The 57,671-nt window shown below is 71.1% G+C and carries 45 protein-coding genes and 2 pseudogenes (1 of these 47 running past the window's edge); 25 read left to right on the forward strand and 22 right to left on the reverse strand.

Annotation, left to right across the window (positions count from 1 at the left end):
• The coding region (locus tag ACWDAG_RS32850) for a type I polyketide synthase (RefSeq protein ID WP_450699188.1) at nucleotides 1–3,242 on the reverse strand (3,242 nt) is incomplete at its 3' end.
• 284 nt (nucleotides 3,243–3,526) lie between these two features.
• Here ACWDAG_RS32850 and ACWDAG_RS32855 point away from each other — a divergent pair.
• The 3 genes from ACWDAG_RS32855 (at nucleotide 3,527) to ACWDAG_RS32865 (ending at nucleotide 8,470) form a co-directional block, all read left to right on the forward strand.
• Entirely contained in the window at nucleotides 3,527–4,492 is a 966-nt protein-coding gene (locus tag ACWDAG_RS32855; protein ID WP_450699189.1) for an ACP S-malonyltransferase, read from the forward strand.
• A complete protein-coding gene (locus ACWDAG_RS32860; protein ID WP_450699190.1) occupies nucleotides 4,489–5,592 on the forward strand; it encodes an arylcarboxylate reductase in 1,104 nt (367 codons plus the stop codon). Before ACWDAG_RS32855 ends, ACWDAG_RS32860 begins: the two co-directional genes overlap by 4 nt.
• Nucleotides 5,593–5,662: 70 nt before the next feature.
• Nucleotides 5,663–8,470 (forward strand): AAA family ATPase, encoded by a 2,808-nt coding sequence (locus ACWDAG_RS32865; RefSeq protein WP_450699191.1) that lies wholly within the window; start codon nucleotides 5,663–5,665, stop codon nucleotides 8,468–8,470.
• A gap of 415 nt (nucleotides 8,471–8,885) precedes the next feature.
• On the opposite strand, the gene ACWDAG_RS32870 is transcribed toward ACWDAG_RS32865, so the two are convergent.
• The 3 genes from ACWDAG_RS32870 to ACWDAG_RS32880 all read right to left on the reverse strand — a co-directional run bounded on the left by ACWDAG_RS32870 (nucleotide 8,886) and on the right by ACWDAG_RS32880 (nucleotide 10,780).
• Nucleotides 8,886–9,182 (reverse strand): hypothetical protein, encoded by a 297-nt coding sequence (locus ACWDAG_RS32870; RefSeq protein ID WP_450699192.1) that lies wholly within the window; start codon nucleotides 9,180–9,182, stop codon nucleotides 8,886–8,888.
• 162 nt (nucleotides 9,183–9,344) lie between these two features.
• Nucleotides 9,345–9,845, reverse strand: a complete 501-nt coding sequence (locus ACWDAG_RS32875) for a cysteine dioxygenase (protein ID WP_450699193.1) — start codon at nucleotides 9,843–9,845, stop codon at nucleotides 9,345–9,347.
• A 44-nt stretch (nucleotides 9,846–9,889) separates the two neighbouring features.
• Nucleotides 9,890–10,780 carry an amidohydrolase gene (locus tag ACWDAG_RS32880; protein ID WP_450699194.1) on the reverse strand — a complete coding sequence of 297 codons (891 nt, stop codon included), beginning with the start codon at nucleotides 10,778–10,780 and terminating at the stop codon, nucleotides 9,890–9,892.
• 150 nt (nucleotides 10,781–10,930) lie between these two features.
• On the opposite strand from ACWDAG_RS32880, the gene ACWDAG_RS32885 reads away from it, so the two are divergent.
• From ACWDAG_RS32885 to ACWDAG_RS32895, 3 genes are all read left to right on the forward strand, one after another.
• A complete protein-coding gene (locus ACWDAG_RS32885) occupies nucleotides 10,931–11,935 on the forward strand; it encodes a LacI family DNA-binding transcriptional regulator (RefSeq protein WP_450699195.1) in 1,005 nt (334 codons plus the stop codon).
• 33 nt (nucleotides 11,936–11,968) lie between these two features.
• Nucleotides 11,969–12,757 carry an SGNH/GDSL hydrolase family protein gene (locus tag ACWDAG_RS32890; protein ID WP_450699196.1) on the forward strand — a complete coding sequence of 263 codons (789 nt, stop codon included), beginning with the start codon at nucleotides 11,969–11,971 and terminating at the stop codon, nucleotides 12,755–12,757.
• Between the two features lie 117 nt (nucleotides 12,758–12,874).
• A complete protein-coding gene (locus tag ACWDAG_RS32895; RefSeq protein ID WP_450699197.1) occupies nucleotides 12,875–13,234 on the forward strand; it encodes a PaaX family transcriptional regulator C-terminal domain-containing protein in 360 nt (119 codons plus the stop codon).
• 41 nt (nucleotides 13,235–13,275) lie between these two features.
• Here the strand turns inward: ACWDAG_RS32895 and ACWDAG_RS32900 are convergent, their stop codons facing one another.
• Nucleotides 13,276–14,934: a tetratricopeptide repeat protein gene (locus ACWDAG_RS32900; protein WP_450699198.1), complete on the reverse strand. Its 1,659-nt coding sequence runs from the start codon at nucleotides 14,932–14,934 to the stop codon at nucleotides 13,276–13,278.
• Between the two features lie 187 nt (nucleotides 14,935–15,121).
• On the opposite strand from ACWDAG_RS32900, the gene ACWDAG_RS32905 reads away from it, so the two are divergent.
• Nucleotides 15,122–16,330, forward strand: a complete 1,209-nt coding sequence (locus ACWDAG_RS32905; RefSeq protein ID WP_450699199.1) for a carbohydrate-binding protein — start codon at nucleotides 15,122–15,124, stop codon at nucleotides 16,328–16,330.
• Between the two features lie 48 nt (nucleotides 16,331–16,378).
• Here the strand turns inward: ACWDAG_RS32905 and ACWDAG_RS32910 are convergent, their stop codons facing one another.
• Entirely contained in the window at nucleotides 16,379–17,059 is a 681-nt protein-coding gene (locus ACWDAG_RS32910) for a dienelactone hydrolase family protein (protein ID WP_450699200.1), read from the reverse strand.
• A gap of 218 nt (nucleotides 17,060–17,277) precedes the next feature.
• On the opposite strand from ACWDAG_RS32910, the gene ACWDAG_RS32915 reads away from it, so the two are divergent.
• Nucleotides 17,278–18,000, forward strand: coding sequence for an FAD binding domain-containing protein (locus ACWDAG_RS32915; protein WP_450699201.1), 723 nt, complete (start codon nucleotides 17,278–17,280; stop codon nucleotides 17,998–18,000).
• Here ACWDAG_RS32915 and ACWDAG_RS32920 read toward each other — a convergent pair.
• Together ACWDAG_RS32920 and ACWDAG_RS32925 are read right to left on the reverse strand one after the other, a co-directional pair.
• Nucleotides 17,990–18,682 (reverse strand): hypothetical protein, encoded by a 693-nt coding sequence (locus tag ACWDAG_RS32920; RefSeq protein WP_450699202.1) that lies wholly within the window; start codon nucleotides 18,680–18,682, stop codon nucleotides 17,990–17,992. The genes ACWDAG_RS32915 and ACWDAG_RS32920 overlap by 11 nt on opposite strands.
• 473 nt (nucleotides 18,683–19,155) lie before the next feature.
• The gene (locus ACWDAG_RS32925) at nucleotides 19,156–19,896 is read right to left on the reverse strand and encodes a GntR family transcriptional regulator (RefSeq protein ID WP_450699203.1); all 741 of its coding nucleotides are present in this window, start codon (nucleotides 19,894–19,896) and stop codon (nucleotides 19,156–19,158) included.
• Between the two features lie 214 nt (nucleotides 19,897–20,110).
• Here ACWDAG_RS32925 and ACWDAG_RS32930 point away from each other — a divergent pair, with 214 nt between their 5' ends.
• From ACWDAG_RS32930 to ACWDAG_RS32955, 6 genes are all read left to right on the forward strand, one after another.
• The gene (locus ACWDAG_RS32930; RefSeq protein ID WP_450699204.1) at nucleotides 20,111–21,262 is read left to right on the forward strand and encodes an ABC transporter substrate-binding protein; all 1,152 of its coding nucleotides are present in this window, start codon (nucleotides 20,111–20,113) and stop codon (nucleotides 21,260–21,262) included.
• Complete coding sequence (locus tag ACWDAG_RS32935) at nucleotides 21,259–22,158, forward strand: ABC transporter permease (protein WP_450699205.1); 900 nt, start codon at nucleotides 21,259–21,261, stop codon at nucleotides 22,156–22,158. Before ACWDAG_RS32930 ends, ACWDAG_RS32935 begins: the two co-directional genes overlap by 4 nt.
• Nucleotides 22,146–22,958 (forward strand): ABC transporter permease, encoded by an 813-nt coding sequence (locus ACWDAG_RS32940; RefSeq protein ID WP_450699206.1) that lies wholly within the window; start codon nucleotides 22,146–22,148, stop codon nucleotides 22,956–22,958. Before ACWDAG_RS32935 ends, ACWDAG_RS32940 begins: the two co-directional genes overlap by 13 nt.
• Before the next feature lie 2 nt (nucleotides 22,959–22,960).
• Nucleotides 22,961–24,037, forward strand: a complete 1,077-nt coding sequence (locus ACWDAG_RS32945; protein ID WP_450699207.1) for an ABC transporter ATP-binding protein — start codon at nucleotides 22,961–22,963, stop codon at nucleotides 24,035–24,037.
• A gap of 59 nt (nucleotides 24,038–24,096) precedes the next feature.
• Nucleotides 24,097–25,563: an HAD-IA family hydrolase gene (locus tag ACWDAG_RS32950; RefSeq protein WP_450699208.1), complete on the forward strand. Its 1,467-nt coding sequence runs from the start codon at nucleotides 24,097–24,099 to the stop codon at nucleotides 25,561–25,563.
• 133 nt (nucleotides 25,564–25,696) lie between these two features.
• On the forward strand, nucleotides 25,697–26,164 hold the full coding sequence (locus ACWDAG_RS32955) for a hypothetical protein (protein WP_450699209.1): 468 nt from the start codon (nucleotides 25,697–25,699) through the stop codon (nucleotides 26,162–26,164).
• A gap of 2 nt (nucleotides 26,165–26,166) precedes the next feature.
• Here ACWDAG_RS32955 and ACWDAG_RS32960 read toward each other — a convergent pair whose 3' ends face one another.
• The 10 genes from ACWDAG_RS32960 to ACWDAG_RS33005 all read right to left on the reverse strand — a co-directional run bounded on the left by ACWDAG_RS32960 (nucleotide 26,167) and on the right by ACWDAG_RS33005 (nucleotide 37,274).
• A complete protein-coding gene (locus tag ACWDAG_RS32960) occupies nucleotides 26,167–27,162 on the reverse strand; it encodes an MASE1 domain-containing protein (RefSeq protein WP_450699210.1) in 996 nt (331 codons plus the stop codon).
• A gap of 50 nt (nucleotides 27,163–27,212) precedes the next feature.
• Entirely contained in the window at nucleotides 27,213–28,043 is an 831-nt protein-coding gene (locus ACWDAG_RS32965; protein WP_450699211.1) for a PP2C family protein-serine/threonine phosphatase, read from the reverse strand.
• Between the two features lie 160 nt (nucleotides 28,044–28,203).
• Nucleotides 28,204–29,844 (reverse strand): phosphoglucomutase (alpha-D-glucose-1,6-bisphosphate-dependent), encoded by a 1,641-nt coding sequence (gene pgm, locus ACWDAG_RS32970; protein WP_450699212.1) that lies wholly within the window; start codon nucleotides 29,842–29,844, stop codon nucleotides 28,204–28,206.
• An 80-nt stretch (nucleotides 29,845–29,924) separates the two neighbouring features.
• Complete coding sequence (locus tag ACWDAG_RS32975; RefSeq protein ID WP_450699213.1) at nucleotides 29,925–31,118, reverse strand: serine hydrolase domain-containing protein; 1,194 nt, start codon at nucleotides 31,116–31,118, stop codon at nucleotides 29,925–29,927.
• A 227-nt stretch (nucleotides 31,119–31,345) separates the two neighbouring features.
• The gene (locus ACWDAG_RS32980; RefSeq protein WP_450699214.1) at nucleotides 31,346–32,941 is read right to left on the reverse strand and encodes a solute symporter family protein; all 1,596 of its coding nucleotides are present in this window, start codon (nucleotides 32,939–32,941) and stop codon (nucleotides 31,346–31,348) included.
• A complete protein-coding gene (locus ACWDAG_RS32985; protein WP_450699215.1) occupies nucleotides 32,935–33,318 on the reverse strand; it encodes a DUF485 domain-containing protein in 384 nt (127 codons plus the stop codon). Before ACWDAG_RS32985 ends, ACWDAG_RS32980 begins: the two co-directional genes overlap by 7 nt.
• Nucleotides 33,319–33,683: 365 nt before the next feature.
• Nucleotides 33,684–34,157, reverse strand: coding sequence for a carboxymuconolactone decarboxylase family protein (locus ACWDAG_RS32990; RefSeq protein WP_450699216.1), 474 nt, complete (start codon nucleotides 34,155–34,157; stop codon nucleotides 33,684–33,686).
• A 110-nt stretch (nucleotides 34,158–34,267) separates the two neighbouring features.
• Nucleotides 34,268–34,720: a flavodoxin family protein gene (locus ACWDAG_RS32995; RefSeq protein WP_450699217.1), complete on the reverse strand. Its 453-nt coding sequence runs from the start codon at nucleotides 34,718–34,720 to the stop codon at nucleotides 34,268–34,270.
• 21 nt (nucleotides 34,721–34,741) lie between these two features.
• Nucleotides 34,742–35,623, reverse strand: a complete 882-nt coding sequence (locus tag ACWDAG_RS33000) for a YegS/Rv2252/BmrU family lipid kinase (protein ID WP_450699218.1) — start codon at nucleotides 35,621–35,623, stop codon at nucleotides 34,742–34,744.
• Nucleotides 35,624–35,675: 52 nt separating this feature from the next.
• Nucleotides 35,676–37,274, reverse strand: a complete 1,599-nt coding sequence (locus tag ACWDAG_RS33005) for an FAD-binding oxidoreductase (protein ID WP_450699305.1) — start codon at nucleotides 37,272–37,274, stop codon at nucleotides 35,676–35,678.
• Between the two features lie 95 nt (nucleotides 37,275–37,369).
• Here ACWDAG_RS33005 and ACWDAG_RS33010 point away from each other — a divergent pair, with 95 nt between their 5' ends.
• The 4 genes from ACWDAG_RS33010 to ACWDAG_RS33025 all read left to right on the forward strand — a co-directional run bounded on the left by ACWDAG_RS33010 (nucleotide 37,370) and on the right by ACWDAG_RS33025 (nucleotide 41,514).
• Nucleotides 37,370–37,969 carry a TetR/AcrR family transcriptional regulator gene (locus tag ACWDAG_RS33010; RefSeq protein ID WP_450699219.1) on the forward strand — a complete coding sequence of 200 codons (600 nt, stop codon included), beginning with the start codon at nucleotides 37,370–37,372 and terminating at the stop codon, nucleotides 37,967–37,969.
• Entirely contained in the window at nucleotides 37,966–39,546 is a 1,581-nt protein-coding gene (locus tag ACWDAG_RS33015; protein ID WP_450699220.1) for a glycerol-3-phosphate dehydrogenase/oxidase, read from the forward strand. The genes ACWDAG_RS33010 and ACWDAG_RS33015 overlap by 4 nt, the downstream gene beginning before the upstream one ends.
• Nucleotides 39,547–39,647: 101 nt before the next feature.
• Nucleotides 39,648–39,929 (forward strand): hypothetical protein, encoded by a 282-nt coding sequence (locus tag ACWDAG_RS33020; protein WP_450699221.1) that lies wholly within the window; start codon nucleotides 39,648–39,650, stop codon nucleotides 39,927–39,929.
• A 307-nt stretch (nucleotides 39,930–40,236) separates the two neighbouring features.
• Nucleotides 40,237–41,514: an MFS transporter gene (locus ACWDAG_RS33025; RefSeq protein ID WP_450699222.1), complete on the forward strand. Its 1,278-nt coding sequence runs from the start codon at nucleotides 40,237–40,239 to the stop codon at nucleotides 41,512–41,514.
• 121 nt (nucleotides 41,515–41,635) lie between these two features.
• Here ACWDAG_RS33025 and ACWDAG_RS33030 read toward each other — a convergent pair whose 3' ends face one another.
• Nucleotides 41,636–43,711, reverse strand: coding sequence for a DUF1996 domain-containing protein (locus ACWDAG_RS33030; protein ID WP_450699223.1), 2,076 nt, complete (start codon nucleotides 43,709–43,711; stop codon nucleotides 41,636–41,638).
• 371 nt (nucleotides 43,712–44,082) lie between these two features.
• Here ACWDAG_RS33030 and ACWDAG_RS33035 point away from each other — a divergent pair, with 371 nt between their 5' ends.
• Together ACWDAG_RS33035 and ACWDAG_RS33040 are read left to right on the forward strand one after the other, a co-directional pair.
• Complete coding sequence (locus ACWDAG_RS33035) at nucleotides 44,083–44,349, forward strand: class I SAM-dependent methyltransferase (RefSeq protein ID WP_450699224.1); 267 nt, start codon at nucleotides 44,083–44,085, stop codon at nucleotides 44,347–44,349.
• Between the two features lie 115 nt (nucleotides 44,350–44,464).
• Complete coding sequence (locus ACWDAG_RS33040) at nucleotides 44,465–44,695, forward strand: hypothetical protein (protein ID WP_450699225.1); 231 nt, start codon at nucleotides 44,465–44,467, stop codon at nucleotides 44,693–44,695.
• A 104-nt stretch (nucleotides 44,696–44,799) separates the two neighbouring features.
• On the opposite strand, the gene ACWDAG_RS33045 is transcribed toward ACWDAG_RS33040, so the two are convergent.
• The gene (locus tag ACWDAG_RS33045; protein ID WP_450699226.1) at nucleotides 44,800–45,579 is read right to left on the reverse strand and encodes a maleylpyruvate isomerase family mycothiol-dependent enzyme; all 780 of its coding nucleotides are present in this window, start codon (nucleotides 45,577–45,579) and stop codon (nucleotides 44,800–44,802) included.
• 353 nt (nucleotides 45,580–45,932) lie between these two features.
• Here ACWDAG_RS33045 and ACWDAG_RS33050 point away from each other — a divergent pair.
• The 3 genes and pseudogenes from ACWDAG_RS33050 to ACWDAG_RS33060 form a co-directional block, all read left to right on the forward strand.
• Nucleotides 45,933–46,808, forward strand: a pseudogene (locus tag ACWDAG_RS33050) (chitinase); the annotation flags it as partial.
• A 76-nt stretch (nucleotides 46,809–46,884) separates the two neighbouring features.
• A pseudogene (locus ACWDAG_RS33055) lies at nucleotides 46,885–47,694 on the forward strand (ThuA domain-containing protein); the annotation flags it as partial.
• Between the two features lie 144 nt (nucleotides 47,695–47,838).
• Nucleotides 47,839–49,569, forward strand: a complete 1,731-nt coding sequence (locus ACWDAG_RS33060; RefSeq protein WP_450699227.1) for a dolichyl-phosphate-mannose--protein mannosyltransferase — start codon at nucleotides 47,839–47,841, stop codon at nucleotides 49,567–49,569.
• A gap of 18 nt (nucleotides 49,570–49,587) precedes the next feature.
• On the opposite strand, the gene ACWDAG_RS33065 is transcribed toward ACWDAG_RS33060, so the two are convergent.
• Both ACWDAG_RS33065 and ACWDAG_RS33070 read right to left on the reverse strand, forming a co-directional pair.
• Nucleotides 49,588–50,220, reverse strand: a complete 633-nt coding sequence (locus ACWDAG_RS33065) for a GNAT family N-acetyltransferase (protein ID WP_450699228.1) — start codon at nucleotides 50,218–50,220, stop codon at nucleotides 49,588–49,590.
• A gap of 491 nt (nucleotides 50,221–50,711) precedes the next feature.
• A complete protein-coding gene (locus ACWDAG_RS33070) occupies nucleotides 50,712–52,124 on the reverse strand; it encodes a cytochrome P450 (RefSeq protein ID WP_450699229.1) in 1,413 nt (470 codons plus the stop codon).
• A 200-nt stretch (nucleotides 52,125–52,324) separates the two neighbouring features.
• Here ACWDAG_RS33070 and ACWDAG_RS33075 point away from each other — a divergent pair, with 200 nt between their 5' ends.
• Together ACWDAG_RS33075 and ACWDAG_RS33080 are read left to right on the forward strand one after the other, a co-directional pair.
• The gene (locus ACWDAG_RS33075; RefSeq protein ID WP_450699230.1) at nucleotides 52,325–54,859 is read left to right on the forward strand and encodes a SpoIIE family protein phosphatase; all 2,535 of its coding nucleotides are present in this window, start codon (nucleotides 52,325–52,327) and stop codon (nucleotides 54,857–54,859) included.
• A gap of 104 nt (nucleotides 54,860–54,963) precedes the next feature.
• A protein-coding gene (locus tag ACWDAG_RS33080; protein ID WP_450699231.1) for a SpoIIE family protein phosphatase crosses the window boundary here: on the forward strand, nucleotides 54,964–57,671 show its 5' portion. 97 nt of this gene lie beyond the right edge of the window; 2,708 of the gene's 2,805 nt are visible here — the first part of the coding sequence; it begins with the start codon at nucleotides 54,964–54,966; its stop codon lies beyond the right edge, outside the window.

Here is a 57,671-nt window from a genome sequence, read left to right on the forward strand (position 1 = left end):
GTGGACGACGTCCCCGGCCGATCAGGATCCGCATCGAACAACGCCTCCAGATCCCACCCCCGATCCACCGGAAACCCCGACACCCCCTCCCCACCAGAGACCACCAGCTCCCACAACCCCTCCGGCGACACCACCCCACCCGGCAACCGACACGCCATCCCCACCACCGCAACCCCCTCACCGGCATCGCCGAGTGCCGTGGGCCCGGCTTCGGCAGGGGCGGGAGCGGTGGTGTCGCTCAGGTGGCGGATCAGGGCGTCGGGGGTCGGGTGGTCGTAGACGAGGGTGCTCGGGAGCCGCTCTCCCAGGGCGCCGCCGAGGAGTTCGCAGAGTTCGACCCCCATGAGTGAGCTGAATCCGAGTTCCTGGAAGGTGCTTTCGGTCGGGACGTCGTCGGCGGAGTCATGTCCGAGGACGGCCGCGACGCTGCTGCGGACAAGTGCGGCCGGGTCGAGGCCGTGCTCGGCGGGAGGGGCCGCGGCGGCGACGGTGGCTTCGGGAACCGGCAGCGGCGCTGCATTGCCCTCCAGCCAGTACCGCTTGCGCTGGAACGGGTAGGTGGGCAGGTCGAGGTGCGGGGCAGGGCGCCCGTCCGTCAGTGGCCGCCAGTCGACGGGGACGCCGTGGACATGGAGTTCTGCGAGTGCCGTGGCGAAGGTCTCCGGCTCGTCGCGGTCGGCCCGGATCGCGGCCACGTGAGCGGTGGCGGTGCCATCGGCTGCGCAGTCGCGTGCCATCGGCGTGAGTACCGCGTCGGGGCCGATCTCCAGGTGGACGGTGACGCCGTGGGCGGGCAGGGCCCGTACTCCGTCGAGGAACCGGACGGCGTCGCGGGCGTGCCGTACCCAGTGGGCCGGTGTGCGCAGTTCGTCGGCGGTGGCGGTGGCGCCGGTCAGGTTGGAGACGATCGGGATCCGGGGCGTGTGGTAGGTGAGGCTCTCGGCGACCTGGCGGAAGTCGTCGAGCATGGCGTCCATGTGCGGCGAGTGGAAGGCGTGGCTCACCTTGAGCCGCCGCGTCCTGCGCCCGCGTTCACGCCAGCGTCCGGCGACCGCGAGGACGGCCCCCTCGTCGCCGGACAGCACCGTGGAGGCGGGGCCGTTGACCGCGGCGATCGACACCTGGGAGGCCAAATCGGCCAGGTCGGGCAGCAGTTCGACCTCCGACGCCGCCACGGCGACCATGGCTCCGCCTTCGGGCAGGGCCTGCATGAGCCGTCCCCTGGCCGCCACGAGCGCACAGGCGTCGGGCAGGTTCAGCACTCCGGCCGCGTGCGCCGCCGCGAGTTCGCCGACGGAGTGGCCCGTCACGACGTCCGGGTGCACTCCCCAGTGCCTGAACAGCCGTTGGAGAGCGGTCTCGAAGGCGAAGAGCGCGGGTTGGGTGTACCGCGTGCGGTGCAGCTCCGCGGTGTCGCCGAGGACCATGTCCCGAAGGGGACGGTCGAGAAGCGGGTCGAGGTGGGCGCACACCTCGTCGAAGGCCTCGGCGAAGGCCGGGTGAGCGGCGTACAGCGCGGCGCCCATGCCGGGCCGTTGGCTGCCCTGTCCGGTGAACAGGAAGGCCAGTCGGCCGCCTTGGGCCGTGCCTCGCACGAGGCGCGGTGCGGGCCTGCCCTGGGCGAGAGCGGCGAGCGCGGCAAGGAGGTCCGCACGGCCGGTGGCGACGACCGCGGCCCGCGTGCCGAAGTGGGTACGGGTCGTGGCGCAGGCGGGCGCGAGCTCGGTCGGCCCGACCCCGGGGTGCTCGGTGAGGAACCGGCCCAGCTGCTCGGCCTGTTGGCGCAGTGCCGCTTCGTCACGTCCGGACAGCACCACGGGCACGGGCAGGTCGACGCCGACCGGCTCGGTGTGGACGACGGGAGCGGGAGACTCCCCTTGCCGGGACGACGCGGGCGTCTCGGACGGACCCGTCGGGGTGCCGGGTTCGTGCCAGTCCGCCACCACCAGATGGCAGTTCGTGCCCCCCATGCCGAACGAGCTCACCCCGGCGACGCGAGGTGTGTCGCCGGCCGGCCAGGCGGTGAGGTTGCGCTGGACCGCGAGGCCCAAGTCGTCCAGCGGAGTCGAGGGGGTGGTGTGGTTCAGGCTCGGTGGGAGGGCCTGGTGCGTGAGGGAGAGGATCACCTTGAGCAGGCCGACGACGCCCGCGGCGGCCTCCAGGTGACCGACGTTGGTCTTGGCGGAGCCCACGCTGAGCGGCTGCCCGCAGGTGCGCCGGGTGCCGAGGGCCGCGCCGAGTGCCGCGGCCTCCACGGGGTCGCCCACCTTGGTGCCGGTGCCGTGCAGTTCGACGTAATGCACCTCGTCGGGCGGGGTGCCCGCGCGTCGGTGGGCGAGGCGGATCACCTCGCGCTGGGCGCCCTCGTCGGGCACGGTGAGCCCGGCGCCCGCGCCGCCCGCGTTGTTGACCGCGCCGCCGAGGATCAGGCAGCGCACCGGGTCGCCGTCGGCGAGCGCCCGGTCGAGGGTCTTGAGCAGGACCAGGGCCCCGCCCTCGCCCCGTACGTACCCGTTGGCGCCGGCGTCGAAGGTGTGCGACCGCCCGTCCGGGGAGAGAGCCCCGCTGCCCGCGACGACGAGTGCGCTGTCCGGGGCGAGGTTGAGGTGCACGCCGCCGGCCAGCGCCGTGGTGCACTCCCCGAAGCGCAGGCTCTGGCAGGCGAGATGGACGGCGACCAGCGAGGAGGACTGCCCGGAGTCGACGGTCTGGCTGGGTCCGCGCAGACCCAGGACGTACGACAGCCGGTTGGCGATCATGCTGCGCTGGGCGCCGGTCGACGAGTGCCGGGTGATGCCGTCGGCCCCGAGCCGGGCGCGCAGGAGGGTGTAGTCGTCGGCGTCCGCGCCGACGAACACGCCGGTGTGGCTGCCCGCAAGGTCGCCGGGGACGGTGCCGGCGTGTTCCAGGGCCTCCCAGCCGAGTTCGAGGACGAGCCGCTGTTGCGGGTCCATGGCTGTCGCCTCGCGCGGGGAGATCCCGAAGAACCCGGCGTCGAAGAGGTCGACCCGGTCCAGGAAGGCGCCCCAGCGAGCCCGTTCCGCGTCGGGCACCGTCGACGTACGGACGGCCTCGGTGTCCCAGCGGTCGGCCGGCGTCTCGGTCACGGCATGCCGACCCGCGGCGAGCAGTTCCCAGAAGGCCTCGGGGCTGCCGGCACCGGGGAGACGACATGAGTAGCCGGTGACCGCGATCGCGGTGCGCGGATCGATCCCGTTCCTGAAACCGTCTTCGACGGGCATTACTTCTGCGTCCGGCTTTCGCGGACACCGGACGCAGCTTCCCGGGCGGGCCGGGCAAGGGAATTACGAGAGGCCATGAGAGGACTGTGACACTCGCGGATATCGTCTCCATAGCGCCTACCGCGACAGCTGAGCGACTGCCGCACCCCCTGCAGAAGCCCCCTTTTGAGAATGCCAGGACATGGGTAACGTGACCCGGCAAGACCACGTGTCGGCCGCCGCTCGAAGGCAGTCCGACCGAGTCCACCACGACCTTTTCAGCCATTCTCGACTTGGAGATAACGGTGTCTTTGGGTTTTCTTTTCGGCGGTGGCGTCGGTACCGAAGTACGTGGCACGGAGATGTACCGCTCCTATCCCGTGATGCGCGATCTGTACGAGCAGGTTTCCGACTGGACCGGTCTGACGGTGGGCCAGATCCTGGAGGAGGAACTACCGACCGCACAGGAGGAGCGGCAGAGCGCGGGGACGATCCGGGAGACCGCCCTGGCGCTGGGCATCCACGACGTGCTCGTGGAGCAGGGGCTGCGTCCGGCAGCGCTCGGTGGGCTCAGTCTGGGCGCGATGACCGCGAGCTGTCTGGCCGGTGCGATCGGACGCAGGGAACTGTTCGAGATGCTGGCGCACACCCGCCACACGCCCGAGCTGCCGCCTCAGACGCCGGAGCAGGGGCTCGCCCTCGCCTTCTCCCCCGTCGAGGGCGACCTGGTCGCCGCCTACCGGGGCGAGGGCCGACCAGGGATTCATCTGTCCGGGAACTTCGGCGTCACGGCGGACGGCGCCATGCAGATCCTGATGCTCTCGGGTGAGCGCTCCGCGTTGGAGGAACTCGCGGCCGACCTGCCGCCGGGCACGATGGTCCCGCTGCCGGACCGGCCGATCGCGGTGCACTCGCCACTGCGTGGCCACCACCGCGAGTTCATGGCTCCCTACGTCAAGGCGATGCCCTTCACCACGCCCGAACTGCCGCTGTTCTCCTGTCTGGAGCAGAAGAAGCTGACGACCGCGGAAGATGTGCGGGACCTGTTCGACCGCAACTCCACGGACCCCATCAGCCTGGTGGACGTGTGCACCGGCATGAAGGAAGAGGGTGTCCGGCTCGCGCTGATCATGGGCGGCTCGATCCCCGACGGAATCCTCCGCTTTCCGTTCCCGGTGGTGCACGTCGACCAGCCGGAGCACATCCAGCAGGTACTGACCAGCGCGTTCGACCTGGGCATCGACCTGGCCCCTACACAGACCGGGCGATGACGTTGACGGCCCGCACACCGGTCGAGTCCCGGGCCACGGAGTGCGACGCGCTCGTCCGGGGCTGGCTCGACACCGATCTGGACGCCTGGACACGCCGGACGGTCGCCCGGCATTTCGATCCGCTGACCGGCAGCCCCTACTGGCTGCGCCGAGCGGCCGAGCTGGACTTCGACCCGCGTGACCTCACCCGGTACGACCAGCTCACGGCCTTCGGCCCGTTCCCCGTGGACGTCCTGCGCAGCATGGACCCCACCGACCTGGTGCCGCTTTCCGTGCCCCGGCCGCTGACCGGGCGGATCTGGGACACCGGGGGCACCACGGGCACGCCGTGCCGGCTCTTCTACACCCCCGACATGCTGCTGCACCGCGGCGCGTGGCGCCGCTGGTCGTTCGTCACGGAGGGCTTTCTGCCGCACCGCACGTGGCTGCAGGCGACACCCACCGGGCCGCATCTGATCGGCAACGGCGTGTGGGAGACGACCGAGTTGTACGACGGCCGGACGTACGCGATCGACATGGATCCGCGGTGGGTGAAGCGGCTGATCCGGGCCGGGCGGCCGGCGGACGCCCAGGAGTACACCACGCACCTCCTGGAGCAGATCGCGGACGTACTCGCCCCGGGCCGGGTCGATTACGTGAACACCACCCCGGCCGTGTTCCAGGCACTGATACGCCGCTTCCCCGAACTGGTCGCCCCGCTGAAGGGCGTACGGCTGAGCGGCACCCAGCTCAGCGCGGACATGTACCGCGGCTTCACCGCAGCCATGGACGACGGCATCTGCGGACGCAGTTACGGCAACACGTTCGGAAACGCGGCGGGTCTACCAGTTGAACAAAAGGCAGAGTTGATGCCGTATGTCCCCAATTTTCCCCAGGTGACGATGGCAGTCGTCGACAAGCGAGACTGGTCAAAAGTCATTGAATACGGAATGACCGGCCAGGTTCGCTTGACCGTACTCCACGATGACCTGTTCCTGCCGAACATCCTCGAACGCGACCAGGCTCTGCGCTACGATCCAAAAGGAAAGTGGCCGTCCGACGGAGTAGCCAACGTCACCCCCCTACAAACAACTTCATCCGCCCCCGAGGGGCTTTATTGACGGCTTATTGAAGCCGCTACGAAGATTACTGAACAGAAACTTACCGGCGAGTTCCAAGGCAAGGTCGGTTGTGTTGCAGCAAGGCGTCAGCACCCGGTTGGTCGAGCGAGAGGCCCCCCTTTCGGAACTGGACATCTCGCTCACCGCCTCACGCGGTCGCCCCGGCCGAATCGTGCTCCTGAGTGGCGCGGTGGGCATGGGCAAGTCGGAACTCCTGTATACCTTCGCCGAGAGGGCCTCGGCTTCTTGTCTCTATCTCGGCGCTGTGGGCCACAAGCACGAGCGCGACGTCCCCCTGGGCGTGGTCCGTCAACTCGTGCGCGATCTACAGCTCCCCTCGTCCCTGCATTCCCAGATGGCCGTGTTGGAGAGTCTGTCGACAGCAGGGCCGACCACCTCCCGCGACGCCGTCCTGCTCCAGGCCCGTGTGGCACACGGGCTGTGCAGCACCCTGCTACGTCTCGCGGGCACCAACCCGCTGCTGATCGGCGTGGACGACATCCAGCATGCCGATGAGGTGTCGCTGGCCTGCCTGCTTCATCTGCTGCCGCACGTCCGGACCGCCCCCGTGATGCTGGTGATCGTCCAGCCCGAGGGGGGCAGCCGACACCCTCTGCTGGACGAGGAATTACGCCGTCATCCGCACTGCCGACGCGTGCGCATGACCGGGTTGTCCCCCGAAGGCACCTTGGCCCTCACCGAGCAGCGGCTGGGTGCGGAGGAGGCTCGCCGGCTGGGCCCCGTGTACCACTCGCTCAGCGGAGGCAGCCCATTGCTGCTGCGGGCCCTGCTGGAGGACCGGCACTGCCGCTTGACCCGACCCTTGGGCGCCCCGGACGGGCCGTACGCGGACGAGGAGTTCCGGCATGCCGCCCTCGCCTGTCTGCGCCGCCACGAGACCCTGGTGCCGGACGTCGCCCGTCTGCTCGCGGCCCTGGAGGACACCGCGACACCGGAGCGCCTCAGCCGTCTGCTCGGGACGAGCGCGACGACGATCCAGCGCACCCTGACGCAGCTGGAGGCTTCGGGGCTCACAGTGGGTACTCGTTTCCGCCATCCGGCGACGCGGGAGGCGATCCTGGAGGACGCCTCCCCGGACGTCATCTCCGCAGCCCACACCCGCGCGGCACATCTGCTGCACCAGGAGGGAGCCACTTCCCTCCTGGTGGCCCGGCATCTCATCGCCGCGGGACACGCCCATGACGGCTGGGCCCGCTCGACGTTGCTGGACGCGGCCGAGGCGGCGCGTCTGCGCGAGGACCTGCCGTTCGCCGTCACCTGTCTGGAGCTCGCCCTCGACAGCACGGACGACCCCGACGTCCGCGCCGTCACCGCGGCGCAGCTGATCCAGCTGGAATGGCGCATCAACCCCGCGGGCGCAGAACGCCGCTTCGACTCGCTGGTCGAGGCGGCGCTGGGAGGCCGGCTGCCGCAGCATTCCGCGGCGTTACTCGTCAAGTCGCTGCTCTGGTTCGGCCGTTACAGGCAGGCCGGTTCCCTGCTCGATCTGCTCAGCGCGTCCGATGACACGTGCCCACTCCTCCTGGGGCAGCTGCACGCCTGGCTACGCGTACGACACCCGTCCATACTTCCGCGCGTTCCCTCCGCCCCCGAAGCCGAGCCCTCCTCTCCCGTCCAGGAGACAGCACCGGAGGCCACCGCCGGCTCCGCCGACGGCCTGCTGTCGCTCACCTTGCAGGGCATGGTGGGGGAATCCACCGCCCGCAGTGCGGAACAGATCCTGAGTTCGTGCCGATTTGAGACCACGGGCGACGTCGACAGCGTGGAGTCGGCGATCCTCACTCTGCTCTGCACCGGTCGTCAGGACCGCGCCGCCCACTGGTCCACGAGGCACGCGGCAACCGTGGCCGACCGCGCTGCGCCGACGTGGCAGGCCAGGCTCACCGCCTTACAGGCGGAGGTCGCCCTGCGTCAGGGCGACCTGCCTACGGCGCTGCATCACGCGCGGTCCGCCATGTCCCTTGTCCCGCCCCGCAGTTGGGGACTCGCCGTGGGCCTGCCGCTGAGCGTACTCGTCCTGGCCTCGACCGCGACGGGCGCTCACGAGGTCGCCGAGGAGCAGCTCCGGTTGCCCGTACCCGAGGAGATATACGGATCCTGGTACGGGATTCATTACCTGTACGCCCGCGGCCATCATCATCTTGCGGCCAAACGGCCGGACGCCGCGCTGAGGGATTTCCTGGCCTGCGGGGAGAAGGCGAGCTCCTGGAACATGGATCTGCCCACGTTCGTGGCGTGGCGCAACGGCGCCGCCACCGCCCATTTGAGACTGGGGCAACGACAGGAGGCGCGCAGACTCATCGAGGAGGAGCTGGCCCGACCGGGCCCGGCGAAGTCCAGCCCTCGGGGGGTGGCGCTGCGCCTGCTCGCCGAACTCACCGATCCGCGGCGCAAGGTGGCGATTCTCAACAACGCCGTGACACTGCAGAGGCTGACCGGAGACCGGCTCGAACTCGCCCGGTCACTGGCGGCCCTCGGCTCTGCCCAGCGTGCCGTCGGCGAGGCCGGACCCGCCAGGCAGGCGCTGTACCAGGCGCTGCGGCTGGCCGAGCAGTGCGGCGCCGCGCCCCTGCACCGCTCCCTGTTGACCAACGACACGGACGCCGCCCCGATGCCACCTGCCGAGGACGCGGAGGATCCGCTGACCACGGCGGAACGCAGAGTCGCGTCCTTGGCTTCCTGGGGGCACTCCAACCGGGAGATCGCCGACCAGCTGTGTGTCACCGTGAGCACGGTCGAGCAGCACCTGACCCGCATCTACCGCAAGCTCAACGTGACGGGACGTGCCGAACTGCCCGCCATCTACCAGGACTTCACCGAGGACGGCGCGGGACCGCAGCTGCCCCGGTCCAGCTGACGAGCCTACGGTCGCGCTCCCACGCAAGAGCCCGGCCGACGGGGCGGCACTCCCGGTCGGGCGGCCTCGTCGGCCGCACCCGGCGGAACTGGAAGGCACGTCGCTCGGAATTCTCCGGGCGGGCGGGGGCCCTCCGCCGGCCCGCTGGTCGGGGCTCCTGTGGTGGCACCATCGGCACCGCCGCCGGCGCGCACGTGGGGTGCCGCGGATGCCCGGGGGCATTCTGGGTGTCGCCGCTCACGCCGAGCGTGCCGCTGGGGGCTCCGGTGGGCAGCCAAGTGATGTAAGGCGCCCTGCCGGGGATGGTGCCATCACGACGATCCGCTCGACGAGAACATCGGCAGGACGGTCGGGAGGAAGGAGTCGTCCCTCCTCCCGACCGCCCTGTGGGTGGTGGCGGCCGTGCCGCCGGTGGTCAGACGCAGAGAAGGACGATCAGGCCATTGCACTCGTTGTCGCCCTCGTCACCACCACCATGGCCACGGTGACCTCTTCCTTCACCGTGGCCTTGTGCCGAGGTCCGCTCGGCGGCGGTCGTCTTTGCGGTGAGCTGCGCGGTGGGCGTCGCGGCAGCGGCGGAAGCGGCGGTCGCCGCTCCGGCCACGCACGCAATGCCCAGCACGGCACTCACCGCGAATATTCGCGGAAGTCGAAAAGCGATCTTGTTGGCGCGGCCGAGGCGAGTGGGGCTGTTCCCCTGTGGTGTGTTCATGCAGCCACCTTGCACACCCCTGCGTCCAATTTCGCTCCGAGCGCGGCCAATTGGGTGAGCCATGCGGAATCGGACACTTCGCGGTTCCCGCTGCGCTTCCCGGGCGCTCCTCCGGAAGCACGAACTCGCCGTCCAGAGGCGGGACTTGGGCGACCACCCCTCTCAGGCGACCGGAGCGTCCAGGGGCCGCAGCTCGTCCGCGTACGAGACGGAGATGCGGCGCATCAGACCGTCCGCGGAGATGTCGTACTGGCCCAGGCGCCACAGCGGCGGGGAGTAGGCGTGGATCGAGACGGCGTCGTCGGTGGCGCCGGTGAGCCGGTGGATGTGCTCGGGGCCGAAGCAGAACGATGTGCCGGCGTCGACGGTGACGCGCAGATGGCTGCCGCCGATGCGCGGGGTGGACTCGTCGAGTGCGCCCTGTACGACGCTGACGGCGCCGGCGGAGAGGTCGTGGTCGTGCCAGCCGGTGTCGTTCTGCCGGGTCCAGCACAGCAGCCAGACGTCGACGTATGCGTCGCGGTACAGCGATGCGTAATGCCGCTCGTGGTCGGAAAAGGCCACGTGGGCGCGCCAGAGGTCCGGGCGGGCGGCGAGGTCCGTCACGAGTGCCTGGAGTTCGTGCTTGTCGAGGGTCCGCTCCGGCAGGGACTCGTACACCATGGGTGGCTCCTTTCGGGTTTCGGGGCTGTGTCGGGCACGGTGGTTCAGGTGCGGCCGTACAGGAGGCGGGCGGGGTTGACGGTGCGCAGGGCGTGGACGGCGGCCTCCGCGCCGAGGTCGGGGACGACGGGCGGGGCGTAGGGGCGGTCGCTGCCGATGACGACGACGTCGATGCCGACGGCCCGGACGAGTGCGTCGACGGCCCGGGTGCCGTAGGAGGAGGTCTCGTGGAACACGTCGAAGTCGATCTCGCCGCGTCCGCCGCCGCGTGCGGCGAGTCGTTCCCCGTGCAGGGGCGCGAGTCCCGCGAGGGCGGCGAAGCAGACACGTAGGGCCGGGTGGCGGGCGCGGCCGAAGGCGCGGAAGGCGAACCAGGAGGCGTGCAGCTGCTGCACGTACGGGACCAGGGCCGGCCACCAGGGCGGGGTGCCGTCGGCGGGCGGGGCCGCGCCGGGGTGGACGAACAGGGGCTTGTCGTGGCGGGTGAGGACATCCAGGAGCGGTGCGCAGTGCGCCCAGCCCGCCGCGTCGAGCAGGGCGGTGGCGGGGAGTTGGAGGCCTACGCAGCCGCGGCGCAGTTCGCGTTCCACCGCCTCGGGGTCCGGTGCCGACAGGCACGGGGAGGCCCAGACGGCGAAGGGGGTCGGGAGCGCGAGGGCGCCGTCGTGGAACGCGTTCAGCAGCGGCTCGGCCTCGGCGGGCGGCAGGTACTCGATGCCGAGGGGGCTGGAGAGGGAGACCAGGGCCAGGTCGAGGCCGTCGGCGGCGGCGAGCCGGGTGCGGGCCGCGGGGTCGTGGTCGACCGGGTCGACTGCGTAGGGCGGTTCGCCGGCCAGGTGCAGGGTCCAGCCGTCGAGGTACGGAGGTGTCGTGCGGGAGCGCAGCAGCTCGATGAGGGCGGGCGGCCAGATGTGCTGGTGGACGTCGGTGGGCACGCGGCGGTCCTCGCTGAGCTCAGTGCGGTGTTAAGCGTTTCAGTGATGCGGTTAACTTAACCGCTTAACAAGGAGTCGTGTCAACGGTGTCGCGGCTGCGGGCGGGGCGATGCGACCCCAATGCGCAGGAGCCCCGGTAGGCTTCCCGGCATGGCCAGGCCCAACAAGCGCACCACCCTCCGGGAGGTGGCCGAGGCCACGGGCCTCTCCACCGCAGCCGTCTCCTATGCCCTGCGCGGCAAACACGTCTCCAAGGAGACCGAGGAACGCGTACGCAAAGCCGCGGCCGAGCTCGGCTACGAGGCCGATCCGATCGCGCGGGCCCTGGCCAGCGGCCGTACCAGCATGGTCGGCGTCCTCGCGGGCGACCTCCAGGACCTGTGGCAGCAGCAGCTGATGGCGGCCATCGGCCGGGAACTCCTGGCCGGCGACCGCTATGCGCTGATCCTGGACGCGGGCGGCGACCCCGCCCGCGAGCTGGTCCTCGCCAAGCAACTGCGCGATCAGCGGGTCGACGCGCTGCTGGTGTCTCCCGTGGACCCCTCGGCGCAGGGCTGGGCCGCCATCGCGGACGCGCTGCCGGTGGTGGCCGTCGGCGACTCGCTGACGCGGGCCCGCACGGCCGGGCAGGTCATCTTCGACAACCGGGCCGGCATCGACGCCGTACTGGAGTATCTGCACGGCCTGGGCCACCGCCGGGTGACCGTCCTGACCCCGACCCGGCCCAGCACTCCGGACCGGCCGGCCGATGTGTACGTGGGCGAGGCGGCCGACCGCCTCGGACTGCGGGCCGAACTGGTGCCCTGTCCACAGGAGTTGGGCGAGGCGACGGCGGTGGCGAGGCGCGTGCTGCAGAGTGCGCACTCGCCGACGGCGGTGTTCTGCTTCTCGGACTCGCTGGCGTACGGGGTGTACGCGGCCGCGGCGGAGGACTCCCTGGAGGTGGGCCGGGACGTCTCCGTGGTCGGCTTCGACGACCATCCGGTGTCGCGGGTGCTCACGCCGCCGTTGACCACGGTGGACTGGGGGCTGAGCGAGATCGCGGCTCAGGCCGCACGGCTGACGGTTGCGGCGATCGAGGGCAGCCGGGTGCGGAAGAAGCGGGTGCTGTGCGCGCCGCGGATGCGGGAGCGCGGGTCGACCGTGCGGGCCTGAACTCCGGGTGAACCGAAGATAGACTCACGCGGCATGACCGTGTCACACCCCTGTCTGCGCTATGTCGCGATCGGCGACAGTCTGACGGAGGGCATCGGCGATCCGGGTCCTGCGGGCGGGCACCGCGGCTGGGCCGACCGGTTCGCCGAGATCCTCGCGCGGGAGCAGCCAGGTCTCACCTACGCCAACCTCGCCGTCCGCGGCAAGACCAGCACGCAGATCAGGGCCGATCAACTCGGTCCGGCTCTCGCACTGCGACCGGACCTGGTGACGGTGACGGCGGGCATGAACGATGTCGTCAGACCGCGCTACGACCCCGAGGCGGTCGCCGCGAACATCGAGGAGACCTTCGCCCGGCTGACCGCGTCGGGCGCGCGCGTCGCCACCATGACCTTCCCGGACCTGGGCAAGGTGTCACCGGTGGCGCGCCGGGTAAGGCCCCGGATCCTCGACCTCAACGCGCGGCTGCGGGTCCTCGCGGCCCGGCACGGGGTCGCCGTCCTGGACCTCTTCCCGCATCCGTTCACTGCCGACCCGCGGCTGTGGAGCGACGACCGATTGCACGCGAGTCCGGTCGGGCACGCCCGGATCGCCGCCGGCATGGCCCACACCTTCGGGGTGCCGGGGCACGACGACTGGGCCGAGCCCCTGCCCCCGCGGTCCCCGGTCCCGGTGCTGCGCGCCGTGGGGGCCGATGTGCGCTGGGCCGTGGACCATGTCGGTCCCTGGCTGTGGCGGCGGCTGCGCGGCCATGTACCGGGAGACGGATTCACGGCGAAGAGACCCGAGCCGACTCCGGTGACGCCGCAGCAGGTTGCCTGAACCGTTTTTCCGCCAGCGGGCGGTCGGACGCCCCTGCGGGCTGCTGTGGCCGTGTTGTGCGGCGCAGGCCCGGATGAACGCGTCGGCGAGTTCGGCGAGACGGGTGAAACACCCTTCGTGGCTGCCCGGCGCCTCTACGACCAGCGGGTTCTTGAGCCACTGCGGGAAGCGGCCGGCCCATGCCCACTCGCCGGGGAGGGAGAGGTCCTCGATGGAGAGGATGTAGGCGGCGGGGATGTCGAGCGCGGTGAACGCCGTCGTGTCCGGCTGCTGCGCACGTACGGCGTGCGGATGCCGTCCTACCGGGCCGGGGCACTGGTGGGGCGCATGCGGCTGACCTACGACTACCGCGAGTTCCAATTCCGCGACCCGGCCCCACCGACCGAGCTCCTCCCGGCGGCTGGGTGGGCCACGAGGCGCACGAGATGTTCCTCGACGCCCAACGAGATCCTCGACCCGGCGGCCGAGTCGTACTAGGACGGTGGCCGACTCGCGGCGGGGTGCACGGCCGTAGGGCGCTAACCCGAGCGGGTCCCCAGTCGGCAGCAGCAGGACGCCTCGATCGGTACGTCCGCCGTCGCCGTGGCGATCTTCAGTTGCTGGGCCACGATCTGTGCCTCGCCGTCCTTGCCGAGCCGCACGAGGCACTCGTGGAAGCCGTGCAGCGCCCAGACGTTGGCGGGGTGCTGCTGTGCGCGCGGCAAGGTGTCGTCGAGACCCAGGTCGGCCCGGTAGACGGCCTCGGCTTCCGCGACCAGGCCCTGTTCGAGGAGCAGGGCCCCGTAGGCGTGCCGGGTGGGCTGCATCCAGCCCCAGGGTTCGTCGTAGGGAAGGCCGTCGTCCAGCTCGATCGACCGGCGCAGGGCCGCGAACGCGGCGTCGTGGTGGCCCTTGCGGTAGTCCAGCTCTCCGTCCAGCATCGCCGCGGCGATCGCGAGGATGTCCGCGCAGGTGTTGTTGAACAGCATGCGGGTCTCCGGGACCCGGGCGACAGCGTCATGGAAGAGCCTGCGCTCGGCCTCCGCCTCCTCGATCCGGCCGGTGGCGGAGTACGCGACACCGCGCGCGTAGTGCAGCATCGCCGTGCTCACGCAGTACAGGCGCGTGTCGGCGGGGATCGGCAGGGCGAGGATGTCGCCCCAGCGGCCGAAGCGGATGAGTACGTGCACCCGCATCGCGAGGAAGCTCTCCACCCAGTCCGCCATGGGCGGGCTCTGCACCCGCAGCAGTTCCTCGGGCACGGCCGCCTCGAGCCGGTGCACCGTGTCCATCGCGTCCCGGTAGCGGCCGAGGAACATCGCTCCGTAGATCTTGAAGTGGAGGTTGTGGCACCGGTACAGGGTGTAGAAGTTCATCGCCCCGGCCCGGGCGTGGAACTTCTCGTCGGCTTCGATCGCCGTGGTGTTGTCGGAGACGACCCGACGGTAGTCGCCGCAGAGCACTTCCAGATGGGACGGCATGTGCTGCAGATGTCCGGCGTCCGGCATCAGACCGCGCAGCCGGTCCCCGGCCGGCAGGGCCGCCTCGGGGGTCGGGGACATCTCCATCAGGTGGATGTACATGTGCAGCAGGCCCGGGTGGTGCTCGCCCGCCTCGGTGGCGAGCGCCCGCTCCAGCACCGCCCTGGCCTCGGTGGTGCGCGAGCCCAGGGCCGGTGTGCCGGTGCGGATGTCCCACAACTGCCAGGGCGTGAGGTTCATCAGGGCGTCGGCGTACAGGGTGGCCACGTCCAGGTCGTCGGGGGCCAGTCGGTGGACGGTCCGCATGCTGTCGGCGTAGGCGGTGTTCCACACGGAGCACTCCTCGACAGCAGGGGCCCGCTCCTGCGGATAGCGGGACCGCAGGGCATCGATGAGCGCCTGCTCGACGGGGGTGGAACCGGCGGCCTTGGCATGTGCGCGCTGGACCGCGGTGTGGGTCCGCTCGACCGTGCGGGCCAGGTCCTGTTCGTCGAAGAACTCCCAGGGCTTGTTGTAGTTGGGGCCCAGCGCATAGGCCACGCCCCAGTCGGCCATGGCGCAGTCGGGATCCGCCGCGGCGGCGGCCTCGAAACAGCGCACGGCCTCTTCGTGGTTGAAGGCGAAGGTCCAGTTCAGTCCGCGGTCGAACCACACCTGCGCCTCGGACGACGAAGTCGTGACGCGTCGGCTGTGACTGCCGAGGTCGTAATAGCTCACAGATCACGAATTACCGCACACCGGCCATAACGCACAAGACCCGCCCCCCCCACTCCATGCTTGACAGGTTCAAGCAAAGGAATCGCATGGTCTAGACCAAGAAGCCGTTTGGTCTAGTCCAAAGCATGGACGCGGTCACGGTCCGGCAGGAAGCTGGGGCACTCCCCCACCCCATCGGAGGCACACCGTGAGACGTCTTCGCGCATGTCTGGGCGCAGCCGCCGCCGTCGGACTCGCCGCCGCAGGAACCACAGCCCTGGTAGCGGGCAACGCCTCGGGCGCGACCGCCGCACTCGGCAACCGCTGGTACGCGGCGGCCCCGTACCTGATGCCACTGGACAACGACCCTCCGGACCCGGCCGCCATCATGGACGCCACCGGCCTCAAGGCCTTCCAGCTCGCCTTCGTCCTCGCCCCGGGCGGCGGCGGCTGCTCCCCCACTTGGGGCGGCACCGCCCCCGTCTCCTCGGACACGGCCGTCCAGTCCGTCATCAACACGATCCGCGGCAAGGGCGGTGACGTGTCCGTCTCCATCGGCGGATACGGCGGCACGAAGCTCGGCCAGGTGTGCTCGGACGCGGCAGCGACGGCGGCCGCGTACCAGCAGGTCATCACCAAGTACGGCCTCCACGCCATCGACTTCGACCTGGAGGAGCCGGAGTACGAGAACACCGCGGCGATCAGGAACGAGATCGGCGCCGCGAAAATACTCCAGCAGAACAACCCGGGCCTGTACGTCTCCGTCACCACGGCCGGTACGGCCGACGGCACCGGCTGGTTCGGCAAGCAGATGCTGCTGGAGGCGAAGTCGCAGGGCTTCACGCCGAACAACTTCTCCATCATGCCCTTCGACGGCGGCTTCAACGGCGCGGCCTCGCAGACGAGCGCGCTCACCAACTTCAACTCCATCCTCCAGTCGACGTTCGGCTGGGACCAGGCGACGGCCTACACCCACGAGGGCTTCTCCGGGATGAACGGGCGCAGCGACACCGGCGAGATCTTCACCCAGGCCGACTTCCAGACCGTGCTGGACTACGCCACGAGCCACAACATGGACCGCTTCACCTTCTGGTCCCTCAACCGCGACCGGCAGTGCACTCCGCCCGACAACGGCGGGCGCACGTCCGGCACTTGCTCCAGCGTGGCCCAGAACTCCTGGGACTTCGCGAAGTACTCGGTGAAGTTCGCCGGCGCCACCCCGCCGGACTCGACTCCCACTCCGACGCCCACGCCGACACCCACCGCGTGCAGGACCGCCTGGAGTTCGAGCGCCGTCTACACCGCCGGCGACGAGGTCTCGTACAACAAGCACAACTGGAAGGCCAAGTGGTGGACCCAGAACGAGACGCCGACCGCCACCGACTGGGGGCCCTGGCAGGACGAGGGGGTCTGCTGACCGTCGCTCCTGGCTGAACGCCCTGCCCCGGTCTGCGGCGCCGTCCCCCTACAGGTCGACGGCGCCGTCCGCCGCGCAAGCCCTCGCGGCCAGACCCTCGGGGTCCGGATCCGGCCGCAGCATCCGGGCCACGATCTCGGCCGTGGCCCGGTGCCAGTCGCCGCTGCGCCGGAGCATCGCGTGGTCGCCGCCGCGGACCAGCACCAGGCCGGCCCGGGCCCCGGCTTCCCGGGCCCGGCGCACGTAGTCCGCCGACTCGGCGGGCGACGTCACACGGTCGCGGTCACCGTGCAGGACCAGCAGGCGCACCCCACCGAGGTGGCGGGCGGAGTCCACGGGCGGACACCACGGTGCCAGCGCCAGCACGCCGCACACCAGCGGGTGCGACGCGGCCCGAAGGGCCGCCCTGGCTCCCATCGAGTGCCCTACGAGGACGGTGGGCACGGTTCCCGCGAGCCGCTGGAGTTCGTCGAGGGCCCGCAGTGCGTCGTGGGCGGGATCGGCGTCGTTCCAGCCCTGGTGCCGGTAGCGGACCTGCCCGAGCAGGACGTCCGGGGGCGAGGCGGCTCCGGCCGCCCGCAGGACCGGGAGCATACGAAGCGCGGCCGGCTGCCAGGGGTGCGCCGTCCGGTGGCTCAGCTCATGGCCGCCGTGCAGCGTCACGATCGCCGCGGCCACGGCTTCGGGCGGCGCGTGCCGCACGATCAGCGCGGACTCGTCGCGCTGCACTGCCCCACGGTTCCTCACCAGCACGGCACCCCTCCACTACGGACTCCTCATCCTCTCCCGAAGCTCTTGGGCGCCGCCGCTCAGGGGGCGCACGCAGTAGATCAGTGAGCCCTGTACGCGCCTCCACGCAGGTGGGGAAAATGCGCCAGGCCGGCGCTCTCGCGGCCGAGACACCGTGCACCTCAGCTCCAAGTCGTCGAGAAAGCAGGTCGGCTCCCGTGCTGCTACATCTGCCCGAGTCCGTGTCCGAAGCGCAGAAGTGCCTCGCCGAGGGAGCCGTACCCGTCGGCGGGGCGACGCTGATCTGGGCCGGCTGGCAACGCGACGGCTTTCCCGAGCAGGCCATGTCGCTGCGCAGCCTGCCGGAGGCCAATGTGATCGGGCGCGGGGCGCTGGGCGGCGCCGTCGTGCTGAACACCGTCGACGAGCGCGTACCGGAGGTGCTGCGCCGTGCGGCCGCCACGGTGGGGACGGGAGCCGTGCGGCGGACGGCCACCGTCGGGGGCAACCTGGTCGGGAGCACGCTGCGCTGCCTGCTGCCGGCCGCGCTGGTGCTGAAGGCCTGGGCGACGGTGCTCGACCAGGACCGGATCTACGAGACCGACCTCTCCGAAGTCCTCGCCAAGCACCACCTCCTGCTCAGCCTGCACTGGCGTGAGCCGCTGGCCAGCAGCTACCGCAAACTGCCCGGCGAGGCGGGCGGGCAGCCACCGTTCGTGGTCGCCGCCGCGGTGCACGCCGGTGACGGCGGACTCGACCGCCTGCGCGTCGCCGTCCGCGACGGCTATGACGTGCTCACGGCCGATGTCTCCTGTGCCGCCGGGAGCGAGGCGGCGGTCGTCGCGCTGAGCGACACCGCGCTCGGCTCCCTCCCCTCTGTCGCCCGGGAGGTGGTACGGGAACACGTCACCCGTCTGCTGGCTCGCCCGGTCAGTGGATGAGGCCCTTCGTGTCCAGCACCTCGGCCGCCTTCGGGGCCCGGATGTCCAGGGGTTCGTCGAAGCCGCGGAACGATGTGGTGGTGTGGTACTCGGTGCCCTTGTAGACGGTTCTGAGCAGGTACGGCTTGCCTTCCGCGGCCACGTAGAAGGTGTACGTGCCGCCCTTGTCCGCCTTGTCGGTCACGGTCACCGTAAGAGCGTCCCGGCCGTCGATGCGGGTGGTGTCGCCCTTCGTCGCCTTGCCGAAGGAGTCGAAGGGCTGTTCACAGGAGGCGAGCCCCTCCTCGCGGTCTTTCGACTTGTCGACAGGCGCCTTCACCCACAGTCCCTGGCCGCTTCGGACGCTCCTGTCGCCCTTCCATTTCTGGAGGTACTTTCGGTCCGGGCGCACGTAGTCCGTGGTGCCGATCCGGATCTGTTCCAGGGTGCCGCCCTCGGTCCAGGTGGTCTTCGCTGTGCACCGGCCGTGGAGATCGGTCGCGAAGCGGGTGGTGACCGTGCCGCCCTTGGTCGCCTCGCTGGTCGTGTCGATCCTGACGGATCTCAGCCCGCGCATCGTGTCGTTGGCGTCGTCGAGTATCGCGTCGGCCGACCGCTCACCGGAGGCACCGCATCCCGATACGGCCGTCCCCGTCACCAGGCACGTCATCGCGACCGTCACCGCAGTGACCACGTTCCGCATGGATCCCCCCTGTCCAGTCCATGATCAGCCCGGAGAGCCTACCAACCGCTTTGCGACGTCCCAGAGTTCTCGTTCGCGCCGGGGGTCGTACGACTCCTCCGACGACCGGGCGACCCGCGCGTGGTCGACGCAGGAACCGGTCGGTGCGGAGATCGTGCCGAGGGTGAGGTCGGCGAGGTGACGGTCGTGGGGGTGGCGGCGAGCGGCGTGAGACTGAGCGCCGGCAGGATGCGGCGCATGGCTCAGCGCGAGGCGGGGCCGGCGTTGCGGGCGAGGCCGGTGCCGGGACGAAGCCGGGGTTGTGGGCGATGACGTCCGGACCAGCCGGCGACATCGTCCTCGACTGAGATGTGCTCGTCGTCCCGGGCGCGGATCTGCGCATGGTCACCTGCACCGCGGCAGCGGCGACGCGGGAAAACTGGATCTGCTGCGCGTCACGGGCGGGCAGGCCGCCGCGCCGCTGCCCTGAAGTGTCACTCCGCCGTCTTGCGGGCCAGCGCGTTGTTGTCTATCGAGTTGTGCACGCTGAAGCTCACGGCGTCCGAGCGGTAGCGGTCGTCCGACCACTCCACCGGGCGTCCCTCGCGGGTGGTCGTGACGCGGCGGACGCGCAGCAGGGGGCTGGTGCGGCGGATGCCGAGGAGTTCGGCGTCCTGCGCGCTCGCCGCGACCGCGTCGATGACATGCTCGCCGTAGGCGAAGACCAGACCCGTGCTGTCGTACAGCAGTTGGGTGACGGACGGGGCGTACGGGTCGATCGCCTCGACGGCGGGTGAGATCCAGTCGGCGTACACGGTGCGCTCGACGAGGACCGGTTCGCCGTCCAGGCCGCGGACCCGCAGGACGTGCAACACCCGTGCGCCCTCCCGGAGTTGGAGACGGGCGGCGTCCTGCGTGGTGGCGGGCAGGTACTCCTGGGCCACGACCCGGCCGGTGGCCTCACGGCCCATGGCGCGGGCCCACTGGGCGAAGCTGCGCAGTTCGGCGAAGCTCTGGCTGCGACGGCTGGCCAGGACGACCCGTCGGGCGCCCTGGCGGGAGCCGATCAGGCCCTCGGCGGTCAGCGCGGCGACGGCCTGACGAACGGTGCCGCGCGAGACGCCGTAGTGGGCGGCGAGTTCCGTCTCGGCGGGCAGTCTGCTGCCGACCGTGTACTCCTCACGGTCGATCGCCCGCCGCAGCTCGTCGGCGATCTCCTCGTGTCGTGTCGCCACCGTTTCCCTCCGAGTCAGCTGCTGTGCACAGCGTGACCAGCCTAATCGAGACCGGCAGATGATCGCGCTTGCCCCGAACTGTGCAGGGAATGGGAGGTCACAATTTCGCCACTGTTTACGAACTGGTCACCACAGGCGGCCTTACTGAGGCCAACTTGTTCAGACAAGTTCTCAGCCTTGTGCGTCCTCCCCTGCGCCCCTTTCTGGAGTCACCGTGTCCCAGCCGAGAACAGCCGCCCTGGCCGGCTCCCTCGCCGTCGTAGCCGCACTCGCCCTGAGCGCCTGCGGCGCCGCTCCCGACAACGCGTCGACGACCGCCGACGGCAAGAACGCCGCCACGGCCACCTCCGCCGCCGACTTCGGCGGCCTCGACGCCCTGGTGAAGGCCGCCAAGAAGGAGGGCACGCTGCACGCGATCGCGCTGCCCCGCGACTGGGCCAACTACGGCGCCCTGATCGACGGCTTCCAGAAGAAGTACGGCATCAAGATCCAGGTGGAGAACCCGGACGGCACCAGCCAGGACGAGATCAACGCCGTGACCTCCCGCAAGGGCCAGGACCGCGCCCCGGACGTCCTCGACCTCGGCTCCTCCTTCGCCCTCAGCGCCGCCCAGCAGGGCCTGCTCGCGCCGTACAAGGTGGCCTCGTACGGCGACCTTCCCGCCGGGCAGAAGGACCCGCAGGCCCGCTGGTTCAACGACTACGGCGGCTACATCTCCATCGGCTGCGACGCCAAGCGAGTGAAGGCCTGTCCGACCACCTTCAAGGACCTCCTCAAGCCGCAGTACAAGGGCCAGGTCGCGCTCAACGGCAACCCCACCAAGTCGGGTTCCGCCTTCGGCGGTGTGTACGCGGCCTCGCTGGCCAACGGCGGCTCGTTCGACAACATCCAGCCCGGACTGGACTTCTTCGCGAAGCTGAAGAAGAACGGCAACTACACGCCCGTCGAGTCGACTCCGGCGACCGTCGAGAAGGGCGAGACGCCGATCAGCATCGACTGGGACTACCTCAACGCCGGTTACGCCGACGAGTTCAAGTCCAAGGGCGTCGACTGGAAGGTGTCGGTGCCGAGCGACGGCCAGTTCTCCCAGTACTACTCCCAGGCCATCAACAAGGACGCCCCGCACCCGGCGGCCGCCCGCCTGTGGCAGGAGTACCTGTACAGCACCGAGGGCCAGAACCTGTGGCTCAAGGGCTACGCCCGTCCGGCGCTGATGACGGCCATGGAGAAGGCCGGCACGCTCGACAAGACCGCGGCGGCCAAGCTCCCCAAGGTGTCCGGTACGCCCTCCTTCCCGACCGAGGCCCAGCAGAGCAAGGCCAAGACGGTCATCGCGCAGGGCTGGGCGAAGGCCGTCTCCGGATGACGGCCACCCTCACGGGCGTGGACGTGGCGCCGCCGGTCACTTCGGTGACGCGGCGGCGCCGGGTCCCCGGCTGGCTCGCCGTCGTCCCGCTGCTCGTGTTCGTCGCGATCGCCTTCGGGGTACCCGCGGTGGCCATGCTGAACGGTGCCTTCACCGTCAAGGACCAGGCCACCGGCGCGACCTCCTACACGACGGCCAACCTGACGACGTCTCTGCACGGTGCGTACCTGACCGCGCTGCTCGGCAGCGTCAAGCTGTCCGCCGTGTCCGCCGTCCTCGGCGCCGCGCTCGGGCTGCCGCTCGCGCAGGCCGTCGTGACCTCGCGCTTCCGCGCGCTGCGCGAGGCCGTGCTGACCGCCTCCGGCGTCCTCGCCAACTTCGGCGGCGTCCCGCTGGCCTTCGCCTTCGTCGCCACGCTCGGCAACTCCGGCGTGCTGACCACGCACCTGGGCCTGACGGACAAGGGCTGGGACCTCTACAGCTTCTGGGGACTGGTCATCGTCTACCTGTACTTCCTCATCCCGCTGATGGTCCTCACCATCACGCCCGCGCTGGAGGGCCTGCGCGTCCAGTGGCGCGAGGCCGCGCAGAACAACGGCGCCACGGGCCTGCAGTACTGGCTGCACGTCGCCCTGCCGGTGCTCGCGCCGTCCCTGCTCGGCGGTCTGGTGCTGCTCTTCGGCAGCGCGTTCGCCGCGTACGCCACCGCCGCGGCCATGGTGGGCAGCGCGGTTCCGCTCGTCACCCTGCAGATCGCCGATGCCCTCGGCGGCAATGTGCTGGTCGGCCAGGAGAACGTGGCGCTCGCCCTCAGCCTCGACATGGTCCTGATCGCGGGCCTGGTCATGGCCGTGTACCTGCCCCTGCAACGACGGAGCGCCCGATGGCTCGCCTGAACCTGTGGCGGTGGGCCGTGTTCGGCCTGGCCGCGCTGTACTTCCTGGTGCCGCTGGCCGCGTCCGTGGTCTTCACCGTCGATGTGCCGGGGGGCGTCTCCTTCGACGCCTACACGAAGATCTTCTCCGCCGACGGCTTCGTCTCCAGTCTGCTGCTCTCGCTGGAGCTGGCCGCCGCCACCATCGCCGTCGTCCTGCTGCTGATGGTGCCCGCCATGGTCGCGCTGCGCCTGGGCGCGTCCCGACTCAGGCCGGTGGTGGAGGTGGTGTGCTCGCTGCCGCTGGTCGTGCCGCCGATCGCGTTCGTCGCCGGCATGTCCACGGTCCTCAAGTGGGGCCCCGACTACCTCTCCCGCACACCGCTGTTCCAGACGTTCGTGGCGATCCAGAATCCGAGCTTCCCGTTCGTGCTCGTCCTCGCGTATGTCGTGATGGCGCTGCCGTTCGTGTACCGGGCGCTGGACTCCGGGCTGCGCGCGATCGACGTGCCCACCCTCGTCGAGGCCGCCCGCAGCTGTGGTGCGAACTGGCTGCAGGCGTTGGTGCGGGCCGTGCTGCCCAATCTGCGCGGGGCACTGCTGAACGCCGCGTTCCTCACGCTGGCGCTGGTGCTCGGCGAGTTCACCGTCTCCCACCTGCTGGGCTACACGCCGTTCGCGGTGTGGATCGTCAACGTCGGCGGCGAGCAGGCCCAGCTGTCCGTCGCCGTCTCCGTGCTCAGCCTGCTCGTCACATGGGCCCTGCTCCTCGCGCTCGCCGGTGTCGGCGGACGCTCCCGAACGACCTCCTCCCGGGGATGAACATGACCGCCACCACGCTTCAGAAGGCCGCTCCGGCGACCGCCGCGACCGTTGAATTCCGCGGCCTGCGCCGCGAGTTCGGGGCGACCGTCGCCCTCGACGGGCTCGACCTGACCGTGCAGCCGGGAGAGTTCCTGGCGCTGCTGGGCCCCTCCGGCTGCGGCAAGACCACCGCGCTGCGCATGCTCGCGGGGTTCGAACACCCCGACTCCGGTGAGGTGTTGGTCGACGGCGAGGACGTCACCCGGGTGCCGGCCCATCGCCGGGACGCAGGGATGGTCTTCCAGTCGTACAGCCTCTTCCCGCATCTGAGCGCCCTCGACAACGTCGCCTTCGGGCTGCGGATGCGCAAGGTGGGTAGGGCCGAACGCCGTTCCCGCGCAGCCGAGTTGCTGGAACTGGTCGGGCTCGCCGACAAGGGCGACCGGTTTCCGCACCAGCTCTCCGGCGGCCAGCAGCAGCGCATCGCGCTCGCCCGCGCCCTCGCGCTGCGTCCGCGTGTCCTGCTGCTGGACGAGCCGCTGTCCGCGCTCGACGCCAAGGTGCGGCTCACGCTGCGCGAGGAGATCCGGCGGCTGCAGCAGGAACTCGGCATCACCACCCTGTTCGTGACACACGATCAGGAGGAGGCCCTGTCCGTCGCCGACCGGGTGGCCGTGATGCGGGCCGGCCGGCTCGAACAGTGCGCCGAACCCGCCGAGTTGTACGGGCGTCCGGCCACCGCCTTCGTCGCCGAGTTCGTCGGCACGATGAGCCGGATCCCCGGGCGGCTGTCCGGGTCGACGGTGGACGTCCTCGGCCTGCGGCTGCCCGCGGAGGGAACCCTCCCCGCGGCGACGGAGGTGGACGTGCTGGTGCGGCCCGAGGCCGTGCACGTCACCGCGGACGCGACCGGTGACGCCCGGGTGATCGCCACCGCGTTCCTCGGCGCGGCCACCCGCATCACCGTGCGCCTGGCCGACGGCACCGAGGTCAAGGCGGATCTGCCCACCCACGAGGCCGCCGCGCTGGGAGCCGGAGCGACCGTACGGGTGTCGCTGCCCGAGCGTCCGGTGCTGGTCGCCGAGCGGGCGGCGTGAGACGCCGGACACTCGCCCGCAGGACATCCGGAAAATCCCCCCACACGAAAGAAGAGACCGTGACCCAACCCCCGCTCCAGGCCGTCCTGTTCGACATGGACGGCACGCTCGTCGACACCGAGCGGCTGTGGTGGGAGGCGGTGCAGTACGTGGCCACGGGCCTCGGCCGGCCGCTGACCGACGCCGACCAGCCGGAGGTGCTCGGCAGGCCGGTCGAGCACACCGCCGCCTGGCTGGGCGGGCTGACCGGGACACCGGATCTCGCCCGCCGGCTGCACTCCGAGTTCAGCGACCGCGTGCGCACCGGCATCGTGCCGCGTCCCGGCGCGCTCGGCCTCCTCGACGCCCTGGCCCGCGAGGATGTCCCGACCGCCCTGGTCACGGCCTCGCCCCGCACGGTGACCGACAGCGTCCTGGCCGTGCTCGGCGCCGACCGCTTCCAGGTCTCCGTGACCGCGGACGACACCGAGCACACCAAGCCCGCCCCCGACCCCTACCTGGCGGCCTGCCGCGCCCTGGGCGTCGACCCGGCCCGCTGTGTGGCCGTCGAGGACACCCCCACGGGGGTCAGCTCCGCGGAGGCCGCCGGGTGCACGGTGCTGGCGGTCCCCTCGCTGGCGCCGATCGAGGCCGCCCCCGGGCGGACGGTCGTGGCCAGCCTGGAAGAGGTGACCCCGGACCGACTGCGTGCGCTGGTGAGCCCCCAGCTGCGAGTACTCAGCTGGAACCTCTGGTTCGGCGGTGCGAAGGTCGACGACCACCGCGCCAAACAGCTCAAGGTCATCCTGGACACGGAGGCCGACGTCGTGGGCCTCCAGGAGACGGCCGGCACGGCCGCCCGGGAACTCGCCGACGCGCTGGGCTGGCACCACCACCAGGCCGGCGAGAACCTCGGCATCATCAGCCGCCACCCCATCACGGCCCGCCTCGGCGACCCCGACGTGGGCTTCTACGGAGCGGCCGGCGCCCGCATCCGCATCGGCCGCGCACACGAGGTGGACGTGTGGACGGCCCACCTGCACTACACGCCGTACGGCCCGTACGAAGCGGCCTTCGACGGGCTGGGTCCGGCCGAGCTGATCGCCCACGAAGACCTCCGGCTGGCCCAGATGCGGGAGACCCTGCGCCGGATCGCGGAGTCGGCGGACGAGACGACCCCCGTGATCCTGACCGGTGACTTCAACAGCCCCTCCCATCTGGACTGGCCCGACGTGGCCTGGCCCGTGACGGGGGCGGCCGAGGAGGCCGGGCTGCGCGACTCCTACCGCGAGGCCCATCCCGATCCGGTCCGCGCACCGGGCCACACCTGGTCGCCGGTCCACACCCACCACGAGGACGACATCACCCGCCCGGAACCGCAGGACCGTATCGACTACGTCCTCCACAACGGCCGCGGCCTCGCAGTCGTCGACTCCCGCACCGTCGTCACGGGCGTCCCGCGCGCCTGGCCGGACGTCGCGGGCAACGACTGGCCGTCGGACCACGCGGCGGTCCTCACCACGTTCGCCCTCGACTCCCGGGAGTGACGCACCGGCGAAGGCTCGGGGCGAGGCGTTGCTCCATCCGAGTGGTGTATCCCTGCCCGCGGTCGTAGCGTCGGAACGAGTCCTGGCGTCAGAACGTCATAGCGTCGGTAGGAGACGGCAGCGGGGAGCGGACATGCGCAGGCACACACTGAGTACGGCGGTCACGCTCTGTTTCGCGGCCTCGCTCGCGGCAGCCGCAAGCGCACCCTCCGAAGCCAGGCCTGCGTCCCCGCCGGCCGCGCAGACCGCACGGCAGCAGGCCAGGGTCCCTGTGCTCGTCGACTGCTTCTTCCACCCGGAAGTGCGCCCCACCGACTTCATCCTCGCCTGCGGTGACGGCAACAGCCGCCTGGCCTCGCTGCATTGGTCCAAGTGGGGGCCGGGCTCGGCAAGGGCCGAGGGCGTCAACATCGTCAACGACTGCAAGCCGTACTGCGCGGCGGGCAGGTTCCACTCGTACCCGGTCGTCGTCCGGCTCGACCGGGCGCAGCCCTGGAAGAAGCATCCGCACCTGCGGCACTACGGCCGGATGACCCTCGAATACCCCGCCGGCAGGCCGGACACGTTCGCGCCGACGGTGACGTATCCCCTGTGGAACTGAGGTCAGTGCCGGTCGTCCGCCTCCACGGGCGGCCGGCTCTGCGGGTTCTCCCCCGCGGTGAGGTGTTCCAGGACCTCGACCAGTTCCTGGCAGGCCTGTTCCACCGACCGCCTGGTGTTCAGCTGCTCGGTGATCACGGCTGACAGGAGCAGGGCGGTCAGCGCCATCGCGCCGTTGAAGGCCTGGAGCTTGATCATCACCTGGACACCGGTCAGCCGGGCGAACGGCCCGACCTGGTCCGTCGCCGCGACGGTGGCCATCACGGAGGCGAAGAGAGCGCACAGCATGCTGCCCGCGAGCTGGAAGCGCAGGGCCGCCCAGATCAGGAGCGGGTAGACCAGGAACAGCACGCTCACGGAGCTGTGGGTGGCGAAGGGGACGAGGGCGCAGGCGATCAGGGCCAGGGCCACGGCCTCCTTCCAGCGCCGCGCGCAGCGGTGCCGGCGCGCGCCGTACAGCACCAGCAGGACCGGAGTGACGATCAGGACACCCATCGCGTCGCCGGCCCACCACGCCGACCAGACCAGCCAGAAGCCGTCCGTGGCGAGTTTGCCGGTCAGGACCAGCAGGCCGGCGCCGGCGGTCGCGCTGATCAGCGTGGCGGTGAGCGCGGCCAGGAACACCAGCGCGAAGCCGTCCCGCAACCGGGCCAGGTCGGTGCGGAAGCCGACCCTGCGCAGCAGGTAGTACGCGCAGACGGGAGCGGCGGTGTTGCCCACGAGAGTGCCGGCCACGGCGGGCTGGACCGAGCTGATGGACATGACGACGAGGAGCGCGCCGAGTGCGATGCCGGGCCAGATGCGCAGGCCGAAGAGCAGCAGACAGGCCACGGCGACGCCCGTGGGCGGCCAGATGGGTGTGACGACGGCGCCCTCCACGACGAGCTGCCGCAGAAGTCCCAGCCGCCCGGCGGCGAAGTAGCAGGCAGCGACGGCCAGCGTCTGGAGGGCGCGGACGGCCGGTCGGCGCAGATCCTCGATACCCACCACGGCTGCCATCAGACACCGGGGCCGCCCGCTCGGCGAGGCGAAAGGCGCTGGGTCCGGCCCTATGGCTGAATGCCGGGACCGTCGTGGGTGACGACCAGCACGGCGGCGTCGTCCTCGTGGCCGACCCGTTCGGCGATCTTCATCACGCCGGCGGCGAGGACGTCGGCCTCCATGCCGGCGACTGCGGCGCTGCCCGCGAGCTGCACCACCCGGGCGAGGCCCTCGTCGACGCTCAGCGAGGGTCCTTCCACCACACCGTCCGTGAGCAGGACGAACACACCGCCGGTGGTGAGCTGGTAGCGGGTCACCGGGTACTGCATGCCTGCCGCGATGCCGAGAGGTGGTCCGCCCTCGTCCTCGGCGATGCCGCAGTTTCCGTCCGCCGTGGCCCAGATGTGCGGGATGTGTCCGGCCCGTGCGCTCTCCAGGACGCCGGTGGCCGGGTCGAGCCGTAGGAAGGTGCAGGTGGCGAAGAGGTCGGTGCCCAGGGACAGGAGCAGTTCGTTGGTGCGGGTGAGGAGTTCTCCGGGCTCGCTGGTGACGGAGGCGAGTGCGCGCAGGCCGACCCGGACCTGGCCCATGAAGGCGGCCGCCTCGATGTTGTGGCCCTGGACGTCGCCGATGGACAGTCCGATGCGGCCGTCGGGCATCGCGAAGGCGTCGTACCAGTCGCCGCCCACGTTGAGGCCGTGACAGGCAGGTGCGTAGCGGACGGCCAGGTGGTACCGGCAGGCGGCGGGCAGGTCCCGGGGCAGCATGCCGCGCTGCAGGGCGAGGGCCAGCTCCACCCGGGAGCGCTGCAGCTCCGCGAGTTCGCGTGCCTGGGCGGTCAGCGACCCGAGTCGGGCAAGCAGTTCGTCGCCGTCCTCTGTCGGACGCTCGAGGGACATTGATCACTCCGGCGGGACCGTGGGCCATGGCCCCTTCGGGGCAAATCCCCAGATTATGCGTTTAACGGGATGTTCGCGACACGGCGGTCGGCGAAGTCCGCCGTGCGGCTTCGCCGGCCCGCCCTGCCACGGTCCGGCACCCGTCGCCGTGGTGTCCGGATCAGCCGCCGAGGGCCGCCATGACCACGTCCTTGGCCTCCTCCTGCACCTGGCGCAGATGGTCGGGGCCGCGGAACGACTCGGCGTAGATCTTGTACACGTCCTCGGTGCCCGAGGGGCGTGCCGCGAACCAGGCGTTCTCGGTGGACACCTTGATGCCGCCGATGGCGGCGCCGTTGCCCGGGGCCTCGGTGAGCACCCCGGTGACCGCTTCCCCGGCCAGGGTGTCCGCGGTGACCTGCGCGGGTGAGAGCTTGGCGAGCAGTGCCTTCTCCTCGCGGGTCGCGGGGGCGTCGATGCGTGCGTAAGCGGGCTCGCCGAAACGGGCGGTGAGGGCGGCGTAGTGCTCCGACGGGGTCTTCCCGGTGACCGCGATGATCTCGGAGGCGAGCAGCGCCAGGATGATGCCGTCCTTGTCGGTGGTCCACACGGAGCCGTCCCGACGCAGGAAGGACGCCCCGGCCGACTCCTCCCCGCCGAAGCCGATCGAGCCGCCGACCAGCCCGTCCACGAACCACTTGAACCCGACCGGCACTTCGACCAGACGGCGTCCCAGGTCGGCGGCGACCCGGTCGATCATGCCGGAGGACACCAGGGTCTTGCCGATGCCCGCGTCGGCGGGCCACTCCTTGCGGTGCGCGTACAGGTAGGAGATGGCCGCGGCCAGGTAGTGGTTGGGGTTCATCAGACCGGCGTCCGGGGTGACGATGCCGTGCCGGTCGGCGTCCGCGTCGTTGCCCGTGGCGACCTGGAAGCGGTCGCGCTGCTCGATGAGGGAAGCCATCGCGTAGGGCGAGGAGCAGTCCATACGGATCTTGCCGTCCCAGTCCAGTGTCATGAAGCGCCAGGTGGGGTCGGCCAGGGGGTTGACCACGGTCAGGTCGAGGCGGTGCTGTTCGGCGATCCGGCCCCAGTAGGCGACCGACGCTCCGCCGAGCGGGTCCGCGCCGATGCGCACGCCCGCGGCGCGGATGGCGTCCAGGTCGAGCACGTGCGGCAGGTCGGCGACGTAGGCGCCGAGGAAGTCGTGACGGCGGGTGGTCTCGGCGGCGAGCGCCCGGGTGTACGGGATGCGGCGTACGTCCTTCAGCCCGGCCGCGATGATCTCGTTGGCCCGGTCCTGGATCCAGGAGGTCGCCTCCGAGCCCGCGGGGCCGCCGCTGGGCGGGTTGTATTTGAAGCCGCCGTCGGCGGGCGGGTTGTGCGAGGGGGTGACCACCACGCCGTCGGCGAGACCGGAGGTGCGCCCGCGGTTGTGGCTGAGGATGGCGTGCGACACCGCGGGGGTGGGCGTGTAGCCGTCCGCGCTGTCGATGAGCACGGTCACCTCGTTGGCCGCGAACACCTCCAGGGCCGTGACCCGTGCGGGCTCGGACAGGGCGTGGGTGTCGGCGCCCAGGAAGAGCGGGCCGTCGGTGCCCTGCTCGGCGCGGTACTCGCAGATCGCCTGGCTGGTCGCGGCGATGTGGTCGTCGTTGAACGCGGTCGCCAGGGACGATCCGCGGTGTCCTGACGTGCCGAACGCCACCCGCTGGCCCGGATCGGCCGGGTCCGGGTGCAGCGCGTAGTACGCGGTGACCAGCCGGGCGACGTCGACGAGGTCCTCGGGGCGTGCCGGGCTGCCCGCTCGCTCGTGCTGCATGTGCCCGCTCCTCCACATCGGTTGACCAAAACGCTTGCCGCTCCATCTTCCCCGTCTTGGCGGCGGCCAGCGAGAGCGGGTCAGTGCTTGGAACGTGTCAGCAGCGCGCAGACGAAGTTCTCCTGGACGGCCCGCAGTCGGCTGAGCAGCGCCGGTGTCTGGGACTTGTTGATCTGTGTGGTGACGGAGAAGGTCAGGGAGCGGCGGCCGTCGGGGGTGGCGGCGATGAGCTGGGTGTAGCCGGGGAAGTTGCCGGTGTGTCCGAGGACGACGCCGCAGCGGGTCGCGTAGCGGAAGATGGCGAGGCCCGCCATGTTCCGGCCGGGGCCCGCGGGTTCCGACGCGCCGGCGATCCAGCGCCGTTGCTCGCGCACGACGTCACTGCCGTAGAGCGCGCCGCCCGCGTAACCGCGGATGAAGCGGGTCATGTCGGCGGGCGTGGAGATGATGCCGCCCGACGCCCAGGAGCCGGAGGCGCCGAGGAGCTCGCTGACGTCCTCCGGGGGCGGCGGACCGGTCACGTCGTAGCCGTGCAGATAGGGCTCGGGGATCAGGTAGCCCTGGGGAAGGGTCGTGTCGCGCAGACCCAACGGCCGGTAGACCAGCATCCGCAGCAGCAGCTCGTACCGGTCTCCGGTCGCCGCCTCCGCCATCAGGGCGACGGCGATGTTGTCGGAGTTGGAGTAGCGGTACTGACTGCCCGGGCGGAACTCGAGGGGCTGGTCGGCGACGAAGTCGAGCAGACGGCGGGAGTCGAAGTGGTGGTGCGGGTCGGCGGCGAGGATGCTGCGGAACTCGGGGGCCGCGCTGAAGTCCGGCAGGCCGCTGGTGTGGTTGAGCAGTTGCCGGAGCGTGACGCGGTGCCAGGCCTTGGGCAGTTGCGGCAGCCGTTCGCCGAGTGTCTCGTTCAGGCGCAGGGCGTGCCGGTCGACCAGCGACAGGGCCACGGCTCCGCTGAAGGCCTTCGCGGTGCTGGCGATGCGCATGTGGTCGTTCTGGCCCGGGCGACGGCCGGTGGCGAGGTCCGCGACACCTGCCCGTACGACCTGGGTGTGTCCGTCCCTGCGCAGCACGGCGATGACGCCGGGCGGTCCGCCGGGGGCGTGCACGAGCTGCTCGATCTGGTTCTGCAGGTCGCTGCCGCGCGCTGCGGGAGCGGCGGCGGTGCTCGCGGGGGCCTGGCAGAGGGCTGCCAGGCAGGCCGCGGCGACACCGGTCGCCCGCAGCCGGGTCCGGAGCGGGAAGGGACGGGCCGGAGTGGCGCGAAGTGGCATCAGGTCTCCCGGGGCGGGCCGTAGGTGCAGGCCAAGCCTGTCCCTGTGCCCGGGGTGCGGCTCTTCCGGCTGCTGCATACGGCCCAACGGTTCATCCGTCGGCCGGCACCACCTCCGGCACCTTTCCCTGGGGCTGGCCGGCTCATGGCCGGTGGCGTGCTCGTCGCCGAGGCAGACCTCGAAGGCCGCGGGTCGTCCGGCCGCCACCGCACCGTGGCGGGCCTATCTCAGTCGGCGGCTCCGACCAGCGTACGGACCTCGAACTCCTCGTAGACGCCCGGGACTTCGGGACGGCCCAGGACGGTGCCCAGCCAACCGAGGAGGAAGCCGGCCGGGATCGAGACGATGCCGGGGTTCTGCAGTGGGAACCAGGCGAAGTCGGCGTCCGGGTAGAGCGAGGCGGGCGTGGAGGAGACGACGGGTGAGAACACGACGAGGAGTACGGAGCACAACAGGCCGCCGCAGAGGCTGAGCAGGGCGCCCGTCGCGGTGAAACGCCGCCAGAACAGGGTGTAGACGAGGGTGGGCAGCAGGGCGGAGGCGGCGATGGCGAAGGCGAGGAAGGCCAGGGTGGCGGTGTTGGCGCCCCAGGACACCAGGGCCAGGAGCATGGCTAGGACGCCGATGACGGCGGCGGCGAGCCGAGCGACCAGAAGTTCCTCGGTCTGTTTGGCCCGTCCCTTGCGGATGACCTCTCCGTAGAGGTCGTGGGCGGCGGAGGAGGCCGCGGCGAGGGTGAGTCCGGCGGCCACGGCGAGGAGCGTGACGAAGGCCAGACAGGACAGCAGGGCTGTGAGGACGCCGCCGCCGAGTGCGTGCGCGAGCAGCAGCACGGCCGCGTCGCCCTTGTGGTCCATGCGTGCGATGGTGTCCCGGCCCACGACGGCGGTGGCCCCGAGGCCCAGTACGCCGGCCGCCAGACAGATGAGGCCCACCAGGCCCATCGCCCAGACGACCGAGCTGCGCAGCACGTTGGTGGAGCGGGGGGCGAGCAGCCGCATCATGACGTGCGGGAGGGCCGCGAGGCCCAGCACGATGGCCAGTTGCAGGCTGAGGAAGTCGAGTTTGCTGGTGGTGCTGGCGCCGTAGCGAAGTCCGGGCTCCAGGAAGCGTGTTCCCATGCCGCTGTTGTCGGCGGCGGCGGTCAGCAGGGCGTCGATGTTCCAGTGGAAGTGGTGGAGCACCATCACGGCGGTCACGGTGACGCCGGAGATGAGCATCACGGCCTTGACGATCTGGATGAAGGTGGCGCCCGGCATGCCGCCGAGTGCCGCGTACACGACGACGATGGTGCCGATGACGACCACGCACAGGGTGCGGGTGGCTGCGCTGGGTTCGCCGGTGAACTGGGTCAACAGGGCGACACTGCCGACGAGTTGGGCCACGAGGTAGAGGGTGGTGACGACCAGGGTGCACAGGGAGAGGGCGAGCCGGACCGGGCGTTGCCGGGCCGGCATGCGCAGGGCGATGGTGTCGCCGAGGGTGAACCGGCCCGCGTTGCGCAGGGGTTCGGCGATCAGCAGGAGGACCATCATCCAGGCCACCGCGGTGCCGCCGAGGTAGAGGAGTCCGTCGTATCCGGTGAGGGCGACCAGGCCGGTGCTGCCCAGGAGGGTGGCGGCGGAGAGGTAGTCGCCGCACATCGCCAGTCCGTTGCGCAGCGGCGACATGGTGCGGCTGCCGAGATAGAACTCGCCGATCTCGTCGCGCTGCGGAGCCGTCAGCAGCGCGGTGAACAGGGTGACGACGACCACGGAGAGAAAGAGCAGGAACGTCAGCTGCAGGCTGAAACGGTCCACGACGGCGGCCGCGGTCGTCACCATGTGCGGTACCCCCCGGTGTGGCGGGAGGCGGGTGACTGGGCGGGCGGGCCCGGCTGTTCGGGCTGCCGGCGGTGGGTCTGGGTGCGGAAGCCGCGGGCGATGGGGTCGACGTTCGTGCGCATGTGCACGAGGTGGCGTCGCGCGATCAGGGCCATCACCACGAACTGCCCCAGGCCGAGGGCCAGTCCGAGGGTGAGGTGACCGTGCAGTGGAGCGTTCATGAGGTCGGGCGCGAAACTCGACAACAGGACATACAGCAGGAACCCGCCGACGGCGACGGCCGTCATCCGCACTCCGGATCGCCGCTGCGCACGGCGCAGCAGCTGGAATTCAGGACTGTTGGATATCTCGCGTCGTTTCGCCTGCTCGACATTCACGCGGGCACACCTTCTCCACTTCCTGGTGCCGCACGCATGCCGGAAAAAGTGTGCCGGAGTAGACCACCGTGCGGACTTTGTGGGGGGTTCGTGAATCCGGAATCGCCGCTTCCCGGATTCCTTCGGTCCCGCCATTGGGTGGGGCGGGACCGGGAGCCGGAGTATTCCAGCGCGCCCGTTGAACTATCAACCGCACGGAAGAGTGAATTTTCGAAGCTGACTCATTCACGCACCTGACCTTGCTTTCATGGGCACCGCACAGCCCATGAAAGCAAGGCGTACGAGAATAGTCCGTACCTTTTCTACGGGAAGGCTGTCTCAAATGCAGTACACAAGGACTGCCGTTGCCGGTCAGGTGCTCGGCGTCATCCGAACATGCCCGGCTGGTAGTCGCCGGCGGGCTGCTGGACGATGACGTTGAAGCGGTTGTACATGTTGATCACGGCGATGGTGGCGACCAGGGCGGCGAGCTGGTCCTCGTCGAAGTGCTTGGCCGCGATCGCCCAGGCCTCGTCCGTGACCCCGCCGGCCGCATCCGCGATGCGGGTGCCCTGCTCCGCCAGCTCCAGGGCGGCACGCTCGGCGTCGGTGAACACCTTGGCCTCCCTCCAGGCCGCGACCAGATGGAGACGCTGCGGGTCCTCCCCCGCGGCCAGGGCGTCCTTGACGTGCATGTCGGTGCACATGCCGCAGCCGTTGATCTGGCTGGCGCGGAGCTTGACCAACTCCTGCGTCGCGAGCGGCAGCGCCGAGTCCGAGACGACCTTGCCCGCCGAGTTGAGGTGCCGGAAGAGCTTGGCCGCGACCGGGTTCTCGAAAAGGTTGAGACGAGCTTCCATGGTGTGCTCCTGTGCCGTTGTGGGTGGTTACACCTCTTTGACGGCACGGCCCGGCAGGTTGTGACACACCCAAATGTGACCTGCGTCTCCCTCACTCACCCGGTTCGGGTTCAGCCGAGCAGTCCCGCGGCGAGCGTCGCGCCCAGCTCCCAGCAGGCCTCCACGTCGGTCCTGGCGGGCTCCCCGGTGACCGTGACGGGCTTCGCCGTGCGGCGCCAGCCCAGGCCGGTCGTGATCGTCTCGATCCCCCGTACCGCGCCCGTGACGTCGCTCCCGCCGTGCACGTAGTAGCTGAAGGGCCTGCCCTGCGTCGCATCCAGGCACGGGTAGTAGATCTGGTCGAAGAAATGCTTGAGGGCTCCGGACATGTAGCCGATGTTGGCCGGAGTGCCGAGCAGGTATGCGTCGGCCGCCAGTACGTCGGAGGCCGTGGCCGCCAGCGCCGCCCGCCGCACGACCTCGACGCCCTCGATCTCGGGCGCGGTGGCGCCGGAGAGGACGGCCTCCAGCATCGTCTGGCAGTTGGGCGAGGGCGTGTGATGCACGATCAGCAGGGTGGGCACACCCGCACCCTAGTTCAGCGCTCAGCACAGCACCCGCAGCGCTCCCGGCAGCACTCTGAGGGTGACGGGCAGGACGGCCTCGACCTCCCCGTCGGCGCCGTAGGGCACGTCGCGGTCCGCGGAGATGGTGATCTCCCGGCCGCGCAGGATGCACACCTGTGGCCGGTGGAGGTGGCTGCCCGTCTTGAGGTCGTTCATCAGGGCGAAGAACAGCCGCCGGGGCGCCTCGCCGATCATCACCACGTCCAGGAGGCCGTCGTCCTCCCGGGCGTCGGGGGCGATGAGACGACCGGAGCCGTAGTAGCCGGAGTTGGCGGCCACCACCGTGTAACCGCTGTGCCGGTGTTCCTCGCCGTCGACGACGACTCGGTAGCGGGCCGGCCGCCAGGTGGTGACGGCCCGGAGGCCGCCGGCGTAGTAGGAGGCCGCGCCCCGCAGGAGTTTCGCCTGGTTGGCATGGCGGTTGGCGAGGGCGTCCACACCCGCGTACACACTGCCGAGCACGACGGTGCGGTCGTGGACGGCCGACTCGACCTCGATGGTGTCGACCGCGCGCGGCTCGTGGTGCAGCAGTACCTCGGCCAACTCCGAGGGTCCCGTGGGGAGTTCGAGTGCCCGGGCGAAGTCGTTGCCGCGGCCGGCCGGGACCAGGCCGAGTACGGCTCCGGTGCCGCTGAGGGCGCCGCCGATGCCGCCGGCCATGCCGTCCCCGCCGACGGCGAGCACCACCCGGCCCCGGCTGCCCGCCTGCCGGGCGAGTTCCTGGGCGTGGGCCAGGCTGCGGCTGTACTCGGTCTGCAGCTCGGCGCCCGCCTCCCGCAGCAGCCGGGCCACCGCGAGCAGCGCGGCGGCGCCGGTGGATCCGCCCGCGGTGGGGTTGACGACGGCGGTGAACTGTCGCATCGGTGTGCCTCCGAGGGCGGCCGGGTCGGTACTGCCGGACAGGGGGTGACGGTCAGTCGTCGAGGGGCAGGAGGACCCCGGGGTTGAGGAGTCCGGCCGGGTCCAGTCGCCGCTTCACGGCGCGCAGCGCCGCGACGGCCAGCGGGCCGGCCTCGCGGACGTACCAGTCCCGGTGGTCGGTGCCCACGCCGTGGTGGTGGGTGATGGTGCCGCCGGCGGCGAGGATCGCCTCGTTGGCGGCGTGCTTGGCCCGCGTCCAGTGCGCGACGGGGTCCTCGCCCTGGGCGGAGACGACCGTGAAGTACAGCGAGGCGCCGTTCTCGTAGACGTGCGAGATGTGGCACATGACCAGGGGCGGGGTGCCGGCCTCGGTGAGCGTGGTGGTGAGCGCCTCGCGTACGGCCGAGTACAGCTCCGGGATGCGGGACCAGAAGGTCGCGGTCTCGAGCGTCTCGGCGAAGGCGCCCGCGTCGAGCAGGGCGTCGCGCAGATAGGGGGCCGAGTAACGGCCGTGGGCCCAGCGCTCGCCGGGCTCCTCGCCGAGCGGTGTGCCACCGCACTCGCGCAGGACGGCCGCGGCATGCTCCTGACGGTACGAGACGTCCTGCGCCGTGCCCTCGTAGCCCGCGATCGCCGTGCATCCGGCGGCCGCCTGGGCGTCGGAGGAGCCGATCGCGTCCGGCTGGGCGAGGCCGATCAGGGTCTCGGTCTCGTCGGACAGGCGCAGCACGGTCGGGCGCGGCCCGTCCTGAGCGAGGCGCCGTAGTGCGGCGGCGCCTTCCTCGAAGGAGGGGAAGCGCCAGCCCTCGTGGATACGGGTCTGCGGGACCGGGCGGATGCGGACCGTCACGGACGTGATCACGCCGAACGCTCCCTCCGAGCCGAGGACGAGCTGGCGCACATCGGGTCCGGCGGCGGAGCGCGGAGCCCGGCCCGTGTCGATGGTGCCCTCGGGGGTGGCAAGGGTGAGGCCGAGGACCATCTCGTCGAAGCGGCCGTAACCGGCCGACGCCTGACCGCTGGAGCGGGTGGCGGCGAAACCGCCGATGGTGGCCCACTCGTAGGACTGCGGGAAGTGGCCGAGGGTGAAGCCGTGTTCGGCGAGCAGCGCCTCGGCCTGCGGGGCGCGCAGGCCGGGTTGCAGGGTGGCGGTGCGGGAGACCGGGTCGAGGGCGAGCAGGCCGTCCATGCGCCGTAGATCCAGGGCTACGAAGGTGCTCCGCCGCCCGGGGGCGAGTCCGCCGACGACGGAGGTGCCGCCGCCGAACGGGACGAGCGCCAGGCCGTGTTCGGCACACGCACGCAGCACGGCGAGCACCTCGTCGTGAGCGGCCGGGAGCAGCACCGCCGCCGGGGTGTCGTCGACGTCGCCCTCCCGGATGCGCAGCAGATCGGGGGTGGACTTGCCTCGGGTGTGCCGGACGCGGGTCTCCGCGTCGGTGCGCACGTACTCCTCGCCGCCCACGGCCGCCGCGAGGGCCTGATGCGCCGCAGGCTCCAACTGCCCGTCCGGAACGGCGATGTCCGCCAGGCCGACCGGCTCGGCGCTGCGCGGCTTGACGCCGAGCAGATCGCGCAACAGTCCGATCACCGTGTCGGGCAGCGGCGTCGCTCTGGCCGGGTCGCCCCAGCCGCTCCACAGCATGTCCATGACTGTCGTCCTCACCGGTCGATTCGAGCGATTCCGTTCGAGCTGCTCCGTCCTCGACGACCCCTGCAGGGCGTCGAGGCGTTACACTGTGACACATGACGCCTATTCGTCACAACAGCTCGGACAGTGATGCGGTGCTCGACGCGGTGCGGGACTGCGTCCTGGCCGTCGGGGTCCGCCGTACGACACTCACCGACGTCGCCCGCCGTGCGGGGGTCTCCCGGATGACGCTGTACCGGCGCTGGCCCGATGTGCGCACGCTGGTCGGAGACCTGATGACCCGTGAGTGGGTCGACGTGGCCACGCGGGCGATACCCGAGCGCAGACCGGAGGCCGCCGCGCGCAGCCTGCTGGTGGAGGGGCTGGTGGCGGGGGTGGAGTCCTTCCGCGCCCACCCCCTCTTCCGCAAGATCGTCGACGTCGATCCCGAGCTGCTCCTGCCCTATGTGCTGGACCGTCGCGGCGCCAGCCAGATCGCGCTCCTGGAACTGCTGGCCGACGGCCTCAAGGAAGGGCACGCCGACGGGTCGGTCCGCGTCGGCCACCCCGAGCGCCAGGCCCGCTCCCTGCTGCTGATCGTCCAGTCCTTCACCCTGTCCCTGCGGACCATGACCGACGAGGACGACGCCGAACTGTCCTCCGCGGCCTTCCTCGCCGAGCTGCGCTCCATCCTGGAGAGGACCCTGACGCCATGAGCCCCAGCCCTGCCACCCCCGGATCGTCCCTGTCCATCGCCCGGCGCTCGCGCGAACTGGCCGAGACCGTCGGCGGCCCCGCCGTGGACGTCCTCGTCGTCGGGCTCGGCGCCACCGGTGCCGGAGCCGCCCTGGACGCCGCGGCGCGCGGCCTGAGCGTCGCCGCGGTCGACGCCCACGACCTGGCCTTCGGCACCTCCCGCTGGAGCAGCAAGCTCATCCACGGCGGGCTGCGCTATCTCGCCTCCGGCCAGCTCGACGTCGCCCACGAGAGCGCGGTCGAGCGGGGCGTGCTGATGGAGCGCACGGCACCCCACCTGGTCCGCGCGCAGCCGTTCGTCCTGCCCCTGACCCCGCTGGTCTCCCGCGGTCAGGCGGCGCTCTCCTGGGCCGGCTTCCGGGCCGGCGACACCCTGCGCCTGACGGCCCGCACCGCCCGGGCCACCCTGCCCGCGCCGCGCCGGCTCTCCGCCCTGGAGACCCGCCATCTGGCGCCCGCGCTGCGCACCGACGGGCTGCGCGGCGGCCTGCTGTCCTGGGACGGCCGCCTGGTCGACGACGCCCGCCTGGTGACCGCCGTCGCCCGCACCGCGGCCGCACACGGGGCACGGATCCTGACCCGCGTCAGGGCGCTGGCACTGACCGCCTCCGGCGCCCGCGTCCGCGACGAACTCACCGGCGAGGAGGGCGAGATCAGGGCCCGCGCGGTGATCAACGCCTCCGGAGTCTGGGCTGGCGGCCTGGTGGACGGCATCCGCATCCGCCCCTCCCGCGGCACCCACCTGATCCTGCGCTCGGACCACCTCGGCCCGCTCCCGGCCGGTCTGCACATCCCCATACCCGGAGAGACGAGCCGCTTCGTCCTCGTCCTGCCCCAGGGCGACGGCCGCGTCTACATCGGCCTCACCGACGAACCCGTGGAGGGCGACATCCCCGATGTGCCCGAGGCACCCGAGACGGACATCGGCTTCCTCCTCGACGTCCTGGGCTCGGTCCTCGACGTCCCGGTCCGGCGCGAGGATGTCATCGGTGCCTTCGCGGGACTGCGCCCCCTGCTGGACACCGCACCGGAGGCCGGGTCCGGCGCCGTGGCCAGGACGGCCGACGTCTCCCGCCGGCACGCGGTGCTCACCTCGTCCGAGGGTGTGATCACCGTGGTCGGCGGCAAGCTCACCACATACCGGCGCATGGCCGAGGACGCCGTGGACGCCGCCGTCGCCGCCCGCCGCCTGGCCGCCGGCCCCTCCCCCACGGCCTCCCTCCCGCTCGTCGGCGCCGCATCCCCTCGGGCGCTCGACGCGGTGCAGGCACCTCGCCATCTGGTACGGCGCTACGGCACCGAGGCACCGGCCGTCCTCGCACTCGGCGCGGACGACCCCCGCCTGAGCGAGCAGGTACTGCCGGGCCATCCGGTCACCGCCGCCGAACTGCTCTGGGCGGTACGGCATGAGGGTGCCCTCGACGAGTCGGACGTCCTCGACCGCCGTACCCGGATCGGCATCGTGCCGGCGGACCGAGCCGCGGCGCTGGACACAACGCGGGAACTGCTCGGCGAGGCCTTGACCGGGAACAGGTGAGGACCCGCGGCCTGCCGCCGGTCCGCTCGACCCGGCGGCGCCGGCCGGGGCACACCGGCTCGGCGCGCGCGATGGCAAATGTGCGCTTATGCTCCATTTGCGTGACACATACCTTCGACGAGCTGGTCGAGAAACAGCGCGCAGCCGACGAGGCGCACCTCCGTGTCGAGGAACTGCAGCACTCGTACGGCCCGGTTGCCCAGCCCGGTGGCTGGAGCGGACAGCAGGCCGACACCTACGAGACCGCCCGCCGCGCCTGGCGCGACCTGGCCCGTGAGGCGCGGACGTCGGTCACCGAGTACGCGAAGGAGTCCGGCAAGCCTCGTACCGAGGTCGAGGCGGAGGTCGAGCAGGCAGTGCGGCAGTCCAAGCAGAGGAGCTGACCGGCCACTGACCGAGAGGCTGTCCCGGCCGGGCCGCCGCCTGCTATGATCTTGCGGGTTTCCGGAACCTCATCGCTCACGGTCCGCCTCCACGGACGTCGCGGGCCACCGTCGGATCGGCGGGTTCCGTCTCGAGAAACCAGCTTCCACGTATCGCTCGACGGCTGCAGTCGTATCGACCGGTACACCCGCAGCACAGTTCACATGACACCCCATCAGCACCTGCTGATGGGGTGTCTCGCGTTTTGCGCCCCCTCCTGTTGAAAGCGCCGCACGACCACCTCACCGAAAGGACCCACCGTCCGCGATGACCTCCCTGCCGCACAAAGACACAGGCCACCAAACCCCCGAGACACCGCACCTCCCGCTGTACCGTGTCCCCGACTTCCGCTGGTTCTGGCTGTCGCGCGTGGTCTCCGGGCTGGGATCCGCCGTCACCACGGTGGCCCTGCCCGTGCTGACCTTCCAGGAGACCGGCTCGCCGCTGATGGTCTCCCTGGTGGCGGCCTCGGCGACCCTGCCCTACGTGGTCTTCGGGCTGATCGCGGGCGCCGTCGCGGACCGGACCGACCGGCGCCGCCTGATGGTCCTCACCGACTGGCTCAACGCCGCCTGTATCGCCTCCGTCCCGGCCGCCTCCGCCCTGGGCATCCTGACCGGCGGCCAGGTTCTTGTCGTGGCCTTCGCCTCGGCCGCCCTCGGTCTCTTCTTCGACGCGGGCGTGTACGGCTTCGTCCCCGACATCGTCGGCAAGGACAAGCTCACCGAGGCAAACAGCGCCGTCTACGGAGCGCAGACCGTCGTACGCATCGCCGGGAACGCGGTGGCTGGAGGCCTGATCGTCCTGTTCCGCCCGGCCGGCACGCTGGCGCTGGACGCCCTGTCCTTCGCTGCCTCCGCTCTGCTCCTCAAGGCGGTCACAGACGCCTCCCGGTCCGACAAGCCGGCGGTGGAGCGGCCGGGGTTCAGGGAGTCCGTCCGGGAAGGACTCCGCTTCCTCCGCCACCACTCGACGCTGCGCCTGATGACCGTGGTCGGCACCCTGCAGTCCTTCTCCGGCGGAGCCGTCATCGGCCAGCTAGTCGTCTTCGCCGACCGTGTGCTGGGCATCCACGACTCCGACGGGCGGATCGGCCTGCTGTACATGGGGTGGAGTGCAGGTGGCATCGGCGGGTCTTTCCTGCTGCCCCGGCTGCGGCGCCGTTTCGAGGCGTTCCACCTTCTCCTGGGGGTGCTGCCCGCCGGCGCCCTGCTCGGGCTGGTGGTCGTCCTCAGTTCGGACTGGCGGGTCACCCTGGTTGCCCTGACCGTGTGGGGGTCGGCCTACCTCGTCGTCCTGGTGAACACGATGACCTACTCCCAGGAGGTGACGCCGCCCGAGCTCCAGGGCCGGGTCAACACCACGCGCCGGATGCTCTCCTCGGGTCTGGGTGTGCCGCTCGGCGCCCTGGTCGCCGGCACCCTCACCGTGCGGGTCGGCGTCCAGGCCGGGATGTCGACGGCCGTCGTGTCGATCGCTCTGGCGGCCCTGCTGGTCTGGGGTGTCCAGGTGCGCAGGCAGGTCCGGCCCGGGACCCGGGCTTAGCACCACTGCGGTGTCCGTCCCGCGCATCGAGCGGTGCCGGGGCGGCTGGAGCACCGGCAGGGGCCGCCGCCGGATCGGCGGCGGCCCCTGCCGCTCGTGCCTCTGTACCGTGCCCCAGGCGTCAGCGCCCGTAATTGCGCCGTGTACGGGTGAGCAGGAAAAGCCCTGCGAGCAGCAGCACGGTGCCCGCCGTGGCGGGCCACAGGGTCGTGCCGGTCTCGGCCAACGCGCCGTCCTGGACGCCCTGCGGTTCGGTCTGGCTGCCTGCGGCAGGGGCGTTTCCGCCCGTGGCCTGGGGCCGGGCCGAGTGGTCACCCGCGTTGGTGCCGTCGTTCGCCGCGGCGGCCGCGGCGCTGCGCGAGGCCTTGGAGGTCGCGTAGACCCTGGGTTGAGTCGTGCTGGAGATCGTGGGCTTGTCGTCGTTCGCCGGCTGTCCGGTCTCCGGAGCGGTGGTCGTGGGCTGCGCGTTCTGGTCACCGGATCCGCTGCCGGAGTTGCCCGTGCCGGACCCGTCGCCCGAGTTGCCGTTGTCGTCGCCGGCGGGCGGCGTGGTCGGGTCGTCGGTGGGCTGGGGGGTCGGTTCCTGGGTGGGCTGGTCGGTGGCCGTGGGCTGGTCGGTCGGCTGCTCGCTGGGCTGGTCCGTCGGCTTCTCGGTCGGCTGCTGGGTGGCTCCGCCGCCCGAGCCCGGGTCCTCTCCGGTGCCCGCGCCGCATGCACGGCCGCCGTTGATGCAGGACACGACCTCCTTCATGAGGCCGTCGTCGAAGACGTTGATGAAGTCGCCGTGGTCGGTGACCGGCTTGTGCAGCTGCTCGGGGAAGGAGTCCACCGCGAACAGCGGGGTCGTACGGCCGCCGTCCTGCAGGCTCGGCGCCTTCACGTCGTAGACGATGCGCTGCACCAGCTGCGGGATGGCCTGGAAGCCGTTCGGGCAGTTGCCGGAGGCGTCGGCGAAGGCCACATGGGTGCGGTGGTTGGCGCTGTCGATGTTGCGGCCGTCCCAGCAGCTCTGGAACCGGAAGGTGCGGACCACGTCGCTGCCCTGCGGGCACAGCGGGTACTTGTCCTTCAGCTGCCGGTCCTCGAACCCGGTGCAGCTCCAGGAGGCGTTGGCGTTGGCAGTGCCGTTGACGAACGCCTTGGCGTCTCCGGTGATGATGCGCAGCAGGCGGGGCATCTCCGTGACCTGGCTGCGCGGGCTGCCGATGAACGTCATCGTGACCTGCTTGGGCGTCACGATCTGGCCCGCGTTGCCCTCGATGCCGCCGCCGGGCGAGTTCGCGTCCTTGTCCTGGGTGCCGTTCTGCAGCCGTACCACCGGCCAGTAGTACGTGGACTTGTCGCCCGGGTTCTCGCAGCTGGTCTGGGCGTTCGCGAGGTCGTCGTCGCTGGCGAAGGCGTTGTTGGACTGGTTGCCGACGTAGTCGTGGAAGTGGTGGGCGCCGTTGGTGACGCCCGGGGCGACGATCACGTTGTCGGAGTTGCGCAGGCCGTTCGCGTTCACACCGCAGCTGGTGGTGAAGGTGCCCTTGGAGACGAAGGAGTTCAGGTTCGGTGCCGGGGAGTTGGGCTGGACGGTGTTGATGTCCTGGTAGTCCCCCACGGACGGCCCGTTGCCCGCCTGGCCTCCGTTGCCGCCCTGCTCAGCGCCGCCGTTCTGCTGGCCGCCGTTCTGCTGGTCTCCCTGCCCCTGCTGCTGGCCGCCCTCCGAACCCTGTCCGCCGTTCTGGTCGTTCCAGGTGCGCATCGAGCAGTCCGCCATGGAGTCCAGCCCGTCGGGACGCTGCCCGGCCCGGTCCATAACGTCGCCGATCCGGCCGAGGGAGTCGCTGCGCTTCTCCTTCAGCGGCTTCATGACCTGGTCGGCGGTGTAGCCGCTGTCCTGGCGCTGTTCCGGCGTCGCCGCCTGCAGCCGCTGGTAGGCCTCCGCTATCTGCTGGTCCATGGAGGCGAGTTCCTTGTCGACGTCGCCCCGCGCCTGGTCCGGCACCTGCGTCAACTTGCTGCCGACGTCGGGGCAGTCGATCGTGCCGGCCGCGGCACTGCGCGTCTGTGCCCCGTCCGTGTCCGAACCGCCTTCCGTCGCCGAGGCGTAGACATTGACCGCCACCAGCCCGCCTCCGCCCAGCATCAGCGCGAATGCCGCAAAGGTTGCGCGGCGCGGGCCTGTTGGGCGTCTGCGCGAATTGCGTCCCACGAGAGTTCTCCTACGGATCACGGCGGTCGGGCATGGAAATCCCTCGCCACATACGGACGGCGGAACCAGCGTGTTCAAGCACCCCACAGATTCATAGGAACCTCTCAGAAAGCGCGTGCCCCCACATCCCCACACGTGGCGCAAACCGGGACAGCACGGCGCAGTGGGAAGGTGACCGGGCAGGACTTCGGCGTGTGGTCCGCCGGGGACACCTACGAGCGGCACATGGGGCGGTGGAGCCGCCTGGTGGCCGACGAGTTCGTGTCCTGGCCGGCGTGTGCGCCCGGAGCCCGGTGGCTGGACGTCGGCTGTGGTTCGGGTGCGTTGCGTCGACCGTGGCGCGCCGGTGCCGGCCCCGGGCGCTGCTCGGCGTGGAGCGGTCCGACGGGTTCGTGGCCGCGGCCCGGGCGCACGGGTCTCCTCCCGGGCTCTTCGCCAGGGCCGACGCACAAGCCTTTCCCGTGGGCGGGGCCGCGGTGGACGTGGCCGTCAGCGGACTGGTCCTCAACTTCCTCCCCGAGCCCGGTGCCGCGGTCGCCGAGGCCGCGCGCGTGGTGGTGCCCGGCGGCTGGTCGCCGCGTATGCGCGGGACTACGCCGAAGTCATGGGGTTGCTGCGGCACTTCTGGGACGCCGTGACCGCCGCCGATCCCACGTCGGCGGCGGAGCTGGACGAGGGCCGCCGGTTCCGCTGCGCAGGCCGGACCCACTGCGGCGGTCGTGGAGCAAGGCCGCGCTGGTCGAGGTGGAGGTCGTGCGCCTCGAAGTCCCCGCCCCCTTCGCCGACTTCGCCGAACTGTGGGATCCGTTCCTGGCCGGACAGGGCCCCGCCCCCGGTTGTGTCGCCTCACTCGCACCGGACGCCAAGGAGCAGCTGCGGGAAGCGCTGCGGGCGCGGGTGCCGGCTAGCCCGGACGGGTCGATCGCGCTCCGGGCGCGCGCTTGGGGCGTGCGGGGCCGTAGGGCGGGGGCCGTCGCCCCCTGACGCGCGCAACGCGCCTTCAGGCACGGGAGAAGGGGACGGCCTTGTCCGCGGTTGTCCGTCCCAGTCGGCCGCGAACCGCCCCGCGCTCCCGCATGGACCACCTTCTACGCCTCCAGCCAGAACCCGGTGCGGGACAGCCAGAGTCGGAGCAGTGCCGTGTCGCCTCGGGTCTCGACTGCGGGAGCGGGTCGCCGGTAGAGGAACAGCAGCAGGTCCGTCACCGGTCCGCGCACGGTCGTCGCGGCCGCAGCGCGACCGGCGTGCCACACGGGCCGGTCGCCGCCGAGGTCGACGTGCCACTCTCCGGCGCCGGTCGCCTCGAACTGGAGCGTACGACCGGGGCCGAGCAGTCCGGGTGCTCCCTGCCGGGGCTCGTACGCCTCGGGGACCGTCGCGAACTCCATCCACTCCTGCACCGCGTCCGCCGCGAGGGTGCCGTCGAGCCTGAAGGCGGAACCGGTCGCCAGTGCGGCATCGGCCCGGTGCACGACGGTCTCGTGCGTCATCCTCCTGGCCCAGAAGAAGGACGTGTTCCGCTCGTGGGCCGGCGTCCACACCTGGGCGTCGGGCCCGGCATCCCGCAGGGTGGCGCTGAGTTCCGCAGCGCCCTCGGCCAGCCAGCCGCCCAGTGCGCCGCCGTCCACATGGGCGTACACGGCGGGGTCGTCGACGGGGTCGCCGGGAACGGGCTCGCGGGCTCGTGTCCGGACCACCTCCTCGGCCCATCGGTGGTCCCCGCCCACGTGCCGCAGTAACCGGCCGAGATCCCAGCCGGGGCAAGTGGAAACCGGGGTGCTCGTGTCCGCCCCTGCGATCTGTGCTCTGAGCAGGTCGGTCTGGGTGACGATTTCGCGACAGCAGCGGTCGAAGGTCAGCGAAGTCATCCGCTCATCATGGGCGAACCGGCTCCCTCGCGGCACTCGGATTCTGCGTGCACTCATTTCTTGAAGAGACAACGCGGACTCGTGTCACCGTTACTTCACCTCTTGACGTGTTTGGTTCAGACCTTTAGGTTCCCGGTCACACAGCTTCACGAGTGCGCCCCAAGTTCATGCACGTGAACTCCCTTGTACTGCCGGCCTCTTCCCCCACCGTCCCTGCCGACGAAAGGCTGTGACCCCCACTCATGAATGCCCAACCCCCCACCCATGGCACGGCGTTGCCCGCCTGCATCGCCATGGCCCTGTCGGCACTCTCCGCCGCAGCCCTCACCGCCGCTCCCGCCGACGCCGCCCCGACCGCCGCCCCCATGGCCGTCGCGCCGTACCTCTACAACGGCTGGGGCAGCCCGCCCGACCCGGCCACCATCACCAACGCCACCGGCGTCAAGTGGTTCACCCTCGCCTTCGTGCTCAGCAACGGCCACTGCAATCCGCAGTGGGACGGCAGCCGCCCGCTCACCGGCGGCGTGGACCAGCGGACCGTCAACACGGTGCGCGCGGGCGGCGGTGACGTCATCCCCTCCTTCGGCGGGTACAGCGGCAACAAGCTGGAGAGCTCCTGCTCCAATGCCGGGGAACTGGCCGCCGCGTACCAGAAGGTCATAGGCGCCTACCGACTCAAGGCGATCGACATCGACATCGAGGCCGATGCCTACAGCAACCCGACCGTGCAGCAGCGCACGGTGGACGCACTGAAGACCGTGAAGGCGAACAACCCTGGCCTGAAGGTGTACATCACCATCGGCACCGACCAGAGCGGGCCCGACACCAGCCTGATCAAACGGGCGGCCGCGTCCCGTCTGTCGGTGGACGCCTGGGCCATCATGCCGTTCGACTTCGGCGGTGCCGGCAAGAACATGGGGACGCTGACCCTGAAGGCGGCCGAGGGCCTCAAGTCCGCGCTCAAGAGCGCCTACGGCTACGGCGACGACCAGGCCTACCGGAGGATGGGCATCTCCTCCATGAACGGCATCACGGACCAGAACGAGAAAGTCACCGTCGCCGACTTCCGCACCATCCTCGGCTACGCCCGGCAGCACCACCTCGCCCGGCTCACCTTCTGGTCCGCCAACCGCGACCGCCCCTGCACCGGTGGTGGCGCGGACAGCTGCTCCGGCGTCGGCCAGCAGGCCTGGGACTACACGCGCGTCTTGGCCCAGTACACGGGCTGAACTCCCCTGTCCCCACACAGAGCCATCGACGTGGCCCGTCTCCTCAACCACCCCTGACTGGAGGGGAGTTCATCCGATGCACGCTATCCGAACCGGTGCCGTACGCATCCTCGTGCTTCTTGCGATCCTGCTGACGGCCCTGTCCGCGCCGCGCGCCCAGGCCGCCTCCCAGCCGTTCAAGGTGCTCGCCCTCTACAACGGCACCTGGGACGCGGCCCACATCAGCTTCGTCCACGAAGCCAACGACTGGTTCCCGAAGCGGGCCGCGCAGAACGGCTTCACCTACACGGCGAGCAACAACTGGGATCTGCTCGCCAACGGCGGAGTCAGTGGCTACCAGGTCGTGCTGTTCCTCGACGACCTGCCTCAGTCCGCCGCCCAACGCACCGGATTCGAACGCTACATGCGGGGCGGGGGCGCCTGGTTGGGCTTCCACGTCTCGGCCTTCACCACCGACGCACGGAGCTGGCCCTGGTACCACAACCAGTTCCTCGGCAGCGGCAACTTCAAGTCCAACACCTGGGGGCCGACGACCGCGGTCCTGCGCGTCGAGGACCGTACGCATCCGTCGACGAAGAGCCTGCCGGCGACCTTCACCTCGTCCGTGAGCGAGTGGTACAGCTGGTCGAACGACCTGCGGCGCAACCCCGACATCAAGATCCTCGCCTCGGTCGACCCCAGCAGCTTCCCGCTCGGCACCGACCCCGACCAGAGCTGGTACAGCGGCTACTACCCGATCCTGTGGACCAACACCAAGTACCGGATGCTGTACGCCAACTTCGGCCACAACGCGATGGACTACGACACCAACACCACCCTGTCGTCGACGTTCGCGAGCGAGACGCAGAACCGCTTCCTGCTCGACGGACTGAAGTGGCTGGGCGGCAGGGCGAGTTCGCACCTGCACGCGCACTCCTGAGCCGGTGCGCGAAGGGCCCCGACCGCCGCGCGGGTGCGGTCGGGGCCCTGCACCACGCCGCACCCACGGGCGCCGAACCCGAACCGCACTGGCGTTCCCTACGATGACCCGGTGACGAGTGACACCCCCACACGGACCGACGCCGGCGAAGACACCCGCGCGACCGCCGCGCCGGAGGCGACCCCCTGGGCGCAGCGGCTGCGGCGGTTCGGGTACGCGGCGGGCCGGCGGACCGACACCCGGGCCGTGCTGGTGCCGCCCTTCCCCGAACCGGCCACGAGAGTCTGGGAGTTGGCGGGCCTGGCCCCTCGAACGGCTCGCCGTCTCGCACACTCCATGAGCTGGCTGGGACCGGTCCTCGTCGCCGTGCTGGCCGGCGCGCTCCGGTTCTGGCGGCTGGGGCAGCCACGGGCCGTCGTCTTCGACGAGACGTACTACGCCAAGGACGCCTGGGCGATGCTGCGGCTCGGCTACGAGGGCAGCTGGCCGGACCGCAAGATCGCCGACCCGCAGATCCTGGCGCATCCCCAGGTGATCCCGCTCTCCGACACGGGCAGCTTCGTCGCGCATCCGCCGATGGGCAAGTGGGTGATCGCCCTCGGGGAGGGAGTGTTCGGACTCGACCCGTTGGGCTGGCGGTTCATGACGGCGGCACTGGGCACATTGTCGGTGCTCATGCTGTGCCGAATAGGGCGCCGTCTGTTCCGTTCGACGCTGCTCGGCTGTCTCGCCGGTGCGCTGCTGGCGGTGGACGGTCTGCACTTCGTGATGAGCCGCACCGCCCTGCTCGACCTCATCGTGATGTTCTTCGCGCTGGCGGCGTTCGGCTGCCTGCTGGTCGACCGGGACAAGGCGCGAGCCCGGCTGGCCACGGCCCTGCCCGTCGGCGACGACGGCTTCGCCCGTCCCGACGCGTACACGGGCGAACAGGTCGGCACGGGCCCTCGTCCGTGGCGGCTCGCGGCCGGCGTCCTCCTGGGACTGGCCGCCGCGAGCAAGTGGAACGGCCTCTACTTCCTCGTCTTCTTCACCGCCCTGACCGTCCTGTGGGACGTGGGCTCCCGCCGCGTGGCCGGGGCGGGCCACCCCTACCGGGCGGTGCTGCGCAAGGATCTCGGCTGGTCGGTGCTCTCCCTGGTCCCGGTCGCCGTAGTGACGTATCTGGCGACCTGGACCGGATGGTTCCTGTCCGACAACGGCTACAACCGGCACTGGGCGGACGGACGCGGCGGCACCTGGTCCTGGATCCCGGCGCCGCTGCGCAGCCTGTGGCACTACGAACACGCCGTCTACCAGTTCAACATCGGCCTCCACTCCCCGCACCGCTACCAGTCCAACCCGTGGAGCTGGCTGGTCCAGGGGCGCCCCGTGGCGTTCTACTACCAGTCGCCGAAGGCCGGACAGCAGGGCTGTCACGCCGCCACCGGCTGCTCGCAGGAGATCCTGGGCCTGGGCACCCCGCTGCTGTGGTGGGCGGCCTGCGCCGCGCTGCTCTACCTGCTGTTCCGCTGGGCGCTGCGCCGCGACTGGCGCGCGGGGGCGGTCCTGTGCGCGGTCGGCGCCGGGTACCTTCCGTGGTTCAACTACCAGGACCGTACGGTCTTCTCCTTCTACGCCGTCGCGTTCGTGCCCTACCTGTGCCTGGCCGTCGCCATGATGGTCGGCGCCCTGCTCGGGCCGTCGGGAGCGAACGAGTGGCGCCGGTTGATCGGCGCAGTGAGCGCGGGCGTGCTGGTGCTGCTCATCGCATGGAACTTCATCTACTTCTACCCGCTGTACACCGGCACGACGATCCCGTACGGCGACTGGCGGGCCCGGATGTGGCTGGACACCTGGATATGAGGCCGGTCCACATGCCCGTCACGGCGTGTCCGACTCCCCTGTCGAACGCCCTAGATAAGTGACCGGGCCCGGGTCCGGCACGTCGATCCGGTGGAAACCCAGGCGGTCGTAGAAAGCTCTGGCCGGGGTGTTCGCCGTGACCATGGACAGGTGCACGGCGGCGACGCCCCGGTCGTGCAGCGCCCGCAGGAAGGCCCGCATCAGCTCGCGGCCGTGCCCCTGGCCCTGCCATGCGGGGAGCAGGTCGATGTGCAGATGGGCCGGGTACGCGGCGACCTCGGGGACGAGCATCCGCTCCGGGTGGTGCAGGAGGGGGATCATCTCCTCGTCCGGGGTCGTCGACGGCCCGCTCGGCTCCGGGTAGCGGTCCGCGACCAGGGGCAGCCACTTCGTACGGAAGGCCTCCACGAAGCGGTGTGTGTCCGCGGTGCCGAGGATGTAGCCGACCGCCTGGCCCCGGCCGTCGTCCAGGACGAAGGCCAGGTCCGGCTCGAGGTGGACGTAGGGAGCCGCGAAGATCACCGGGAAGATCCCGGGATCCGCGTAGACGGGCCGACTGTCCTGGCCGTTGTGCGCGGTGCGGATGCAGATGTCGTCGAGGGCCGGGCGGTCCTCGGGGCGGTAGGGGCGGATGGCGGGCGACGAGGTCATCACAGCATCCTGCACAGTTGGGAGCGCTCCCACAAGCTTGTCCGCGAAGGCCCGTGCGTCGTGGGCCCGGGCCCTCAGGCGCAGCTCACGCGTGCGGGCGGCGGTCCCTTTCCTGCGTGCTGCGAACCGTTCTTGGGCGGCTCGGCGGCGACGGCCTTCTGAATGCTCCGAGGGAGGGGGGAAAGGGCCACGGCACCGCCCAGCGCGCACGCGGGCCCAGGAGTCCACGACTGTCAACTCGACCATGATGGCGCCTTGTTGAGCGAGACAAGCTCTCCGGAGTGACGGTCGGCCCGGCGGAGCGGCCGGACCGCCGATCACTCCCCGCTCCACACGACGAGGCACTTCAGGGGCGGGCGACGGACCTGTGGCCGACGTGCGGTGGGCCAGTCGGCCAAGCCATGACCGGCGATGGTCGGCCGCTGCATGGAGTTTGCCCGGCGCTGGAAGACGGAGGGCCGACCCGCGCACGGGGGCGCTCGACCGACCGGTCAGCCGGCCGAGTCCGAATGGAACTCCATGGCCAGGGCGTCGGGTTTGACCGTGATCACGGCCTGGGCACGCGGTGGACGGGAGGTCACCTTGAACCGGGGCCAGATCTGGAGGACGGTCGCGAGGATGATCTGGAGCTCGACCCACGCGAAGTTCTCTCCGATGCACTTGCGGCGGCCGTCGCCGAATGCGAGGAAGGACCCTCGGGTGGCCGCTACGCGATCCGCCTCCCAACGGTCCGGGTCGAAGGTGTCCGGGTCGGGGAAATAGGAGGAGTCGTGCTGGTGCAGATAGGGACTCCACACGACATCGGCGCCCTCGGGTATGAGGTGCCCGCCGAGGACGACGTCGCGCGTGACCGTCCGCGTCACCATCCAGGACACCCCGTACTTCCTGATGGCCTCCTGCAGAACCCGTCGGCCGTACGGGAGTTGGTCGAGGTCGTCGTAGCGCAGCGGCCGGTCCCCGCACACCGAGGCCAGTTCCTCGCGAAGGCGTCGTTCGACGGCGGGATTGCCGGCGATCTCGTACAGCGCCCAGGCGAGTGTGGTGCCGGTGGTCTCGATCGCTCCGGCCAGGAGGGTGATGGCCTCGTCCTGGAGTTGCCGGCGGCCGAGCTGGTCTTCAACACCGAGCAGGGTCTCGAACAGACCCCCCTGCTGCCGGTGCGCCTCGGACGCATGCGGGCACGCCTCGGCGCCGGACGCACCGTCCGCCGAAGCGGAGCCGGACGCGGTGATGTCGATGTGATGGTCGATGGCCTGGTCGATGAGGGCGCGCAGGCGGGCGACACGGTCGGCGTGCGCGCGGTTGGCGGGCAGCGGCAGCCTTGTGATCCAGGGCGGAAGAATGACCTGCCGAATCGTTCCTTTCATGATCTCGGGCATGAGGGCGGTGAACTCGCCCTCCAGGTGTGCCGGCAGACCCGCGCCGAACACGGCGACGAGGAACGTGGAAAGGGTGATCTTGTTCATGTCGGCGAACACGTCGCGCGACACGGCCGCGGGCCAGGCGCCGACCGTCGTCCGCACCTGGTCGATCATGGCGTTGCCGCGCTCGCCGATATGCGCCTTGCTGAACATGGGCTGCATCAGACGGCGGTGGCGCAGATGGGTCTCGCCGTCCGCGACGGTCGCGATTCCGTCACCGAGGAAGACCCGCAGCGCGTCGTAGTACGTGCCGCCCTTGGTGAAGTGGGCGGCGTCGGTCACCAGGACACGTCGGGTCAGTGCGGGGTCCGTGACCACGTAGGCGGGTGTGGGGCCGATGCGTATGCGCACCACGCTGCCGTGTTCGCGCAGCGAGGTGATGAACGGCAGCGGGTCGCGGGCGAGGCGGAGTCCGTGCCCGATCAGCGGCAGTCCGCCGGGGGCTGTGGGGGTGGGGATGGGTGCCTGGGTGGGGGCGCTCATCAGTGATCACTCCTCGTGGGGGTGGGGACAAACGCCCGAATGCATGCCCATTACAGCTTCACCCGATGCACCGGAGCGCAGACCTTCACGTCACATCCCGGTCTGTCCGACGTCTCGCTCCGCCCAGGTGCGCCGGGGCCCCGCAGTGGCGCATTCTTGTCGTGTCGCCCGCTGGACGGCGTACGGACGAGGTAGAGCCGATGACTCGCGCGGAGTACGCACACCGGACGCCCGGGCAGCTGGCCGCGCTGCTGATCGACGCCTCGACGGAGGCGATCGGCGCGGCCGGCGGGCACTCGGGCGCGGTCTATCTGCGCTCCGGCACGCCCGGGCTGCTGCGGCTTGCGGTGCTCGCGGGGCTGCCGGGCCCGCTGTTCCGGCCCTGGTGGCGGCTGCATGTGGACCGCCCGTTCCCGGTGGCAGACGCCTACCGGCTCGGCGTGCAGGTGGTCCTGCCGAACGCCACGGAGACGATGCGCCGCTATCCCCAGTTCGCGGCCGGGCTGCCGTTCCAGTTCGGGTCGATGTACGTACCGATCGGGTGCGGGTCGACGACGTTCGGTGTGCTGACCGTGCTGCGGCACTCCACCGCGGACGCCACCGAGCTGCTCCACCACCGCGATCGCATGGTGCGGCTGGCCGAGGACCTGGGCACGGCCCTGCGACGGCTGGAGGACGGCGGCAGGTCGTCGGTCGCCTGGGACGGGGAGCCCGTGTGCGTACGGCCGCCCGGCACCCGCCCGCCCGCGGGGCGTGCCGGAGGTTTCGCCTGGGATCCGGTGACGGACGTCGTGACCGTGGACGAACGCCTGCCCGCCCTGCTGGGGGTGCCGATCGACGCGTTCGCCACGTCCGTGGAGGCCCTCGCGGACGCCGTGGCCCCGGCCGAGACACAGCGGGTCCTGGCCGCGCTGCGGGAGACAGCGGCGGGCAGACCGCCGCCCCTGCCGCTGTACGTGCGGGCCGAGGACGGCGCGCTGCGCCTGGTGGAGCTGTGGAGCCCGTACGCGGCCCCCGCCCCGCCCGGCACACCGTCCGGCGCACATCCGGTCCGGGGTTTCGTCGTCGATCCCGGTCCCGGGGCGGCGGCCGACGCCGCCGCCGATCTGCTGCCCGACGGAGTGCTCTGCCTGGACCGGCTGGGGCTGGTCCTCTACGCCAACCCGCGCGCCGGACAGCTGCTGCACTCCTCCCGGACACAGTTGCTGAGCCGTCCCCTGTGGGAGGTCGTGCCGTGGCTGAACCAGCCCGCTTTCGAGGACCATCTGCGCAGCGCGCTGCTGTCCCCGGACCCGGTGCGCTTCCATGTCGGGCGGCCCCGCGCGGACGGTTCGGAGGGGGACGGCACGTCGTACGAGAGCGCCTGGCTCGATGTCTGTGTCTATCCGGGTCCGGACGTGCTGACCTGTACGTTCCGTCCGGCGAACCGGGTGGCGGACGCGGCTGCCGACCTCACGCGGGAGCCGTCGGCCGCCGCCGCGCCCGGCGTCCCGTCGATGGCTCCGCTGTACCGCCCCATCGTTCTCGCCATCGCGCTGACGGAGGCGGTCACCGCACGGCAGGTGGCAGCCGTGGTCATGCGGGAGCTGCTGCCCGCGTTCGGCGGCCGCCGCCTCGCCATCTATCTGCTGCAGGACCGGCACTTGTATCTGGCCTGGGAGAACGGCTTCCCCCAAGGGTTCCTCAGCCCCTTCGAGGGCGTGGACCTGGACGCCCATCTGCCCGGTGTCGAGACCCTCACCAGCGGCCGGCCGATCTTCTTCGACTCGATGGAGCAGCTGGCCGCCGCCTACCCGGGCATTCCGCTGGACGCGGACGAGGGGGCCCGTGCCTTTCTGCCGCTGATCGCCTCCGGGCGTCCGGTGGGCTCCTGCATCCTGGGCTTCGACGGCACGCGCAGCTTCAGCACCGAGGAGCGCACGGTGCTCACCGCGCTCGCCGGGCTGATCGCCCATGCCATGGAGAAGGCGAAGCGCTACGAGAGCGAGGCGGCGCTCGCACGCGGGCTGCAGCAGGCCCTGCTCCCCCGCCGGCTCTCGGCCCACCCGCAGGTGGAGACCACCGGCCGCTATCTGCCCGGCACACAAGGCATGGAGGTGGGCGGCGACTGGTACGACGTCGTCGAGGCGGGCGACGGTCTGGCACTGGTCATCGGCGATGTACAGGGTCACGGCGTGCAGGCCGCAGCCACCATGGGCCAACTGCGCAGTGCGGTGAGGGCGTTCGCGCTCGGTGACCGGCCGCCCGACGAGGTGATGAGCGGCACGAACCATCTGCTGATCGACCTCGATCCCGGACAGTTCGCGAGCTGCTGCTACATCCGGCTGGATCCGGCCTCGGGCCTGGCGCGGGCGGCCCGGGCCGGGCACCCGCCGCCGCTGCTGCGTCACCCGGACGGCCACACCGAGGTGCTGGATCTGCCCGGCGGCGTGGTGCTCGGGGTGGATCCGCACGCGCAGTACCCCGTCGCCGAGCTGCGGATCGAGCCCGGCGCCGTCCTCGCGCTGTACACGGACGGGCTGGTCGAGCGGCCCGGTCTCGACATCGACGAGGGCATCACGGCCCTGCGGGTCGCCCTGGCGAAGGTCGGCGCGCCCGCCGTACGCCCGGGCCGCCGTCCGCTCGCCGGGATCGCCGACCGCCTCACCGCGACGGCACGGCACTCCGCGGACCGGCCCGACGACATCGCGCTGCTCCTCGCCACGCGCCGTGCGGCGCACGGGAACCAGCGCTGACACCGTCTCCCGCCCGTGACATCGGCATGCGGACAGGGGGCGATCTCCGTCACTCGCTGTGACGCCTCTCGCCTCACGCGGCCCGGCAGTGTAGACATGGGCACATGGTCCGACTTCCGGACCGCTCCGGGACCCGGTCGCACCGCCGTCCCGGCGGTCCCCGTGCCCGCCGCGCGACCGATCGCGCCCACGCAACGCACGGGCGGCACACGACGCGGACGACGGGCAGTGCGCCCGCCCGCCGGACAGGGCACACGGGCGAGACGGAACCGGGCCGCATCACGGCGTTGCGCTCCGTGCTGACCAAGCGCAGCATCGCCCGGCAGGTGTTCGTCCTGCAGGTGGTGATCGTGCTGCTGCTGGTGGTCGCCGCGGTGGTGGCGCTGTATCTGCAGGTCCGGCACGACAGCACACAGGAGGCCCGCAACCGGTCGGTCGCCGTCGCCCAGGCGTTCGCCAATGCGCCGGGCACCCGCGAGGCGCTCGACAGCCCCGATCCCACGAAGATCCTGCAGCCGCGGGCGGAGGCCGCCCGCAAGGCGACCGGCGTCGACTTCATCGTCGTCATGAACACCGACGGCATCCGCTACACCCACCCCAAACCGAACCGCATCGGCAAGAAGTTCGTGGGGACGATCGAGCCGGCGCTGGCCGGCGGGACGGTGGTCGAGGAGATCAACGGGACGATCGGACGGCTGGTGCAGGCGGTCGTGCCGATCAAGGATCCGGACGGCAAGGTCGTGGGCCTGGTCTCGGCGGGCATCACGACCGCGACCGTGGGCGGCACCGCCGACCGGCAGCTGCCCCTCGTCCTGTTCGCCGCGGCCGGGGGACTCGCCCTGGCCACCGGCGGCACCGCGCTGGTGAGCAGACGGCTGCTGCGCCAGACGCACGGCCTGGGCCCGCACGAGATGACCCGCATGTACGAGCACCACGACGCGGTGCTGCATGCCGTGCGGGAGGGCGTGCTCATCGTCAGCGGCGAGGGCCGGCTGCTGCTCGCCAACGACGAGGCGCACCGTCTGCTCGACCTGCCCGCGGACGCCGAGGGCCGGCATGTCCTCGACCTGGGCCTCGCGCCGGACACGGCGGAGCTGCTGGCCTCCGGGCGCGTCGCCACCGACGAGGTGCACCTGGTCAAGGACCGGCTCCTGGCGGTCAACCAGCGGCCCACGGACGTCCAGGGCGGCCCGCCGGGCAGCGTCGCCACGCTGCGCGACTCGACCGAGCTGCGGGCCCTGTCCGGCCGCGCGGAGACGGCCCGGGAACGCCTCAACATGCTGTACGACGCCGGGGTGGGCATCGGCACCAGTCTGGACGTCGCCCGCACCGCCGAGGAGCTGGCGGAGCTCGCCGTGCCGCGGTTCGCCGATTTCGCCACGGTCGACCTGTTCGACGCCGTCCTGGACGGGGGCCAGCCGGAGGCGGTGACCTCCTTGCGCCGTACCGCGTCGAGCGGGGTGCGTGAGGACGCCCCGCTGTACAAGGTGGGCCGCCAGATCAAGTTCGTCGACTCCTCGCCGCAGGCCCGTAGCCTGCACTCCGGGCAGGCCGCGCTGGAGCCGGACCTCGGCGCGGCTCCGGGCTGGCACGCCCAGGATCTGGAGCGCACCGCGCAGGTCGTCGAGTACGGGATCCACTCGCTGATCACCGTGCCGCTGCGCGCCGGAGCCCTGGTGCTCGGGGTGGTCAGCTTCTGGCGCTCCGAAAAGCCCGAGCCCTTCGACGCCGACGAACTGGCCCTCGCCGAGGAACTGGTGGCCCGCGCCGCGGTCTCCATCGACAACGCCCGCCGCTACACGCGCGAGCACAACATGGCCGTGACCCTGCAGCGCAGCCTGCTGCCCCGCAGGCTGCCCGAGCAGACCGCCCTGGACATCGCCTACCGCTATCTGCCCGCGCAGGCCGGGGTCGGCGGGGACTGGTTCGACGTACTGCCCCTGTCGGGCGCCCGGGTCGCCCTCGTCGTCGGCGACGTCGTCGGGCACGGGCTGCATGCCGCGGCCACCATGGGGCGGCTGCGCACGGCGGTCCACAACTTCTCCGCCCTCGACCTGCCGCCCGACGAACTCCTCGCCCTGCTCGACGAGTTGGTCGGCCGCATCGACCAGGACGAGACGGCGGACGGCGGCAGCGCCCCGGTCACCGGCGCCACCTGCCTGTACGCGATCTACGACCCGGTGTCGCGGAAGTGCACCATCGCCCGGGCCGGCCACCCGCCGCCGGCCCTCATCCGGCCCGACGGCGGGGTGGAGTTCCCCGACGTGCCCGCCGGTCCCCCGCTCGGCCTCGGCGGACTGCCGTTCGAGACGGCCGACCTCGTGCTGGAGGAGGGCAGCCGTCTCGTCCTCTACACGGACGGACTGGTCGAGGACCGGGAGCGGGACATCGACGAGGGTCTCGCGCTCCTGCGGGGCGCGCTGGAGCGCGCGGGTGAGTCGCCGGAGGACACCTGCCGGGTGGTGCTCGAATCACAGCTGCCGGCCCGGCCGAGCGACGACGTCGCCCTGATCGTGGCCCGCACCCGGGGACTCGACGCCGACCGGATCGCCGAGTGGCAGGTGCCGAACGACCCGGCGGCCGTCGGGGAGGTTCGTGCCTCCGTCAGCCGCAGGCTCACCGGGTGGGGGCTCGACGAGCTCACGTTCACCACGGAGCTCATCCTGAGCGAGCTGGTCACCAACGCGATCCGCTACGGCGCCGACCCGATCCATGTGCGCGTGCTGTTCGACCGCACCCTGATCTGCGAGGTCTTCGACAGCAGCAGCACATCGCCGCACCTTCGGTATGCGGCGATGACGGACGAGGGCGG

The organism is Streptomyces sp. NPDC001157 (assembly GCF_053598255.1).

What these genes read in the sequence shown, in the direction of transcription:
- ACWDAG_RS32860 (WP_450699190.1), top strand. Translation starts at nt 4,489, where the DNA reads ATGACGTTGACGGCCCGCACACCGGTCGAGTCCCGGGCCACGGAGTGC.
- ACWDAG_RS32870 (WP_450699192.1), bottom strand. Translation starts at nt 9,182, where the DNA reads ATGAACACACCACAGGGGAACAGCCCCACTCGCCTCGGCCGCGCCAAC.
- ACWDAG_RS32875 (WP_450699193.1), bottom strand. Translation starts at nt 9,845, where the DNA reads ATGGTGTACGAGTCCCTGCCGGAGCGGACCCTCGACAAGCACGAACTC.
- ACWDAG_RS32885 (WP_450699195.1), top strand. Translation starts at nt 10,931, where the DNA reads ATGGCCAGGCCCAACAAGCGCACCACCCTCCGGGAGGTGGCCGAGGCC.
- ACWDAG_RS32890 (WP_450699196.1), top strand. Translation starts at nt 11,969, where the DNA reads ATGACCGTGTCACACCCCTGTCTGCGCTATGTCGCGATCGGCGACAGT.
- ACWDAG_RS32920 (WP_450699202.1), bottom strand. Translation starts at nt 18,682, where the DNA reads ATGCGGAACGTGGTCACTGCGGTGACGGTCGCGATGACGTGCCTGGTG.
- ACWDAG_RS32935 (WP_450699205.1), top strand. Translation starts at nt 21,259, where the DNA reads ATGACGGCCACCCTCACGGGCGTGGACGTGGCGCCGCCGGTCACTTCG.
- ACWDAG_RS32940 (WP_450699206.1), top strand. Translation starts at nt 22,146, where the DNA reads ATGGCTCGCCTGAACCTGTGGCGGTGGGCCGTGTTCGGCCTGGCCGCG.
- ACWDAG_RS32945 (WP_450699207.1), top strand. Translation starts at nt 22,961, where the DNA reads ATGACCGCCACCACGCTTCAGAAGGCCGCTCCGGCGACCGCCGCGACC.
- ACWDAG_RS32955 (WP_450699209.1), top strand. Translation starts at nt 25,697, where the DNA reads ATGCGCAGGCACACACTGAGTACGGCGGTCACGCTCTGTTTCGCGGCC.
- ACWDAG_RS32960 (WP_450699210.1), bottom strand. Translation starts at nt 27,162, where the DNA reads ATGGCAGCCGTGGTGGGTATCGAGGATCTGCGCCGACCGGCCGTCCGC.
- ACWDAG_RS32965 (WP_450699211.1), bottom strand. Translation starts at nt 28,043, where the DNA reads ATGTCCCTCGAGCGTCCGACAGAGGACGGCGACGAACTGCTTGCCCGA.
- pgm (WP_450699212.1), bottom strand. Translation starts at nt 29,844, where the DNA reads ATGCAGCACGAGCGAGCGGGCAGCCCGGCACGCCCCGAGGACCTCGTC.
- ACWDAG_RS32975 (WP_450699213.1), bottom strand. Translation starts at nt 31,118, where the DNA reads ATGCCACTTCGCGCCACTCCGGCCCGTCCCTTCCCGCTCCGGACCCGG.
- ACWDAG_RS32980 (WP_450699214.1), bottom strand. Translation starts at nt 32,941, where the DNA reads ATGGTGACGACCGCGGCCGCCGTCGTGGACCGTTTCAGCCTGCAGCTG.
- ACWDAG_RS32990 (WP_450699216.1), bottom strand. Translation starts at nt 34,157, where the DNA reads ATGGAAGCTCGTCTCAACCTTTTCGAGAACCCGGTCGCGGCCAAGCTC.
- ACWDAG_RS33000 (WP_450699218.1), bottom strand. Translation starts at nt 35,623, where the DNA reads ATGCGACAGTTCACCGCCGTCGTCAACCCCACCGCGGGCGGATCCACC.
- ACWDAG_RS33005 (WP_450699305.1), bottom strand. Translation starts at nt 37,274, where the DNA reads ATGGACATGCTGTGGAGCGGCTGGGGCGACCCGGCCAGAGCGACGCCG.
- ACWDAG_RS33010 (WP_450699219.1), top strand. Translation starts at nt 37,370, where the DNA reads ATGACGCCTATTCGTCACAACAGCTCGGACAGTGATGCGGTGCTCGAC.
- ACWDAG_RS33015 (WP_450699220.1), top strand. Translation starts at nt 37,966, where the DNA reads ATGAGCCCCAGCCCTGCCACCCCCGGATCGTCCCTGTCCATCGCCCGG.
- ACWDAG_RS33025 (WP_450699222.1), top strand. Translation starts at nt 40,237, where the DNA reads ATGACCTCCCTGCCGCACAAAGACACAGGCCACCAAACCCCCGAGACA.
- ACWDAG_RS33045 (WP_450699226.1), bottom strand. Translation starts at nt 45,579, where the DNA reads ATGACTTCGCTGACCTTCGACCGCTGCTGTCGCGAAATCGTCACCCAG.
- ACWDAG_RS33065 (WP_450699228.1), bottom strand. Translation starts at nt 50,220, where the DNA reads ATGACCTCGTCGCCCGCCATCCGCCCCTACCGCCCCGAGGACCGCCCG.
- ACWDAG_RS33070 (WP_450699229.1), bottom strand. Translation starts at nt 52,124, where the DNA reads ATGAGCGCCCCCACCCAGGCACCCATCCCCACCCCCACAGCCCCCGGC.
- ACWDAG_RS33075 (WP_450699230.1), top strand. Translation starts at nt 52,325, where the DNA reads ATGACTCGCGCGGAGTACGCACACCGGACGCCCGGGCAGCTGGCCGCG.